Consider the following 55,705-nt stretch of genomic DNA (forward strand, 5'->3'; position numbering starts at 1 on the left):
GATCCGGCCGAGCTGGGTCAGGCCCAGGTTCCCGCCCTCGCCGACGACCTTGACGCGGAGCTGTTTCCCGTTGACGCGCAGGGCGTCGTTGGCCTTGTCGCCCGCGTCCGCGTGGGACTCGTTCTCGGCCTTGACGTAGGTGCCGATCCCGCCGTTCCACAACAGCTCGACCGGCGCCAGCAGGATCGCCTGCATCAGGTCGTTGGGCGCCAGTTTCGTGACGTCCTCGCCGAGGCCGAGCGCCTCGCGGACCTGAGGGCTGATCGGGATCGTCTTCGCCGACCGCGAGTAGACCCCGCCGCCCTCGCTGATCAGCGAGCGGTCGTAGTCCTCCCACGACGAACGCGGCAGGTCGAACAGCCGGCGCCGCTCGGCGAACGAGGTCGCCGAATCCGGGTTCGGGTCGAGGAAGATGTGCATGTGGTTGAAGGCGGCCACGAGCCGGATGTGCTCCGAGAGCAGCATGCCGTTGCCGAAGACGTCGCCCATCATGTCGCCGATGCCGACGACGGTGAAGTCCTCGGTCTGGGTGTCCTTGCCCAGCTCGCGGAAGTTGCGCTTGACGCTCTCCCAAGCACCCTTCGCGGTGATGCCCATGGCCTTGTGGTCGTACCCGACCGAGCCACCGGACGCGAAGGCGTCGCCGAGCCAGAACCCGTAGTTCGCCGAGACCTCGTTCGCGATGTCGGAGAACTTCGCGGTCCCCTTGTCCGCCGCGACCACGAGGTAGCTGTCGTCGCCGTCGTGGCGGACCACCCGCGGCGCCGGGACGGTCTTGCCCTCGACGCGGTTGTCGGTCACGTCCAGCAGGCCGGAGATGAACATCCGGTAGCAGGCGATGCCCTCGTTCAGCTGGGCGTCGCGGTCCAGGCCAGGGTCACCGGTCGCCGCCGGCGGGCGCTTCACGACGAAGCCGCCCTTCGCGCCGACAGGCACGATAACCGCGTTCTTGACCGCCTGCGCCTTGACCAGGCCGAGGATCTCCGTGCGGAAATCCTCGCGGCGGTCGGACCACCGCAGGCCACCGCGCGCGACGTCCCCGAAGCGCAGGTGCACGCCCTCGATCCGCGGCGAGTACACGAAGATCTCGTACTTCGGCCGCGGCTCGGGCAGTTCGGGCACCGCGCTCGGGTCGAGCTTGAGCGCCAGGTACTGGCGGGAGTTCCCGTCCTCGTCAGTGACGTGGTAGTTCGTGCGCAGCGTGGCGAGGATGACCGACATCAGCCGCCGCAGGATCCGGTCCTCGTCGAGGCTCGTCACCTCGTCGACCAGCCTGCCGATCTCGGCGGTGAGCTGTTCGGCCTGCGAGGCGCGGGCCTCGTCGCCGAGCGCGAGGTCGAAGCGCGTCTCGAACAGCCGCACCAGCGCGGTGGCGATGTCGGTGTGCGCGAGGACGGTGTTCTCGATGTACTCCTGCGAGAACGGGATCTTCGTCTGGCGCAGGTACCGCGAATAGGCCCGCAGGATGGCCGCCTGGCGCCAGGTGAGCCCGGCGCGCAGGACGAGGCCGTTGAAGCCGTCGACCTCGCAGTCGCCGCGCCAGGCGGCGTGGAAGGCGTCCTGGAAGCGGGTGCGGAGGTCGCTGTCCGCGTGGTCGAGGACCTGCGGGTCGATGCGCAGGCCGAAATCGTAGATCCACGACCGGCCCCCGTCCTCGCGACGCAGTTCGTACGGCCGTTCGTCGACGACCTCGACGCCCATCCGCTGCAGGACCGGGAGCACCTGGGAGAGGGTGACGCCCTCACCGCGCAGGTACAGCTTGAAGCGCCGCTCCCCCGCCTCCGCGTCGGCGGGCAGGTAGAACGACATCGACAGGTCGCCCTCGTCGGTCAGCGACTCCAGGGCACGGAGGTCCGCGAGCGCTTCGAGCGCGGTGAAGTCCTCCTTGTAACCCTCGGGGAACACCGCGGCGAACCGCTGCCCCTGCTCACCGGCGGACTCTTCGCCCATCAGGCCGAGCGCGGCGCCGCTGTCCCCGGCGCGCCCGCGGCGTTCGGCGAGGATCGCCTCGACCATCCGGTCGTCCCAGCTGCGAACGGCCTCGTTGAGCCGGTCCTGGATGCGCAGGGTGTCCGGTTCGGACCGCTGCGACGGATCGGTGTGCACGATGAAGTGCACCTGCGCGAGCACGGTCTCACCGATGCGCGCGCTGTACTCCAGTTGCGTGCCTTCGAGTTCTTCGAGCAGGACCTCCTGCATCGCGAGCCGCGAACGGGTCGTGTAGCGGTCACGCGGGAGGTACACGAGGCACGAGTAGAAACGGCCGTACGGGTCGCGGCGCAGGAACAGGCGCAGCCGTCGGCGATCCGAAAGCGCGATCGCACCCGTCGTCGTCGAGTACAGCGAGTCGGTGTCGGCCGAGAACAGGTCCGCGCGCGGCCAGTTCTGCAGCACTTCGAGCATCCGCTGGCCGGAGAAGGACTCCATCGGGAAGCCCGCGCGGTGGATGACCTCGCGGACCCGGTTGCAGACCACCGGGATGTCCAGCACGTTCTCGTGCAGGGCGGTGGTGGTGAACATGCCGAGGAAGCGGTGCTCGCCGGTGACTTTCCCGTTGTCGTCAAAGGTTTTCACGCCGACGTAGTACGGATACACCGGGCGGTGCACCGTGGACGGCGCGCTCGCCTGGGTCAGCACCAGCAGCGTCGGCGCGAGCGCGGACGCCGCGGTGTCCGGACCGGCGGTGAGGCTGCGCGCGGCCAGGCTGTCCTGGCGCAGCACGCCAAGCCCGGTCGCGAGCACGGCGCGCAGGGCGGGCTCGTCGTTGTCCGGGTGCGGGTTGTCGATCAGCTCGTAACGGCGGTACCCGAGGAAGGTGAAGTGCCCGTCGGCGAGCCAGCGCAGCAGCCGGGCACCCTCCGCGACCTCGTGGCCGGGCAGCCGCGGCGGGTTCTCGTCCAGCTCGTCGGCGAGACGGCGCGCGGTCTCCGCCATCTTGTCGGTGTCCTCGACGACCTCGCGGACGTCACCCAGCACCGACGACAGCCGGTTGTCCAGCTCGCGGGCGCGGTTCGGGTCCGTGACCAGGTCGATCTCGATGTACATCCACGACTCGGCCGCCGAATTCGCCGGCGGCTCCGCCGGGTCGGCGTCGGGGTGGACCTCCAGCAGCTCACCGGTCAGATCCCGGCTCACCACCACGATCGGGTGCACGATGCGCTGCACCTGCACCCCGTCGCGCGCGAACTCGGCCGCGACGGAATCCACCAGGTACGGCATGTCGTCCGTGACGACCTGCACGACGGTGGCCTCACGCGTCCAGCCGTCTTCGGGGCCCGTCGGGTTCAGCAACCGCACCGCGGGACGGCCGGGCATCCGGTCCTTCGCGAGCTGCAGATGCGAGCGGACGGCGCCGACGAGGTCGACCGGGTCGTCACCGAGAATCTCTTCGGCCGGGATGTGCCGGTAGTACAAGCGGATCAAGTCGCCGATCTCCGGGGCGTACGCCGCGGCGGCGTCGATCAGGTCGTCCCGGATCTGCTCCGGGTTCGCCGACCGGCGCCGGGCGCCATCCTCGGTGCCGACATCTTTTCCGGGCGGGGACGAGACTCCCGTCGAGCTCATTTGAGGCAACTCTCCACTGTAGCGAGATTGACACCGCGACCGGCACGACTCTGTACCGGACCAGACCCAACCTACAGCTCCGGACTGTCGGCTCCACAAGGCCGGGTCCTTCCCGGCCGTCGAAGATTTCCCTGCTCAGATACCGGAATCGCCGTGATCGGTTCAGCTACTCGCGGGTCACATCGGCGGTCTGTCCGGGCCTCGCCGCGACCCGCCGCACGGGGGTGACCAGCACCCATTGCCATGCGGAGCCGCTTCGGGCGATCTCGCCCGGCCGACTGAATCGTTCAAGCCAAGCCTGGCTTCACCGAGGCGGGAGCAAGGGACCTTTGCTACCGCCCGGGTCAGTCGCCGCCGTTGGTCCGGTGCCGGTCGTGGCCGTTGACGGGACGCTTTCCCGAGTCCTGGGACCCGAGCTGTTTCACGAGCGCGGCGGCACTGGCCGTGCCCGCCTGATGCTCCGCGAGCGCGCGGGCGAGCAGGTCGGCGAGGCCGGCGTCCGGCGGCGGCTCGTCCTCCGCGATCGCGCGGGCGTAGCTCTCCGGGAACGGGGTGATGGGACGCCAGGAGCCGGTGTCGGTCAGCGGGTCGAGCGCCGGCGGCATCCGCAACCGCGGCAGCCACGGATCCGCGACCTCTTCCTTGGCGGCCGGGCGAGGGCTTTCGCCCGGCCCGCTTCCCTGCGACGGCGCCGGGTCCTCCCGGGGCGGCGGCGCGAGCGGGACGGCGGGTTCGCTGTACTCGGCCAGAGAATGATCCCGGCGGGGACGGCCGGTGTCGGCACGTTCTTCGGCGGCGCGCTCTTCGACAACGCGTTCTTCGGCGGCGGGTTCGGGGCGCACGGGATCCGCGGCGCCGTCCGCGCGACGGCGGCCACCGCCCTGCCCGCCCGTGCTCGAGATCCCGAGCCGGTCCAGCACCGACTTCGCCGCCACGGAACCATGTTCGGCGTCGTGCCGGGTCTTGCGCGAGACCGGCGCCGAAGACCGGCGCGCCCGCTCTTCGGCCGCCCACTCGTCGCTCTCCCACAACGGCGCGGCGGTACCCGGCGGACGCGGCGGCTGGGTCTCCGCCGTCACGCGCGGCCGCGGTTCGGCGGCGGGTTCGGGAGCGAGAAGCAGTTCCGGCAGAACGGTTTCCGACGCCGCCACGGGTGACGGCTCCTCGGCCCGGCGCCTCGTGGCCGGAGCCGGGGTTTCCGGCCGGGCGATCGCCGGTTCGGGCGCGACGGTCTCGCGCGCCGCGGGCGCCTCCTGACGGCGACGGCGCACGGGCTCCGGTTCCGGTCGCGCCACCGGTTCGGGACGCCACGCCGATTCGGGAGACGACTCCGGTTCGGAGCGCGACACCGGTTCCGGACGCCACGCCGGTTCGGGACGCGGCGCGGGTTCCGGCTTCGGCGGTGGCATCAGTTTCGGCGCGACGGGTTCGGCCTTGGTCTCGACCCTGGTCGGCGCCTTGGCTTTCTTCGGCACCCGACGACGCCAGTCACTGTCGGACGCCACCGCTTCCCGGGCGGGCTCGGGGCGGGACGGCGGCTTCAGCACCGGCGCCTCGCTCTTTTCCGCGACCGGTTTCGCGGCAGGTGCCGCCGGGCGCGGCGACGCGGCGGCGCGCGTAGGTTCGGCCGACGCGGATTCCGCGTGCCTGCTCTGCCGCGCGGGCTGCGACGGTTCACGGCGGACCGGCGGCTCGGCCGCGGCCCGCTTCGGGGGTGCCACGTCGATCGGCGGGATCGTCGGGATCACCGCGGTCACCTCGGCCGGTTCCGGCGCGGGAACGGTCGCCGCGGCGGCGGACGGCCGCGTGGCGACTGCCCGCAGCACGTCGTCGAGGTCGACCGCGGCGTTCTCGGCCGCGCCGAATTCGCCGACCAGGACGTTGCACGCCTGCCTGCGCACGCGGGCGTGCAGATGTTCCGCGGCGCGCGAACGATGCAGGCAGCCGATGGCCTCCTCGGCGCGACCTAGCCGTTCCTCGATCTGTGCGAGTTCCAGCCACAGCCGTGCCGTGACGGCGTGCAGGTTGTGGTCCTCGGCTCCGGCGACCGCCTCACGGACGAGCATTCCCGCGGCTTCACCGGATCCCGCGGGCAGCAGGACACGAGTGGCCACCGCCAGCCGCAGCCACGCGGCGGGTGCGATCCCGGCGGCACGGACGGGCGCGTCGAGGATCGGCTGCGCGACCTCCAGCGCCATTTCCGTGTCGCCCCGGTCCAGCAACGTGCAGACGAGTTGCAGGATCAGCCGGATCCGGACGAGACCTCCGTCGTCGTCGGGGTTTCCGAGCTTTTCGAGCATGCCTAGCCCGGTCCGCGCGGCGTCGGCGGCCGACGTCAGGTCACCGTGCCGCCGGCGGTGCGCCGACACCCCGACCCGCAGCAGCGCGCGGATCAGCAACTGGGAATCCGCCGTCATCGAGCCGTCGCCGAGCACGAGCTTGTCCGCCTCGGCGAGCACCCGGTCCAGTTCCGACTTGCGGCCGAACTGCGCCAAGCAGCCCACGAGATGACACAGCGCCTCGGCCCGGTGCGACGGCGATACCGCCGGATCCGCCAGCAACGGACGCAGCACGGCCAAGCCCGTCAACGGGATGCCCACGCTGCGCGCGCAGACCGCCAGGTCGATCCTCAGCCGGGCGGCGATGTCGCCGTAGCCCGCGTGTTCCGCGGCGCGCAGGGCGGCCACGGCCCGGCCGACCGTCCGTGGACGGCCTCCCAGCCGCACCCGGGCGCTCACCACCAGGCTCTCCGCGCGGATCCACTGCTCGTCGGCACCGGCGGCCTCGGCGAGCGCGGCCGCGCGCTCCCCGAGGACCAGTGCGAGCTCGGGCGCCCTCAGGTGCAGGGCGTCCGCGCGTTCGATCAACCTGCCGACAGCGGACAGGGTTCCCCCGGTGGCAGCCGTCCGCCCGCCCACCATGGTGGTGGGCAAGCCCGGCCGTTTGCGCTTGCTGGCTTCCACGGGGAACCCCCGGCCCTCAGTCGCGGGTCAGCTTGCGATGGGTGACGCGGTGCGGACGAGCCGCCTCGGCACCGAGACGTTCGACCTTGTTCTTCTCGTAGCCCTCGAAGTTACCCTCGAACCAGAACCATTGCGAGGGGTTCTCGTCCGTGCCTTCCCAGGCGAGGATGTGCGTCGCGACCCGGTCGAGGAACCACCGGTCGTGCGAGATGACCACGGCGCAACCGGGGAACTGCTCGAGGGCGTTCTCCAGCGAGCCAAGGGTCTCGACGTCCAGGTCGTTCGTCGGCTCGTCGAGCAGGATCAGGTTCCCGCCCTGCTTGAGGGTCAGCGCCAGGTTCAGCCGGTTGCGCTCACCGCCGGAGAGCACGCCCGCCGGCTTCTGCTGGTCCGGCCCCTTGAAACCGAACGCGCTGACGTAGGCACGCGAGGGCATTTCGGTCTGCCCGACGTGGATGTAGTCCAGCTTGTCCGAAACCACCTCCCATACCGTCTTCTTCGGGTCGATCCCGCCGCGATTCTGGTCCACATAGGACAGTTTGACCGTCTCGCCGATCTTGACGCGGCCGTCGTCCGGCTCCTCGAGCCCGACGATCGTCTTGAACAGGGTCGTCTTGCCGACACCGTTCGGCCCGATCACGCCGACGATGCCGTTGCGCGGCAGGTCGAACGACAGGCCGTCGATCAGCACGCGGTCGTCGAAACCCTTGCGCAGCTTTTCGACCTCGACGACCACGCTGCCCAGCCGGGGCCCCGGCGGGATCTGGATCTCTTCGAAGTCGAGCTTGCGGTGCTTGTCCGCCTCCGCGGCCATCTCCTCGTAGCGGTCGAGCCGGGACCGCGACTTGGTCTGGCGCGCCTTGGCGTTGGACCGGACCCAGTCGAGTTCGGACTTCAGCCGCTTGGCGAGCTTGGCGTCCTTCTTGCCCTGGACCTCGAGGCGCTCGCGCTTCTTCTCCAGGTACGTGGAGTAGTTGCCCTCGTAGCCGACGACGCGGCCGCGGTCGAGCTCCATGATCCACTCGGCGACGTTGTCCAGGAAGTACCGGTCGTGAGTGACGGCCAGGACGGCGCCGGCGTAATTCGCGAGGAACTGTTCCAGCCACAGCACGCTTTCAGCGTCCAGATGGTTGGTGGGCTCGTCGAGGAGCAGCAGGTCGGGCGCGGACAGGAGCAGCTTGCACAGCGCGACCCGGCGGCGCTCACCACCGGAGAGGTGGGTGACCGGCTCGTCCGGCGGCGGGCAGCGAAGCGCGTCCATGGCCTGCTCGACCGTGGAGTCGATCTCCCACGCGTCGGCGTGGTCGAGCTCCTCCTGGAGCTTGCCCATCTCCTCCATCAGCTCGTCGCTGTAGTCGGTCGCCATGAGCTCGGCGACCTCGTTGAAGCGGTTGAGCTTGACCTTGATGTCGCCAAGGCCCTCTTCGACGTTTTCGCGGACGGTCTTTTCCTCGTTGAGCTCCGGCTCCTGCATGAGGATGCCGACGCTGGCGCCAGGCTGGAGGAAGGCTTCGCCGTTGCTGGCCTGCTCGATCCCCGCCATGATCTTCAGAACGGTGGACTTACCCGCGCCGTTCGGCCCCACCACGCCGATCTTGGCGCCGGGGTAGAACGCGGTGCTGACGTCGTCGAGGATGACCTTGTCCCCGACGGTCTTGCGCACCTTCTTCATGGTGTAGATGAACTCGGCCATGCAAACGATCGTAGAGCGAGGCGATCGCGGCCTTGACGGCGGTCACCACCGAGCTACCGACAGTCAGCCCGATATCACTGAGCGAGCATCGGAACCTCAGCCCACGGGTGCCTCCTCCAGCGCGGTGACCATGGGATTCCCCGCGGACGGCGGCAGCGGCGGGATCGCCCTGGGCCGATCCCGCCCGATCCGGTGGATCTCGGCCGAGCAGCGCGCGAGATTGGGCCCGATGGAGAAGGCCTCAAGCTCAGGTAGACCCAGAGGTGCCGGGATCTCCTCCGCGGTCTCGGCGCCGCGCAGGCGCCCGGCCACGATCACCGGGTCTCCCTTGCTCAGGCAGGAGAACGCCGCCATCGCCAGCTTGCGCCAGCACGTGACCTTGACCGCGAGCTGGCGGCCCTCACCCCACTCCCCTCTTTCCTTGTCGTAGCGGCGTTCGACACTCCGCAAACCGAACGACACGACGTCGTGCCCGTGCACCCGCTCCGGATGGTGGACCGGTTCGCTGGTCAGGTTGCCGATCATGGTCACCCACGTTTCGCCCATCGCCATCACACTCGCCCTTCTCCTCGTTCCGGGACTCTCCCGGCGTTTCCCTTGATCACAGATTGCCTCGGACTCAAGGGCGGAAAGGGACGAAAGCCGGATCTGTGGACAACTCCGGGCGTTGTGGGCTTCCTGTGGACAACTCGGGTCGGAGGGCAGGGCTCTGTCGGCGAGGCGTGGTATGGGCCTACCGATCGCGTGTCAGCTTGTAGGGCACCAGATCGACCACCAGCTCGTCGTCCTGCACCTGGAGGTAGAGCGACAGCGGTGACGGCGGGTTCCGCAGATACGCGACCGCGGCCTCGGTGAACCGGACCCTGCCGCCACCGAGATGGGTGATGCCCTGAGGTTCCTCTAGCGTGGTGAGCCATTCAGCGTGCCCAGGGTCGACGACGGCGGTGTAGGTCCTCGTGGCCGCGCCCGGACTCCGTTCGACGGCTCGGAGAATGTCGGCGGACCGAGCGTGGTCGAGAACGGCGCGGATGGCCGCATCGAACGTCGGCAGGCCGACGGCCACCTGGGCGGTGCCGAACGAGCCGCCTTGAGGGACCCGGGCGTACGCGAGCCAAGCTCCGCCTCCCGCAGTCGGGATGACATGGCCGACCGGGAAGCCGCCCGGCGCCCCGTCGTCGACGCATACGTACACGACCTTCCCGAAGTCGTCGTGCTCCGGTTTCAGGAAGAGCTTTCGTTGCTCCAGGAGTCTGCGGACGGCCGCTCCGATGTTGTCTGCCACTACCGTCTCCCCACGATGGTGAACCTGCACTGAATCCTAGGTTCCCACCGTCGCGGGCGCCGCCACCCGATTGGCCGGTTGCGGCCAAAGCGCTACGCGCCGGAATTCGGCCCCCGGCCCTGATCCGAGAGTTTCTTCAGCATCGCGTTGTAGGCGTTCAGATCCGCGTCACCGGAGGCCTCTTCGCGGCGGTCCCGGCGACGCGCCTCCCGCTCGTCCTGCCGCGCCCACTGCACCAGCAGCGCGACGAGCACCAGCAGCACCGGCAGCTCACCGGACGCCCACGCGATCCCTCCGCCGAGCCGCTGGTCGGTCAGGAGGTCGGTGACCCACGGCAGTTTCAGCCCGCGGTAGAAGTCCTGCCCGAGCACGGTCTGCATGCTCATCAGCGCGATCCCGAAGAACGCGTGGAACGGCATGGCGGCGAACATCATCCCCAGCCGTCCCAGCGGCGGGAGCCGTCGTGGCGCCGGGTCGACGCCGATCACCGGCCAGTAGAAGACGTACCCGGCGAGCAGGAAGTGCGCGTTCATCGCCAGATGCGCCCAGTGGTAGTTCAGCGCCGAATCGAACAGGCCCGAGAAGTACAGGCCGTAGAAGGAACCGACGAACAGCAGCAGCGCGACGATCGGATGGGTCAGGAACCGCGAAAGCGGCGAGTGCACGAAGGCGAGCAGCCATTCACGCGGTCCGGGCGGGGCGTCCTGGCCTGCCGTTGGCAGCGCGCGCAGCGCCAGCGTCACGGGCCCGCCGAGCACGAACAGCACCGGCGCGACCATGGACAGCAACATGTGGTTGCCCATGTGCACGCTGAACATCGCGGGCGCGTACCGGCCGATACCGGACGACGTCGCGATCAGCAGCACGACACAGCCCGCGAGCCACGCGACCGTCCGGCCGGTGGCCCAGGTGTCGCCGCGGCGCCGCAACCGCCGGACCCCGGCGAGGTACAGCCCGGCGAGAACGAGCGCGAGGGTGCCGTAGACGAGGTCGAACCGCCAGTCCGTGAGCAGCCGGAAGACGGTCGGCGGGCCGTAGAGGTCGTACCCGATCAGCAGTTCCGTCGTCGACGGCTGGGTCAGCGATTCCTGCGGTGGTGGGGTCTTCGCGAGTCCGGTGGCGATGCCGATCGTGACGAACATGATCAGCACCTCGACCGCGGCGAGCCGCAGCAGCTGGCCGCCGCCGGCACCGTTCACCAGCCCGGCGACGCCCTTCTGCCGTTGCTGGTGACCGAAGACGCCGAGCAGCAGCAACGCGACGACCTTCGCGACCACCAGCAGGCCGTAGTCGGTGGTGAACAGGTCGGCGATCCTGATCCGCACCAACGCGTTCACGATGCCGGAGACCGCCATCACGATCCAGCAGACCAGCGCGAGCTTGGAGAACCGCGTGGCGGCGAGCTTGAGGTTCTCGCCGCGGCGCCAGCCGAGCGCCAGCAGCGCCACCAGCCCGCCGACCCACAACGCGGCGGCGACCAGGTGGTAGAGCAGGCTGTTGGTCGCCATGTCGTGCGAGCCGCCGCTCGCGGAGTGCCCGGTGACCGCGACCGGGACCAGGCCGCCGACGGACAGGAAGAAGACCACCGTCGTCCAGCCCCAGGTCAGCGCGAGACGGCAGCCGAGCGCGACGAGCAGCGCGATCAACGCGGTGAACAGCCAGGCCTTCGGCTGCTCGATGGCGTCGACGAGGTCGACCAGCACCTGCGGCGAAAGCACCTCGGTGAACGGGCGGCCCGCGCCGTCGGCCGCGGAGAAGAAGATCGACGCGGTGGCCGCGAAGAACCAGACCCACGCCGCGACGCCGGCGACCCGGATGGCCGCGTAACCGTCGGCGGCGAGCGTGCCGGACTTCTGCGGCGGGACGAGGAACGCGGCCAGCAGCAGCGAACCCACACACAGCACCGAAGCCGCCTCGGCCAGCACCCGGACGACGGTGATGCCGTAGCGGGTCACCAGGCCCGGGTCCGGGAGTCCGGCGATGACGTAACCGGCGCCACCGGTCAGCGCGACCAGGCCGACGGCCACCACCGCGGCCAGGAGCGCACCGATCGACACCAGCGGCAGGACACCGGCCTTCCGTGCGGGTGGGGCCGGTTTCGTCTCGGGGTCTGAAGGCACGTCACGAGGGTATGCCGAACGCGCAACCGGCAAGATGGCGGCGTGCGGATCATCCTGCTGAGGCATGCCGAGTCGCTCGGCAACGTCGACGAGCTCGCCTACACCCGGATCCCCGACCACGCCCTGCCGCTGACCGGCACCGGTCGTGAGCAGGCGAAGCTGGCGGGCCCGGAGCTCAAGGAGGTCCTCGGCGGCCGTCGGACGGCGGTTTACGTCAGCCCCTATCAGCGGACGTGGGAAACGTTGCGGCTGCTGGACATCCGGGACACCTGCGAGCGGATCGTGCCGGAGCCGAGGCTGCGGGAACAGGACTGGGGCAACCTCCAGGACCCGCTGGAGCAGGAGGTCCAGAAACAACGCCGCCACGAGTTCGGGCACTTCTTCTACCGGCTCCCGTTCGGCGAGTCCGGGGCGGACGTCGACGACCGGGTCGCGGCGTTCCTCAGCGAACTGGCGGCGTGCGGCGAAGATCACCCCGAAACCGTGCTGGTCGTCTCACACGGGCTCACCATCCGCTTGCTGTGCCGGCGGCTCTTCGGCTGGAGCATCGAGCTGTTCGAGTCCCTGTCCAACCCGAAGACCTGCGAGTACCGCGTCGTGGAGCGGGTGGACGGCAAGTGGACGCTGGACCGTCCGTTCCTCCAGTGGCGGGACTCACCCGACGGGGAGACTCAAGGCTGAGGGGGCGAGGAGCACCACCCTCGTTCCCAGGCCCGGGCTGGATTCGATCCGCGCGAAGCCGCCGATCTCCGCCATCCGAGCGATGATCGAGTTCTCGAGGCCGAAGCCGCGCCGCCGGTCGCCGACGTCGAATCCGGCGCCGTGGTCGCGCACCGTCAGCGAAACCCCGCCGCTGATCTCTTCGACGCTCACCACGGCCCGTCTGGTCCCGGAGTGCTTCAGCGTGTTGCGCAAGGCTTCCCTGGCGGAGTCGTGCAGCGCCATGGCCGCCTCCTCCGAAAGCTCCGGCGCGGCATCGTCCTGAACGACGACCTCGGCGCGCAGCCCCTCCGCGGCCATTTCGGCGGCGAGCAGCCGTAGCCGCTGGTGCAGCCCGATCCTTTCGGCGGATTCGTGTTCGAGGCTGATCCGGATGCGCATCGCCTGGGCGCGCGCGGTCCGGCGGACGCGGTCGAGGCTGGCCGCCGGGTCGAGTTCGTCGGCGGGCGCCGGGATCGCGAACGATTCCATCACCTGCAGGACGGTGTCGTGGACGTCGCGGCGGTGCCGTTCGCGTTCCGCCGCCCGGCCCTGCTGCTCCCCGAATCCGACCGCGAACCGCATCGACGCCCCGACCAGTCCGGCGACCGCGAGCGACACCACCAGCGCGGTCGCGAGCGTGAGCAGGAGACCGAGCGAGGAGGCCGGGTCCAGCAGCGTGTGCGGTACCACCGCGGCCACGATGGCCAGCGCTCCGGCAGCCGCGCCGCGCAGCAGTGCCCAGATCATCACCGTGCCCATCAGATGGGTCCAGGTGATCGACGTGATCGCGGTGTCCCGCGCGAACGGCGCGGCCCCGACGACGAAGAGCACGGCGAACGCGCTGTCCACCACCGGGACCAGCCTCGTCCCGGCCGCGGACCAGCGGAAGATCCAGACGGCCGCGACGACGTTGGGCACCAGGTGCAGCGCCACGAACGTCCACAGCACCGACGAGCCCGCGCCCGCCGCCCACAGCGCCTGCACCAGCATCGCCAGCCGGAACGCCACCGGGACCCCGGCGAGCCAGGGCACCGTGGTCCGCACCAGCCGAGCCGGGATACCTCCGCCACCCCCGAGCATCAGCGCCTCCCCGGATGAGCCTTTCTGAAACAGCGACCGAAGCGCATTCATTTCAGTTTACCGAGGTGTCAGCTTGCCCGTGGTCCGGCGGAGATGTCAACGGGCGACGGGTTCGACCGCCTCCTCCCGTTTCCCCGCCCGCGCCGCGGCCACCGCGGACGGCACGATCAGCGCGGCGGTCAGCCCGACGAACAGGAACGACACCGAAAGCGACGTCACCTGCGCGATCCCGCCGATCAGCGGCGGACCGGCGAGGAAACCGGTGTAGGCGATCGCGGTGACGAAGGCCAGTTCGCGCTCGCCTCCCGTCCCGTCTGCGCGTTTGCCCGACGCGCCCGCGAGGCTCAAGGCGATCGGGAAGGCCGCGGCAAGTCCAGCACCCGCCAGCGCGAAGCCGACGAACCCGAACACCGGAACGTGGGCCAGCGCGGCGAGCACGAGGCCCGCCGCGGCGATCCCGGCACCCACCGCCAGCGCGCGCGTCGCGCCGAAACGGTTCTGAAGCCAGGCGCCCGCGAGCCTGGCGAGCGCCATGGCCAGGGCGAATCCCGAGTACGCGAAGGCGGCGGCGCCGTCGCCGACCCCGTGCACGGACGTCATCAGCAGGGCGGACCAGTCCGAACTCGCGCCCTCCGCGATCGCCGAGAACAGCGCGATGGCGGCGAGCAGCCAGAGGACGGGACGCTTGATCGGTGCCACTCGCGGCTTCTCGACGGGCTCGGTGCGTTCGGGCCGCGCGCCGGGCACGGCGGCGATGACGAGGGCGAGCACCACCAGAGCGGCCAGCGCGGCGACCGTCAGATGCCTCCCCGGCGACCAGTGGTGCGACGCGGCGAACCCCGCGGCGACAGAGCCCGCCAGCGCCCCGAAGCTGAACCCGGCGTGCAGGATCGGCATGATCGCGCGTCCGGACCGGCGCTCCACCTCGACTCCGGCGACGTTCATCGCCACGTCGAGCGCGCCGACGCTCGCCCCGAGGACGAACAACGCCCCGGCGAGCAGGACGACCGACGTCGCGAAGCCGATCATCGGCAACGCCGCACAGGCGATGATCGTGCTGCCCGCGACCACCGCGCGGGCGCCGTACCGCTCGATCAGCCGCCCCGAGACCGAGGCCGCGAGCAGCATGCCGACGCTGGCGCCCAGCAGGGCGAGCCCGAAGACACCCGGAGAGGCGTCCACCCTTTCCGACAACGCCGGCGTCCGTGGCGCCCAGGAGCCGAGCGCGGCCCCGTTGAGCGCGAACACGACGAAAACGGCCGTACGGTCACGCATAGACCCCAGTCTCCTTTCGATTCCTCTGTCCCCAGAATGACTTAAGCGCTTCAGAAAGTCCACCGGCTCCGGCCGGGACTAGACTGCGGCGGTGACCAGCACGCGACGGCGAAGGCCGACGTTGGACGATGTCGCCGACGCCGTCGGGGTGTCGCGCGCGACGGTCTCCAACGCCTACAACCGGCCCGATCAGCTGTCCGCCCAGCTGCGTGAAGAGGTGCTTCGCGCGGCCAAGAAGATCGGGTACGCCGGGCCGAACCCGACCGCCCGCAGCCTCGCCACCAGCCGCACCGGCGCGATCGCCGTCCTGCTCGACACGAATCTTTCGACGGCGTTCTCGGATCCCGCGTTGTCGGTCACCCTCGACGCGCTCTCGACCGTCGTCGACCCCGAAGGGCACGCCCTTCTGCTGCTGCCCGGCGATGGTGAGAGCGGCGGCCCGCGCGCGGAGCGGATCCTGACCGCGCAGGCCGACATCGCGGTGGCGTATTCGCTGGCCGACGGCGCCCCGGCGCTGACCGCGGTCCGGGACCGGGGCCTGCCGCTGGTGGTGATCGACCAGCCGCATATCCGCGGTGCGGCGAGGATCGGCGTCGCGGACCGGGCCGGAGCGGCCGCCGCGGCGCGGCACCTGGTGGAGCTCGGGCACCGGCGGATCGGGATCTTCTCGGCGCAATGCCTCTCGGCTCCGCGCGGCGGCGAACTGAGCGTGGCCGAGGCCGGGAACAGCCGGTTCCACGACAACCGCGAACGGATGGCCGGCTACCTGGAGACGCTGGCCGAGGCGGGGATCCCGGCGGCCGACGTGCCGATCTGGGAGGCGTCCGGGCTGTCGGTCGAAGCAGCTCTCCCGAGCGCTTTCGGCCTCCTGGACCGGCGGCCACGGCCGACGGCGCTGCTGTGCATGTCGGATCTGCTCGCCCTGGCGGCGATTTCGGCCGCCAGGCAGCTCGGCCTGTCGGTCCCGGGTGACCTGTCGGTCGTGGGCTACGACGACGTCTCCCCCGCCCGGTGGTCCGAACCACCGCTGACGACGGTCCGGCAGGACCTCGCCGCCAAGGGACGGGCGGCGGGCGGACTGGTGCTGGGCCTGCTGCGCGGGGAGAAGGCCCCCGCGCCCGCCGAGATACCTGCCGAACTGGTCGTCCGGGACTCCACCGCGCCCGTGTAGCAGCCGATTCCGGCACGCGCAAGGCGCCCCGGCGATATGTGGACAACTCGCCCCGATCGAGCGGCGCACAACTACTTATCCACAGAAGTAGAAATGCGGGCAGACAAACCCTTCCCCGCGCGCCATCGTGGAATCACACATTCACCGACGGCGATCGAGCCGCCGATTCACGGGGGAGAACCCAGCCATGCAACGACGTTTGACGAACCTGCGCGCCCGCCTCCCGCACGTCCTCCTGCTGGCCATGTTCGGCCTGCTGACCAGCGCCGGAGCCGCGAGCGCCACCACCGCGCCTGCCGAACCCGCCTGTCAGAAGGGCGAGTTCTGCGTCTGGGGCGCGGAATCGTACGGCGGCGCGGTGCACAAATTCGACCTGCGCACCGCCAATCCCGACGAATGCATTCCCTTACCCGAAGGCTTCGACGGGCATTCGTTCGTCAACCGGCTGAGCCGGGACGTGACGATTTATCAGAGCGAGGAGTGCACCACGGAGGGAGATTTCATCACCTATCCGGGTGGCGGCACCTACGTACCCCAGGGCCCGTTCGTGATCCGCGCCCTCAAGATCTGGGACTGACCACCCCGGCGGTTCGTGCCGGTCGCTCGCGGACGAGTCGACTCGCGACCTGCGCGAACCCAGGGGCCGCTCCCCCGAAGCGGCCCCGGCCCGTGAGCGCGTCACCCCGCGTCGTGACGCGCTCACGGGCGTTCCAAAAAAGGGTGGGCTCGACCTGAAACGATCTGGCGGTGTCGAACGATCGACAGGTTGGCGACGGCTAAGCTGCCGATGCTGGGCGACACCCAACGTCGCCGACGTCGGCCCTCGTAGCTCAGCTGGATAGAGCAAGAGCCTTCTAATCTCTAGGTCGCAGGTTCAAGTCCTGCCGGGGGCACGTCGCAGACGGTCCTGTCGCGAGGCGCGAACGCGCTTCGCGGCAGGCCTTCCCAAGACTCGGGCGGAACGCCTTCGAGCCGGGGTTCGCCGCTTGTTCACCTCTCGATCCGGCAGTTCGTCATCTTTCCCCGAAGCACCCGGCGTTCTCGGGTACACGTGCCTTGTCGGGAAGATCACGTCCTAGCAGCGTGGCGTCGCGTTGTTACGTTCCCATCATGTCTTCGTAGAAGGACGACCATGTGCCCCTCGCATGCTCGTCCGCATGAGCAGCGAAACCCGTTCCAGGCGGCTGGCCGCGTTGCTGGCCCTCCCATTGGTGCTTTTGGCGGCGTGTGGTGGCGAGAAGCAGAAGGCGGACATCGCGTCGGCGAACCCGCCGGGCGTGGCCGCACCGGTCACTTCCTCTGCCGCCCCGCAGGCTGAGGGGAAGAGTGCCTTCTACGACGCGCAACTCGCCTACACGCAGTGCATGCGCAAGGAAGGTTTGAAGGACTGGCCGGATCCCTTGCTTTCCGGTTACGCCGACTGGACCAAGATCGAGGTCGTTCAGGAAGAGGAGGAACGGAAGGACTCCCAGACGAGGCTCAGCGCGGCCATGCAGGCATGCAAGGAGCCGATGCAGAAGGCGATGCAGCTGGAGCCGCAGAAAGACCAGCAGAAGGTGTACGAGTCGCTCCTGGCCCACGCCCAGTGCATGCGGGCCAACGGCGTCAGCAAGTTCACGAATCCGAGCATGCAGAACGGGGTCGCCCAGCCCGGTGGCGACCCGAATCCGGCCGACCCGCAGCTCGACACGAACTCTCCGGCGTACAACCAGGCGGAGACCGCGTGCCGGGACAAGCTCATCGAGCAAGCGCAAGGTATGCAGTGAAGCGCTGGCTGGTGGCCGGCGCGGTGACGGCGGTGGTGACCGTGGCCGGAACGGGCGTCTTCGTCGTGGTCGGCGACGACTCCGGCGGCAAGGCGGTCACCGCGAGCGCGCCGCCGGCGGTCGCCGAGATCACGCGCGCCGACCTGGTGCGGAGCAAGACCGTCGACGGCCACTTCGACTACGCGAACCGCCGCGCCGTGAAATCCCCGGTGGAGGGAACGGTGACGCAGGCCGCCGAACCGGGCAAGACGTTGGAGCGAGGTCAGATCCTGTACAAGCGGGACGCCCGGCCGGTGGTCCTGCTCTACGGGTCGACGCCGATGTTCCGTGACCTGACCGTCGGCACGCTGGGGCCGGACGTCCAACAGGTGAAGCGAAACCTCCGCGACCTCGGCCGGGCACGCGGCCTGCCCGTCGACAACAAGTACGACGAAGCCACCCAGTCCGCGGTGAAGTCCTGGCAGAAGGCGCTCGGCGTCCTGGAACCGACCGGTGACCTCGGCAAAGGCGACCTGGTGTTCCAGCCAGGGCCGGTGCGGGTGGTCGCCGCCGACGCCGCCTTGGCCGACCAGATCGGCGCGGACAAGCCCGTCCTGACGATCGCGTCGACCAAGCCGGTCGTGCGGGTCCAGCTGGACAAGGACGACCGGGCGCTGGCGAAGGCGGGCACCCGGGTCGAGGTCAGGTTGCCGGAGGGTGGCACGGCGGCCGGTCAGGTGTCCGGGACGGTCAAGGCCGAGTCCGGGAACGGCACCGAGGCCACCACCGGGACCCAGGTCGAGATCACCCTGGACGACGGCGCCGCGGTACCCGAGGAGCCCACCGGGACCTCCAGCGTGAAATTCATCCAAGAGAGCAGGAAGGGGGTGCTGACCGTCCCGGTCGAGGCCATCGTCGCGCTGCGTGAAGGCGGCTACGGCCTGCAGATCGTCCGCGCGTCCACGACCACGACCGTACGGGTCGAGACGGGCATGAGCGCCGACGGCCGGATCGAGGTCACCGGCGCCGGACTGGCCGAAGGCATGCAGGTGGGAGCGGCCAAGCCATGACGGCGGTGATCGAGCTGATCGAGGCCACCAAGTCCTATCCCGGCGACGTGACCGCGCTGCGCGGCGTGGACCTCCGGATCGACGAGGGCGAACTGGTCGCCATCGTCGGCCCGTCGGGGTCGGGCAAGTCCACCCTGCTCAACCTGATCGGCACGCTCGACCGCGCCACGTCGGGCACGGTGCGGGTGGCCGGTTACGACGTCGGTGGCCTGTCGGACGCCGGGCTGTCGGCCTTGCGTGCCCGGCACATCGGATTCGTGTTCCAGCAGTTCCATCTGGCACCGGGCCGAGACGCCGTGACCAACGTCGCCGACGGGTTGCTCTACGCGGGCGTACCGAGGAGGCAGCGTCGCGACAGGGCGCGGGCGGCCCTCGGCCGAGTCGGTCTCGGTCACCGGCTGGACCACACGCCCGAGGAGTTGTCCGGCGGGGAGAAGCAGCGTGTGGCGATCGCGCGGGCCCTGGCCGGCGAGCCCGGCCTGCTCCTGGCCGACGAGCCGACCGGAGCGCTGGACACCGCGTCCGGCGAGGTGGTGCTGAACCTGATCCGCGAGTTGAACGCGAGCGGTACGACGATCTGCGTCATCACCCACGACACCGGGATCGCGGCACGGCTACCCCGGCGCGTCGGGCTGCGGGACGGCGCGATCGTCTCCGACACCAGGGCGGCGGTGGCCACGTCGTGAGCACGCCGCTGAAACCCGCCCGGCTCTCTCCTCCCGACATCCTCCGGGTGGGAGTGAGCGGGCTGCGGACGCGCCGGACGAGAGTGGTGCTGTCCGCGCTCGGGATCGCCATCGGCATCGCGACGATGGTCGCGGTGGTGGGGCTGTCCACGTCCAGCCGGGCCGACCTGATGGCGCAGCTGGACCGGCTCGGCACGAACCTGCTGACCGTCGAGGCGGGAAAGGACGCCGACGGCGAACCGGTGAAACTCCCCAAGGCCGCGGTCGCGATGGTCGAGCGGATCGGCCCGGTCGAGAAGGTCACCGCGACGGCCGAGGTCGACGCGCGGGTTCGGCGCAGTGACGCCGTCCCGGCGGAACTGGCTCCGGGCGTCACCACCCAGGCCACGCGCATCGATCTGCTCGACGCGCTGGGCGCGCGGGTCGAGCGGGGCCGCTGGCTGGATCCGGCAGGCGAGCGCGTACCGGCCGTCGTGCTCGGATCGGTCGCGGCCGGGCGGCTGGGCGTGACCGAGCCCGGCGCCAAGATCCTCATGAACGACGAATGGTTCGTGGTCATCGGGATACTGGCACCGGTCGAGCTCGTGCCGAACCTCGACCGGGTCGCGTTGGTCGGTTTCCCTGTCGCGGAACGGTTCTTCGGCTTCGACGGGCATCCGACCACGATCTTCGAGCGGTCTTCCGATGCCTCGGTGGAAGCCGTCCGCGGCGTGCTGGCCCGCACGGTCAACCCTGGCGACGAGCATTCCGTGAAGGTGTCGAGGCCGTCCGACGCACTGGTGGCCAAGGCCGCCACGGACAAGGGGCTGACCACGCTCATGCTGGGGCTGGGCGCGGTCGCGTTGCTCGTCGGCGGGGTCGGGGTCGCGAACACGATGGTCGTCTCGGTACTGGAACGGCGCCGCGAGATCGGGCTCCGGCGGGCTCTCGGCGCCACGAAGAACGCGATCCTTCTCCAGTTCCTCACCGAATCGCTGCTGCTGTCCGCGCTCGGCGGCGTGGCGGGCGCGCTGCTCGGCGCGGGCGCGACCATCGGTTTCGCCGAGGCACAGGGCTGGACGGCGGTCGTCCCACCGTGGTCGCTGGGCGCGGGACTGGCCGCGACGCTCGTGATCGGTGTGGTCGCGGGTCTCTATCCGGCCGTCCGGGCCTCCCGGCTTCACCCCACCATCGCGCTCAACGCGGCCTAGCCGGTCAGGAACTGGGAGCACTGGTACGGACCGACGGCGCCCCCCTGTGCCACGACGGTCACCCGTACCGCGTCGGGCCGGGTCCCGTGCAGCAGGGACTCGGCCCGCGCAAGGGTGCAGACCAGCTGACCGGCGGCCATCCCGGCGACACCGGTCACCGGCGTCCGCGGCAGCCGCAGGGTCACGTGACCTTCGATGGCGGACGCGGAGAATTCGCCGGTGATGGCGGTCAGATCGGTGAGCCCGGCTACGAGTTCGGCTTCGTTCGGTCCCGCCATGACGAGTTTGACCGCGGCGGCGAGCTCGGTGATCTCCTTGTCGGGACGGGAAACCCCGCGCAGCCCTCGATCCGAGGCGAAGTAGATCCGCATCCCTTCGGGGATCCCGGAAGCCGGTGCGCCGCCGTCGAGTACTTCGGTCGGCCGCACGCCACAGCCGGTGACGAGGGCCACGGCCACGAGCGACACGACCAGACGTTTCATCGGCCGGCCTCCTTTCCATCGCGGGGCAGCCGGAGAAGGAACACCGCGCCACCGCCTTCGCGATCGAAGTGGGTGATGAGCCCGCCGTGCAGGCACGCGTTCTCCTGGGCGATGGCCAGCCCCAGGCCACTGCCTTCGGATCGCGTACGGGCACTGTCCGCCTTGTAGAAGCGCTCGAACACATGCCGCGCGGCTTCGGCCGAGAGCCCTGGCCCGTGATCGGAGACCTCGACGAGCACGTCGTCCGGGGTCGAGCGCAGCACCACCGTCACCGGGGGCGCGCCGTGCCGCAGGGCGTTCCCGACGAGGTTGGCGACGATGACGTCCAGCCGCCGCCGATCGAGCCGGGCTCGCACGGGCGTGAACTCGGCCGAGACCTGGTCCGTCCAGCCCCGCGTGGACAACGTCGCGCGGAGAGCCTCGGCGACGTCGAGGTCCTGCCGGGTCAAAGTCGCGGCCTGGGCGTCGAAGCGCGAGATCTCGATGAGGTCGTCGACGAGCCGGGCCAGCCCGGCGGTCTCGGTGCTCACCGTCCTCGCGGCGTGGGCCGTGTCGGGTGGCAGGCCGTCGGCGTCCTCGTCGAGCACGGACGACACCATGGTCATCGCGGCGAGCGGGGTGCGAAGTTCGTGGGAGACGTCGGCGACGAACCGCCGCGCGCGGGCTTCCTGCTCCCGGATCTCGGCGACCGACGATTCCAGCGCGTCCGCCGTTTCGTTGAAGTCCTTGGCCAGATCGGCGAGTTCGTCGCGGCCCTTGACCGGGACACGGGTCTCCAGCGCGCCGTCCGCCAGCCGTCGCGTGGCCTTCGCGAGCCGCCGGACGGGCCGCAGGACCGTGCCGGCGGCGAGCAGGGCGAGTACCGCTGCGAGCAGCACGACCGGGACGACGCCGTCGCGGACGGTGGTCAGGAGCGCGGCGATGTCATCCTGCTCCGGCCCCAGCGAGATCACCTCGAACACCTCGACGCCGGACGGCCGCCCCGAACCGGCGAACGCGACCGGTGTGCCCACGACGAGCCACGGCCCGCCGTTCCACTCGACCCGCTGGAAACTCAGCCGGTTCTCGGCCCGCACCCGTTCCCGCAGCCCGGCGGGAATCGCCTCCTGATCGGCGGGCGCGACCAGGTCCTGATATCGCGCGACGACCCGCGCGTCGCGGGAGCCGGACGCGACGGCCTCGGCGAGCCGGTTCAGCGCGCGCCGGTCGGGCGGGATGTCGAATTCCCCGACACTCGCGTTCACGCGATCGCGGAAGTTCTGCACAGCGGAGGAACCCGCGCGTTCGAGAATCGCTTCGCGTGCCTGGTCGTAGGCCAGCACCGTGGCGGTGGCGGCGCTGAGCAGCGACACCAGCACGAAAGCGACCAGCAGACGGCCGCGCAGCCCGCCGAACCTCACAGCGGCCCGAAGCGGTAGCCGAATCCTCGCACGGTCTGCACATAGCGCGGCCGGGAAGCGACGTCTTCGATCTTGGCGCGCAACCGTCCGACGGCGGCGTCGACCAACCGCACATCGGCGAAATAGTCGTGCTCCCAGACCAGTTCCAGCAGTTGTTCGCGAGTGAAGACCCGGCCGGGTGCGGCGGAAAGTTCCAGCAGCAGCCGGAGCTCGGTCGGCGGGATCGCCAGCGGGACACCGTTCTTGGTGACGGTCAGGCCCGCGCGATCGAGGACGAGCCCTTCGAAGTCTTCACGGTTCCGCACGGCCGGGGCGACCCGGCGGACCGACGCGCGGATCCTGGCCTCCAGTACCCGCGCCGTCACCGGCTTCACCACGTAGTCGTCCGCGCCGGACTCCAGTCCGCTCACGATGTCGGAATCGTCGCCGCGTGAGGTGAGCATGATGATCGGCATCGTGTGCGCTTCGCGGATCCGTCGGCACACCTCGAATCCGTCCATCCCAGGCAGCATCAGGTCCAGCACGACCACCTCGATCCCGCCCGCACCGGGACGCCTCACCAGGTCGAGCCCGTCCTCACCGCTGCCGGCGGCATCGACATCGTGACCGTGGCGCCGCAGGACGAGTTCCATCGCATCGCGGACGGATACGTCGTCTTCGATCAGCAGGACATGGGACATGATCGTGATTATCGCGCCTTCGGTGAACCGGTCCATCAACCTCGCCGCGCGCTATAGGTTGTGCGCATGTATGTGCCGACGCAGAACGGTCCGCAGCCGGCCGCCGGTCCTCCCTGGTGGCTCGTCATCGGTCCCGGGTTCGCCGCGCTCATCGGTCTGTTCCTGCTCACCGTGATCTATCGCTTCGACGGTGAGCCGGCCCTGCAGATCGATTTGGGCATGTCCAGCCAGTCGCTGCTGCTGAACGGAGTCGTCGCGTACGTCGTCGCGGCCGCGCTCGCCTTCCCGGCGGGTCTGCTGCCCGGCGCCCGGTTCCCGACCTCGGTGACCGTGCCCGCGCTCGTCTTCATGCTGCTGGGCGTTCTCCTGGTCGCCTTCGGGCCCAGCAGCGGGATGCTTCTGGTCGGCCGGGTGCTCAACGGACTCGGCGCGGGCGCCGCCCTCGGCGTGACCGTCGCGTTGATCCGGCGTCTCAGGACCGGTCGCGGCACAGCGGCCGGGGTGACGGCGGGTCTCGGCGTCCTCGCCCTGGTGATCGCACCGGTCCTCGGCGGGCTGATCTCGGACGCCACCGGCTTTCGCGTGGTGTTCGTGGTGGCCGCGCTGTTCGTGTTCCTCGCGCTCGTCGTCGCCGGGGTCATCGGCATCGTCACGCTGGCCAAGCCGAAGCACGCCTGACCTTCAGTCGCCGAGCGTCCGCAACACCGCGAGCACCTCGTCCGGCACGTCGAGAAGGGACTCGACCTCCGACACCTTCGCGGCCACGCGCCGGTGCGTCGTGCGGCCACGGGCGCTGAGGTGGACGAGGACACGGCGCCTGTCGGCGGCGTCGACCTCGCGATAGGCCTGCGCGGTGGTCACGAGTTTGTCGACCACCCTGGTCAACGTCGGGGCGGTGGCGAGCGTCCGGTCGGCGAGGTCGGCCATGGCGAGGCCGCCCTTGCCGCTCAGCGTGTCCAGCACCAGCCATTGGTCCAAGGTGAGACCTTCCTTGGCGAGCACCTGCTCCACCCTGGCGGCGACGGCCCGGGCGGCGCGGGTGAGCGAGCCGGTGAGCGACATTCCGGCGGCCGTGACGCCGCGTGTCCCCATATCCCGTCCCCTTGCCAAAACCGGACACCCTCGCAATACTTCCAGGTGAAAGCACTTTGACCTTACCGGGCCACCGCACGGAGCGCCATGCCCCCAAGCCTCGCCACCCGGCCCCGCGACGACACCTGGCGTGTGGCCATGGTGGTCCCGTTGCAGGGACCGGCCGGGCTGTTCGGCCCCTCGTGCGAGGCGATCACGGAGCTGGCCGTCCACGAACTCAACCAATCCGGCGGCATCCTCGGCAGGCAGGTCGAGGCCGAGGTGGTCGACGGCGGCGGCACTCCCGCGCGAGTAGCCGGCGAAGTGCGGCGCCTGGTCGACAGCGGACGGGTCGACGCGGTGAGTGGCTGGCACATCTCGTCGATCCGGCACGCGCTCGCGCCGGTCGTGGCCGACAGGGTGCCGTACGTGTACACGTCGCTCTACGAAGGTGGCGAACGCCGCTCGGGCATCTTCTGCACGGGCGAGACGCCGCGCTGCCAGATCGAGCCGGCGCTGCGCTGGCTGCGCGATCATCTCGGGGCCCGGCGCTGGTTCGTCGTCGGTGACGACTACGTCTGGCCGCACCGGTCGACCCGAGCGATCCGCCAGTACGCCAAGGATCTCGGCCTGGGCATCACCGGAGAGGCGTTCGTCGGGCTGGGCGCGGGCGACATGTCCACAGTGGTCCGCGCGGTCGAACAGTCCATAAGCGACGGTGTACTCATGTTGCTGGTCGGGCAGGACGCGGTGCGCTTCAACCGCGCCTTCGCCGCACACGGGCTGAGCGACCGGCTGCTCCGGTTCAGCCCGCTGATGGAGGAGAACATGCTTCTCGCCAGTGGCGCGAACGCCACCGGCAACCTCTACGTCTCCGCCGCCTATTTCCGGTCGATGGTCACCGCCGACGCCATGGACCTCCTCGGCCGTTACGTCGACCGCCACGGCCCCGGCGCCCCGGCCTTGAACAACGCGGCCGAATCCTGTTACGAGGGGCTGCACACGCTGGCCGAACTCGTCGGCAGGGCGGGGACGCCGGAGCTTCCCGCGCTCAACGCCGCGATCGACGGCGTCGCCTATCACGGGCCGCGCGGCACGATCGAGTTCCGCGGGCAGCAGGCGGATCAGCACGTCCATCTCGCGGTCGCCGACGGCTACGACTTCGAAGTCCTCACCCGGCTCTGAAAGCCGCCTCTTGACTCGCTCCGGCGCACCACATACTTTCATTTGAAATTATTCCATGTGACGCACGTTCTGCGGAGGTGAGCATGGGCAACGTGGGCCTGCTCTACGTCGGCGCCGCCTTGATGATCAACGGCCTGACGTTGCTCGGCCGGATACCACCGCGTTCGGCGGCGGTACTGAACCTGTTCGTCGGCTCGCTGCAGTGCGTCACCCCGACCGTGCTGATCGTCCAGGCGAACGGGAATCCGGACGCGATCCTCGCCGCGTCCGGCCTCTACCTGTTCGGTTTCACCTATCTGTACGTCGGCATCGCGAACCTCGCCGGCCTGGAGCCCGAAGGCATCGGCTGGTTCTCGCTCTTCGTGGCGGGCGCCGCCGTGGTGTACGCCGGGATCGCCTTCTGGCACGGCGACGACCCTGTTTTCGGCGTCATCTGGCTGTCCTGGGCGTTGCTGTGGACGTTGTTCTTCCTCGTACTCGGCCTGGGCAAAGAACATCTGACGCGATTCACCGGCTGGACCGTCCTGCTGCTCAGCCAGCCGACGTGCACGGTGCCCGCCTTCCTCGGCCTCACCGGCGCCTACCGCAGCGACGGCGGCACCGCGCTGCTGGCGGCCGCGATCGCGGTGGCGCTGGTCGCGGCCGCCGGATCCCTCGACGTCCTGAAAAACCGTTCGGAGAAAAGGAGTCTTCATGCGACACGGTGACATTTCCGCCAGCCCGGACACGGTCGGCGTCGCGGTGGTCAACTACAAGATGCCGCGCCTGCATACGAAGGCCGAAGTCCTCGACAACGCCCGCAAGATCGCCGAAATGGTGGTGGGCATGAAGTCCGGGCTTCCCGGCATGGACCTCGTGGTGTTCCCCGAGTACTCGACGCAGGGCATCATGTACGACCCGAAGGAGATGTACGAGACCGCGGCGACGATTCCCGGCGAGGAGACCGAGATCTTCGCCGCCGCGTGCCGGGAAGCCCAGACCTGGGGCGTCTTCTCGATCACCGGCGAGCGGCACGAGGACCACCCGGCCAAACCGCCGTACAACACGCTCGTGCTCATCAACGACCGCGGCGAGATCGTCCAGAAATACCGCAAGATCCTGCCCTGGTGCCCGATCGAGGGCTGGTACCCGGGCGAAGACACCTACGTCAGCGACGGTCCCAAGGGCATGAAGATCTCGCTGATCATCTGCGACGACGGCAACTATCCGGAGATCTGGCGCGACTGCGCGATGAAGGGCGCCGAGCTCATCGTGCGCTGCCAGGGCTATATGTACCCGGCCAAGGAACAGCAGGTCCTCATGGCCAAGGCGATGGCGTGGGCCAACAACTGTTACGTGGCCGTGGCGAACGCCGCCGGTTTCGACGGCGTGTACTCGTACTTCGGCCATTCCGCGATCATCGGCTTCGACGGCCGCACGCTCGGCGAGACCGGCGAAGAGGAATACGGGATCCAATACGCGCAACTGTCGGTTTCGGCGATCCGCGACGCGCGGACCTACGACCAGTCGCAGAACCACATCTTCAAACTGCTGCACCGCGGCTACACCGGTGTGCAGGACGCGGACGAAGGCGACAAGGGCGTGGCGGACTGCCCGTTCGACTTCTACAAGCTCTGGGTCACCGACGCCAAGAAGGCGCAGGAGAAGGTCGAGTCGATCACCCGCGACACCATCGCTCCTCGGCACCCCTGACGAGGACGGCCCGCCCTAGACTCGGCGCATGGACAGGATCGACAGCGGCAGCCGGACGATCGCCGCCCCGCCAGAGACCGTCTACCGTGCACTCCTGGACCGGGAGTCGCTCGAAGCCTGGCTCCCGCCCGAAGGTATGCGCGGCCGGATCGAGCATTGGGATCCGCGGCCAGGCGGCGGTTTCCGCATGATCCTCACCTACCTCGACGCGTCCGCCGCGCCCGGCAAGTCGTCGGACGCGACGGACGTCGTCGAAGTCGGGTTCGCCGAGCTGGTGCCCGCCGAACGGGTGGTGCAGCGGGCCGTATTCGAGTCCGAAGACCCGGCCTTCGCGGGCACCATGACGATGACCTGGAGCCTGGCCGCCGCGGATGACGGCACCGAGGTGACCGTCACCGCGACGGACGTGCCGTCCGGCATCGGCCAGGCGGATCACGAAGCCGGGATCGCCTCTTCCCTGGCCAATCTGGCTTCCTTCGCCGAAACGCGCTGACGGCCGGACGCGATGACGATCGCGGCGAGGACGGCCATCACCAGCGGCACGACCAGCGCCGCCCGGAACCCGCCGAGCGCGGCCTCTCGCGAACCGTCACCGAGCGCGGCAACGTTGACGGCGGTCACCGCGGACAGGCCGAGCGCCGCGCCGAACTGGAACGCCGTGTACAGCAGGCCGCCCGCGAGTCCCTGTTCGTCCTCGGCGATCCCGTCGGTGGCGACGATCGTCAGCGGACCGTAGGCGAGCGCGAACCCGAGCCCCAGGATGATCATCGACGGGAACATCGCCGCGTACGTCCAGTCCAGGCCCAGCGGCAGGAAGAGCGCGTACGCCACGGCGGCGAGCACGAGTCCGCCGAAGATCAGCCTGGTGTTGCCGAACCTCGCCACCAGCCGCGGGGTCAGGGTCGGCGCGAGGATCGCGTCGATCCCCACGGCCAGCAGCGCCAGGCTCGTCTCCAGCGTCGACCAGCCCCGCAATTCCTGCAGGTACAGCGTGACGAGGAACTGGAACCCGAAGAACGAACCGGCGAACAGCAGGGCGCTGACGTTCGCCCGCACCAGCGGACCCGACTTGAGGATGCCCAGCCGCACCAGCGGCGCGGGCGAGCGGCGTTCGACGGCCACGAAGGCCGTCAGCGCCGCCACTCCCCCGGCGAACGACGCGAGGGTCCAGCCCCAGCCCTGTCCGGGGTGCTCCAACCGGACCACCGCGTAAGCGATCAGCAGCATCGCCACGGTCACGGTGAGCGCTCCGGGGAGGTCCAGGCGACGCCGCACGCGTTCCTCGCCCGCCGGTTCCTTGATCAGCCACAGCGCGGCGAGCAGGATGACGGCGGACAGGATCACCGGAGTGAAGAACACCCAGCGCCAGTCGATCCTGGTCAGCAGGCCGCCGATGACCAGGCCGAGCGAGAAGCCGCCCGCCCCGGTGCCGGCGTAGAACAGCAGCGCCTTGTTGCGTTTCGGGCCTTCCTCGAAGCTGGTGGTGATGATGGACAGCCCGGCCGGGGTCATGAAGGCCGCGGCGACGCCGGTGACGAACCGGGCGAGCAGCAGCATCCAGCCCTCGGTGGCGAACCCGCCCAGCCCGGAGAAGACGAGGAACACCACCAGCCAGGCGATGAACATGCGACGTCGGCCGTACATGTCGGCGGCGCGCCCGCCCAGCAGCATGAACCCGCCGTAGCCGAGCACGTAGGCGCTCACGACGCCGCTCAGCGTCGCCGTCGACAGCCCGAGTTCGGCCCGGATGGACGGCAGCGCCACGTTGAGCATCGCGACGTCGATGCCCTCCAGGAAGATGGCGCCGCACAGCACTACGAGCACGCCCCAGGCCCGCCCGCCCATCCGGTCGGCGCGCGGAAGCGTTTGCGAGTTGCTCAAGATCGGATCTCCCTCAGTGAACGGGGAACCGACGGTTACTGATCCGCCGGTCGGTTCCCTCTTGTAACCAAGGGGATCTTCCGTCACCATCGACGACCATGGAAGAAGGCACTTTGAACTCACCTAGTCGTTGTGAACTCACCGAGGAGGACTACGAGGCCTTCCAGTGGGACACGCGCGAGGACTGCGAGGTCCGCCAGATCCTCGACCGGGTGGCGGACAAATGGTCACTCCTGGTGATCGCGCTGCTCGACCGGAACACGCTGCGGTTCACCGAGCTCAAGTACAAGATCGACGGCATCAGCCAGCGCATGCTCACCACCACGCTGCGCCACCTCGAACGGGACGGGCTGGTGAGCCGCACCGTCTATCCGGTGGTGCCGCCCCGGGTCGAGTACGCGCTGACGCCGCTGGGGATGACGCTGCACAAGACGATCCAGTCGCTGGTCACCTGGACCGAGGACCACCAGGGCGAGATCGCCCTCGCGCGCGCCCAGTACGACAAACGCGCCACCGTCTAGGGAGCCGCATGGCCAGACTGTCCGGAGGGGATCCGTCACTGCTGCGGCGGCTCAACGCCATCGCCGTCCTGCGGGCGCTGTACGAGGCCGAGGAACTCACTCTCGCGGAGCTGGTCAAGGCGAGCGAGGTCTCCCGTCCGACGGTCGAGGAGATCGCCGCCGACCTCGGGGAACAGGGGCTGGTCGAGGAGGTCCCGCTTCCGCCTGGCGCGCCGCGGCCGGTGGGGCGGCCCGCCAAGCGGTACCGCTTCCGCCACGAGTCCGGGCACGTCGCCGGCCTCGAGATCGGCCCGCGTCAGGCGTTGTGCCTGGTCGCCGACCTGCGGGGCGAGGTCGTCGGACGGGCGAAGGCCGGGCTCACCCCCGAGACGGACGCGGCCACCCGGCTCGGCACCGCGCACCGGGTGCTCGCCACGGCCGTCGAAGGCCACGTCGGCGTGCGGGTGCTCGGCATCGGCACCACGGGCGTGGTGTCCGGCGGCAAGGTCGTCCACAACTACCGCCTACCCGGCTGGACCGGCGTCGACCTGCCTGCGGAGTTCGGCGGCGGCTGCCCCGTGCTGGCCGGGAACGACACCGAACTCGCCACGCTGGCCGAACACTGGCGCGGTGCCGCGCGCGGCGTCGACGACGTCGTCTACGTGCGGACCGGGCACACCGTCTCGCTGGGCCTGCTGCTCGGCGGGAAGCTGCACGCGGGCCACCACGGCGCCGCCGGCGAGATCGGCGCCCTGCGGCCGGCGGGCGGGTTCGCCGAACTGGTCGCCGCCACCGTCCTCGCGGTCGACCCGCAGCTGGTGGTGTTCGGCGGGACCGGGGATCTGACGGCGACGGTGCGTGCCGAGCTCGCTCGGCTGTGCCTGTTCCCGGTGCGCGTCGAGACGTCGGCGCTCGGTGAGGACTCGGTGGCGCTCGGCGCGGTCCGGCTGGCGCTGAACCGCGTGGAGCGCGACCTGTTCAGTGTCGAGGACGTCGCCTGAGCAGGCTGATCACCACGATCAGCACGGCCACCGCGCCGCTGGTGAACAGCTGCGTCCGCGCGTCGGCGTCCGTCCACATGAGAACGAGGACGCCCGCCATCGCGAGCAGCGCGACCCAGCTGAGCCAAGGGAAACCCCACATCCGCACCGGCAGGTCCGCGGCCGTGCCGTCCCGTTCCGCCGCCTTCCGCAGCCGCAGCTGCGAGATCGCGACGAAGATCCAGACGAGCAGGATGTTCGCCCCGATGGCGTTCAGAAGGAAGGGCAGGACGTGTTCGGGGGCGAGGAAGTTCAGCAGTACGGCCACGAAACCGAAGGCCACCGACGCGAGCACCGCCGTCCGCGGGACGCCCGCTCCGGACAGCTTCAGCATCGCGCGCGGCGCTTCGCCGCGTTCGGCCAGCGAGAACACCATCCGCGAGGCGCCGTAGAGGTTGGCGTTCAACGCCGACAGCAGCGAGGTCAGCACGACGAAACTCATCAAGAGCGCCGCGGACGGCACCCCGATCCGCTCCAGGATGGTCACGAACGGGCTGGTGTTGGCCGACGCGGTCTCCCACGGCAGCAACAGCACCATCAGCGTCACGGAACCGACGTAGAACAGCAGCAACCGCACGATGACCGTGCGCGTGGTGCGGCGGATGGAATCCGCCGGGTCGTCGGACTCCGCCGCGGCGATGGTGACCAGTTCCATGCCGCCGAAGGAGAACGCGACCGCGAGCAGACCGGTCAGCACGCCTTGGAGGCCGTTGGGCAGGAAACCGCCGTGCCCGGTGAGGTTGTCCAGGCCGACCGGCGTCGTACCCGGCAGGATCCCGAACACCGCCAGTGTGCCCAGGACGAGGAAGGCGACCACGGCGGTCACCTTGATCGCGCCGAACCAGAACTCGAACTCCCCGAACGAGCGCACCGCGAACAGGTTCACCACCGTCAGCACCGCCATGAACAGCAGCACCCAGGTCCACTGTGGAACCTGCGGCAGCAGCCCGTTCGCGATCCCCGCCGCCGCGGTGGCCTCGGCCGCGACCACGACCACCAGCAGCGACCAGTACAGCCAGCCGACGGTGAACCCGGCCCAGCGCCCGAGCGCCTTCTCCGCGTACACCGAGAACGAACCGCTGCTCGGCTCGGCGGCGGCCATCTCGCCCAGCATGCGCATCACGAGCACCATGAGCAGGCCCGCGACCACGTACGACAGCAGGATGCCCGGCCCGGCGGTCTTGATCCCCGCGCCGGTGCCGACGAACAGTCCGGCGCCGATCGCCCCGCTGATGGCCAGCATGGTGACGTGCCGCCGCCGGAAGCCGGTGCCGAGCGACCGGGTCCCGGTCGCGGTCACGGGTTCGGCGGGGCCTGGTGCGGGCATGGTGGATCCATTCGTCTGCGGTACGCGGGAGCTCAACCGCGGGACAACTCTTCCAGCCGTTCGTGGAGCCGGTCGACGTGGTCCTCGCTTTCGGGCTTCATCAGCACGCTACGCAGGATCCTCGCGCCGTCCGCATCCGCGTCGGCCCCGGTGTGACGCAGACCGAACTGCGGCTCGCTCACCCGCAGCGTGCTGAGGAACACCGGTTCCCTCGCCGCGGCCATGCCGTTGCGCAGGATCCGCGCGCTCGCCTGGTCGATGTTCGACAGCGAGAACGGTTCCGTGCGGGGGAAGTACGTGACGATGTCGAGTTCCGGTGGCTGGTACAGGTCGAACCGCTCGGAGTCCTCCAGCAGCTTCGCCCACCGCAGCGCCGCGCGGCGCCCGGCGGCGAGCACCCGGCCCAGCCCGTCGGGGGTGGGCGGCAGCACCCGGAAGGTGAGCCACAACGCGGCGGCGGCCGCGCCCGCCCGGGAGCATTCGAGGCTGATCTCGCCGAGATGCAGGTCTTCCGAGGTGAAGTAGGTGTACGGCGAATCGTGCAGGTAGAACCGGCCCGCCGCGGGGTCTTTGAACAGCACCGCGCCGCAACCGTAGGGCTGGAGGCCGTGCTTGTGCGGATCGATGACGATCGAATCGGCCTCGGCGATGGCCAGCCACGGGGCTTCGGGGAGCCCTTCCGGACCGTCCAAACCGGACAGAAGCCGGAAGAATCCACCGTAGGCGGCATCGACGTGCACGCGGACGCCGTAGCGTTCACGCAGCGCCAGCGCCTCGTGGACCGGCTCCACCGTGCCGAGCGCGGTCGTCCCGGCGGTGAGCACGACGGTGCCGATCTTCCCGGTGCGCAGCAGGTCTTCGAGCGCGTCGAGGTCCATCGCGCCGCGCGCGTCGGCAGGCACCGTATGCCCCTCGACGCCGAGCACGCCGCACATCCGGCCATGCGTGTAATGCGCCTCGGCGCTGTACGCGATCCCTTTGCCCGGATGCGTTTCCCGCGCGACGAACAGCGCTTCGAGGTTCGCCATCGTGCCGCTGGTGGTCAGATGCCCCAGATGTTCCGCGTAGCCGAACATCTGGGCCAGCTGCCGGACGACCTCGCGTTCCATCTCGGCCGTCGCGGGACCCCCGTCGAGCGCGTGGTTGTTGGGGTTGACCAGCATCGCGGACAGGTAGCCGACGACCGCGGCCGGATGCGGCGGTTTGAGCATCTGGCCGGCGTAGGAGGGGTGGAAGAACGGGTAGTTGTCCTTCAGCCGCTCGGTGAGCTCCTCGAACGCCGCCTCGAACCGCCCGTCGGAGATCTCCAGCGACGGATGCGGCCGGAAGCCGGCGAACGTCTCCGCCCACGCCTCGTTCGACGTCAACGCCTGACCGAGCCAGTACCGGAAGTCCATCGAGCACGCCCTTCGCTTCGTTCGGCTCCAAAAAACGTAGGAGCCGGTGAAGGCCGCGCGCAACCGTCTTCGGTAGGGGTCAGATCTTGCGGGTCCGCCGCTCCTCGCCCTTCTCCTCCAGTTGCCGGACGATCTCCCGCAGCGAAGCGGCCAGCTCGGTGCACTTCTCGGGGCTGAGCCGGGCGGTGACGAACGCTTCCTCCTGGTTGAACTCCGGGAAGAGCTCCCGCATCAGCCGTTCCCCTTCCGGGGTCAGCGCGAGCAGTACCAATCGTCCGTCGACCGGATGTTTGCGCCGGGTGACCAGGCCGTGCGCCTCCAGGGTCTTCATGACGCCGGTGAGCGTTCCCTTGGTGATACCGGACTCGGCGGCGACGTGCCTGGTCTCCTTCTCGCCGAAGATCCACACCACCCACAGCACCACGAACGCGGTCCAGGTGAGACCCGCCGTGCGCAGGACCGAGTTCTCGAAGTGCAGCCGGACGGCCGTCGCGGCGCGGTGGAGATTGGCCACCGCCTCCATCCGCTCCCACAGCAGCGGGATACCGCCCAGTTTGGCCCGCACGGCGGTCTCGGTCTCGGCCAGTGTGTGATATCCGGTCAACAGCCACATCCTCACCGGCCCCGGAGGTACCAGCCCGGTGGGCGCGCACCCCCGCGCACCCGCTCCGCAGATCGTATGCGGAACGGGCGTGAGTCCACAGTGGCCTTTCGGAGGCTAAGCGGCGGGCGCCAGCGGCTCCACGAGTTCTTGTCCTGTTTCGGACAATTCCGCCGGTACCCGGCTGCAGGGAACACCACCGGCGGGAAGCCGGATCAGCCCGGCGTGGGCGAGGCGGTGGGCCGTGCTCTGGTCGCTGCACGGCAGACCGTCGACATAGAGGTCCGGCTCCAGGCTGACGGTGATCTCAGCCCGGCCCTGTGCCACGGCTCGCAGCATGGCCAGGGCCCGGTACGACAGGCCTTCGGGGTCCTGCGCTCTCTCGTTCATTCGGGGTCACTCCTCTGACCTGGGAGTTTCCCGTCAGCGGCGGTTCAAACATGACCCCGGTCACCGTTGGGGTACGGCCGCGCGATGCTCGGCGATGTCGCCGAACAGGTCGCCCATCTCCTCGACGCGCTCGAGCACCTGCCCGGCGGTGAACAGCAGGTCTTCGGCCTTGCGGCATGCTTCGACCTCCTCCCAGGTCACCGGGGTGGAGACGGTGGGGATGGCGCGGCCGCGCAGCGAGTACGGCGCGATGGTGGTCTTGGCGGTGTTGTTCTGGCTCCAGTCGATGAACACCCGGCCGGGGCGGATGGCCTTGGTCATCCTGGCGACGATGGTCTCCGGCGAACGGCGCGCGAGTTCCTCCGCGACGGCCCTGGCGTACTCGGAGGTGCGTTCGTCCGACCGCGTGCGCACCGGGCAGTACAGCTGCATTCCCTTGTTGCCGCTCGTCTTCGCGTACACCGTCAGGCCGTCCCCGGTCAGCAGGTCGCTGAGGGTCTCGGCCACCCGGCAGCAGTCGACGACGTCCGCGGGCGGCCCCGGATCGAGATCGAACACCAGCAGATCGGGCGATTTCCGCGCGCCGCGCGGACCGACGGTCCACTGTGGAATGTGCAGTTCCAGCGCGGCGAGATTGGCCGCCCACATCAGCGTCGGCAGGTCGCCGACCACCGGGTAGTCGAGCGTCTCCTCCCCGCCACGGCGGCCGCGGTTGGTGAGCCGCGCCGTGCGCACCCAGTCGGGGGCGTGCCGGGAAACGTTCTTCTCGTAGAACGGCTCGCCGTCGACGCCGTCGGGGAACCGGCGGAACGTGGCGGCCCGGTCACGCAGATGGGGGAGCATGACGGGGGCTATCCGGCGGTAGTAGTCGAGGACCTCGCGTTTGGTGAAACCGTGCGCGGGGTAGAGCACCTTGTCCAGATTGGACAGGCCCAGTCGCCGCCCCTCGACCTCGACCGTCATCCGCTGCTCAGGCACTCTTCGACGATAGAGGACCGGCGGGATTTCCGGGTACCGTGAGGCATGAGCACCGTGCCGGACGCGATCGCCCCGATGCTGGCGACCGACGGCGACCTGCCCACCGGTGGCTGGGGCTACGAATACAAATGGGACGGCTACCGCTGCTGCCTGCGTGTCGCGCGCGACGGCGAGACGCGTCTGACCAGCCGCCGCGGTCTCGACGTCACGGCGACGTACCCGGACGTGACCGCGGAAGCGCTGAGCGGGCACGAAGCCGTCCTCGACGGTGAGATCGTCGTCCTCGACGAGCAGGGGCGGCCCAGCTTCCCGCTGTTGCAGACCCGGCATCTGCGCACCCCGGACGCGTCCCTGCTGGAACGCAGCCCGGTGCATTTCTTCGCCTTCGACGTGCTGTTCCTCGACGGTGAAGCCCTGCTCGACGAGCCGTACGAGGCCAGGCGCGAGGTGCTGACGTCCCTGGGCGCCGGCGGCCGCATCGCCATCCCACCGGGTTACACCGACGGTGACATCTCCCCCGATCAGCTGCTCGACGTCGTCCGGCAGCACGGGCTCGAAGGGCTGATCGCGAAGAAGCTCGACAGCCGCTACCACCCCGGCAAGCGGACCCAGCAATGGATCAAACGGGCGCTGTGGCACACCCAGGAGGTCGTGATCGGCGGCTGGCGACCCGGTGATGGGCGGCGCTCGGGGACGCTCGGCGCGTTGCTGCTGGGCGCGCACGACGAATCAGGCGGCCTTCGGTACATCGGCGACGTCGGGACCGGGTTCAGCGACAAGGTCCTCGAAGACCTGCACGCCCGGCTCGCCCCGCTGGAGCGGAAGAAGCCACCGTTCGCGTCGGAGGTCCCGCGCGACCGGGCCCGGCGGGTGCGCTGGGTGGAGCCCGAACTCGTCGGGGAGGTCGTGCACCGGAACTGGACGCCGGACGGCCGCCTGCGGCACACGACCTGGCGAGGACTGCGGGCGGACAAGACACCCGAGGACGTCAAGCTACCCTCCGCTGGATGAACCGCAGCAGGTTGCCGGAGGGGTCGAGGAAGGCGCAATCGCGGACTCCGCCGGGCCGGTCGATCGGTTCCTGCATCACTTCCGCGCCCGCGGCCTCGATCCGCTCGAAAGTGCCGACGCAGTCGTCGGTGGCGAAGACGAGACGGCTCAGCAAGGCTTTGGCCATCAGGTCTTCGATCGCGGACCGGTCCGCCGGTGAGGCGCCCCGGCCGGGTGGTTCGAGGACGATCCGCACGTCCGGCTGCGAAGGCGGGCCGACACTCACCGGGCCGTCGTCCCACACGGTGAATCCGAGCACGTCACGGTAGAAGCCGAGCGCGCTGCCGACATCGTGGACGACGAGTGCGCAGGAGGAGAACCGGAGTTCCATGCCGGTCAGACCTCGCTGACTTTGGCGCTGAGAAAGGCGATCTCGCGCCCGTGGAGGCGCTCCGGGTCGGTGTCGATGTCGATCCGGGTGATCTTCCCGTCGCCGAAGCTGAACGTGAAGACGGCCTTCGCCTCGCCGCGATGCGACCAGACGGCCGACGGGACGCCGTCGACCAGCGCGAGCCGGGCCGCCTCGGCGCGTCCGGAGAAGAAGGCCGCCACCGCCTGGCCGCCGCGGACCTCGCCGACCACGGCGTCCGGGTCGAGGAGTTCGAGCAGGGCTTCGAAATCCCCGTTCCGGGCAGCGGCCAGGAAGGCGGCGATGACCTCCCGCTTCGGGGATCGCGCGGCGTCGGTCTCGTCGGAGGCGGTCTGCACCCGGCGCCGCGCCCGGCTCGCGAGCTGCCGGGACGCGGCCGGGGAACGGCCGAGGACGGTGCCGATCTCACCGAACGACACGGCGAACACGTCGTGCAGGACGAACGCGAGCCGCTCGGCGGGGGTCAGCCGGTCCAGCACCACCATCAGCGCGACCCCGACCGAGTCGGCCAGCAACGCCTCGTCCTCCGGGTCCTGCGGTCCGGTGTCCGGCGCGGCGGGTTCGGGCGGCAACGCCCCAGCGGACTCCTCCCGCCTGGCGCGGCGGGATTCCAGCATGTTCAGGCACACCCTGGCGACGACCGTGGTCAGCCAGCCCGCCGGATTCTCGATCTCGCCGGTGTCCGCGCGGCTGACCCGCAGCCACGCCTCCTGCACCGCGTCCTCGGCCTCCCCGGGCGAGCCGAGGATCCGGTAGGCCACCGCCCGCAAGCGGCTCTGGTGCTCGGCGAACCGCTCGCTCACCCAATCGTGCTCGGCCATCTGTCACATTCCTCCGTCCGGGTCGGTCACATCGAATGACCGGCGAAACCGTCCCGATGTGACATCGCCGGTCCGACCACCCTTTCGAGTCCACGGGAGAACATCATGAAAGCGCACGTCAGCTCGATCCTCCTCGGTGTCCAGGACCTGGCCCGGTCCAAGGCGTTCTACACCGAGGGGCTCGGCTGGAAGATCAAGGACGACTACGGCGTCTCGGTGTTCTTCGAACCGGACGGCGGCTCGTTGGTCGGCTTCTACGGCCGCGAGGGACTGGCCGGTCAGGTGGGCACGAGCGCCGAAGGCAGCGGGTTCAGCGGGCTGGTCCTCACCTACGTCGTCCGCAGCGAAACCCGCGTCGACGAGGTCGTCGCGGAGGCGGAGAAGGCAGGCGCCACTATCCTGAAAGCCGCGGGCGCCCTGCCGTGGGGCGGGTACGGCGGCACCTTCGCGGACCTGGACGGCTACATCTGGAGCATCGGTTACAGCCCGAAGGGCACGGATCAGCCGTACGCGGAGTGATCACCGCTGTGAGCCTGGCCCCGCGCGAGGAGCCAGGCTCACAGCGGCCGGATGGCGTCCGCCTGCTCGAATCTCTCGCGGCGATCGAGGATCGCCTTGGTGACGGCCTCCGGGGTCAACGCGCCCGGGCCGTACTCGTGCGCGAGATCGATACCCAGTTGCACGGACGCCTGGTCGGCGGGATCGGTGGGATGGCCGTCCTTCCAGTCGGCGGCGTTGGCGCCGGCGTGCAGGGTCCATTCGTCGATTCCGCCGAGGGTGCCGACGTACCCGTAGTGGATGTTGGACCAGACGTCGTACCGGATCTGTCCCTGCAGCCCCGGCAGCGGGGTGAACGTGTTGTCCCCCGTGGTCATGTCCAGGATCCGGCCCTTGTGGTCCCACTGGGCGCCGGTGTTCACGAGGTCGTACCACGCCTTGAGCGCCTCGGCCTTGTCGGCGATCGAGGTGAAGGGGTTCACCTTGTCCTTCAAGAGATCCCGGATGTTCTGGAGATCCGGTGACTGCCCGTTGCGCACCATCTCGTCGGTGATGAACGCGAGAATGGCGTCGTATTCGGCGACCGGGTTCTCCGAAGCGTTCTGAGTGGTGACGCCCGAATCGAGGCCTTCGACCGCGGCGACGCCCGCGGTGAGCAGGTCCCGGACCGCGTTGGCCACGATGAGGACGAAATCGCGCCGTTCTTCTTCGTTCCGCAGGTTCGCGTAGGGCCGCTCCCGGTCGCCGACCGTCGCGCGGATGGCCTCCTTCACCCGCGCGACCAGCGACGCGAACCGGCTGACGTGGTCGGACAGCTGCTGACAGCTCGTCCTGACGTTGGTGGTCGTCCGTATCGTGCCCTCGACGCGCTGCGCGAACATCTCGCCGGCCCTGTCCCGCCACGCGTCGTGGATGTCGTCCGGCTCGACCCGCACCGGCGCGAACGCCAGTGAGGCGTCACGCCAGGCGACCGCGAGCGCCTGGACCCTGTCCTCGTCGGTGTCGGGCCAGGCCATCGCGGGCTCCCGGCTCCCCCGGACCGCTTCGATCTCGGCTCTGACGGCCGCCCACAACCCGTGGGCGTTGTTCGGCGGCGGCACGACCATCCGGCCCTACTTCCCGAGCCCGGCGGCGGCGTCCCGATCCGCCTGGGCATAGGTCGCCGCGGAGATCTTCGCCCCGTGACCGTCGGCCTGCCACAGCGCCGGGAGCGGATCGGCGTGACTCAGCACCGAGAGCTCCGGCGGCCGGTATTCGCCGAGGAAAGCCGTGCCGAGCGGGTCGACGCCGATTCCGGCCCGCTCGGTTTCGATCGTTCGCCGGAACTTGCCCCACTCGCGTTCCATGTCGTCACCGATCGCGACGAGTTGTGCCCCGATCCGGTTCACCGTGGTGATATCCATGTCGACGGACATCGGGCCTCCCTTCCCTTCGGGCGATTCTGCGGCCGCTCGGCAGGGGCCGGGCCGTCGTGGCCTGTACCGGCCAGACCGTGTCCCCGGCGTGTCAGTGCCGTGGCGGTCCGGTGTCAGGACGGTCGGCGATCGTTGCTTTCACCACGAGAGATCACCACCACCAAGGAGTTCGAGATGTCCGTCTTCCCCACGCCGGAGCCGATCACCGCCACGCTGACCATCGCCGGTGCCCGGGTGCGCGTCGCCGCGAGCGAACGCCCGGACACGGTGGTGCTGGTCGAGCCGATCGACGCCGCGAGCAAGTCCGACGTGAAGGTCGCCGCGAACACCAAGGTCGGCTTCGACGACGGGAACCTGTCGATCGAGACCAAGAAGGCGGGCGGCAAGAACGGCTCGGTCGCGATCACCATCGAAGTGCCCACCGGTTCGCGGCTGGTACTGAACACCGCCTGGTCGGACGTCAACGCCGAAGGGCAGTTCGGCGACTGCGCGCTGGAAATGTCGTCGGGTCAGATCCGGATCGACCGCGCCGCGACGGTGCGCGGCAACCTCTCGGCCGGCGAGGTCGCGATCGGCCACGTCGCCGGGACCACGGACCTCGAAGGCGGCTCGGCCGGGGTGCGGATCGGCGAGGCCGGCGGCGACGTCAAATACTCGGGTGCGACCGGGAAGGTCTGGATCGGGCACGCCCGGTCCGACGTCGACCTCTCCGGTTCGAGCGGGAGCTTCGACATCGACCGCGCCGACGGCGACGTCGTCGCACAGGCCGCCAACTGCCCGATCCGCGTCGGACGGCTGTCGCGCGGTCCCGCCGAGCTGGCGAACGCGTCCGGCGGCATCGAGGTCGGCGTCGACGCGGACGCCGCGTCGGTGGATGCCAAGAGCACCAAGGGATCCGTGCGCAACTCCGTCGCCGCCGGCGGGAGCGTCAAGGTCCACGCGCGTACTCGGCTCGACGACATCGTGATCCACCGCGCCGCGTGACCCCGGTGTCCGAGGTGGTCGCGATTAGTCGGCTAATTGCGACCACCTTGCGTTGCTTTCGTTTGTTGGGTTCCTTTGTGCTGCTTCGCTGCTTCGCTGCTTCGCTGCTTCGCTGCTTCGCTGCTTCGCTGCTTCGCTTCTTCGCTGCTTCGCTTCTTCGCAACTTAAGCGTGCTTCGCTGCTTTAAGACTGCTTCGCAACTGTCGTCACCGGTCCTTTCGGAACACTTTTCCCCGCTGGGCCGTTTGGGCTAGCGCAGGTGTTCGATTCGAGGTAATGTCGGTGTCGTGACCAGCAACGATGCACCCCCAGAGACGCCCGCCGAGTGGTGGCGCGTCGACACCGCGACGCTGCATGCCCGCAAACAAGAACTCGAAATCCTGAAGCGCCAAGCGGATGCCGAACAGAACGCGATCCTCGCGGAAATCAATTCCCGAGGCGTCCGCGGGTGCAGCGGGCATTCGACCTTGGCGGCACTGATTTTCGAGGACTTCCTGGTGACCGACAAGGAAGCCGACGCCCGCGCCGACCGCGTCCTGGCCCTGCACCCCGGCCCCACCATCGGCGGTGAGGCCGAACCACCCCTGGCACCGTTGACCGCCCAGGCCGCCGCTGAGGGGGGCGATCGGCGGGTCGCAGATCGACGCGATCATCCGCACCCTCGCCCGCATCCCCTCCAGCGTGCCGGAGGAGGATGTGCGGGCCGGAGAGGCGATCCTGGTGGAGTTAGCGCGTCGGGCGGGGCCGCGGCAGATCGCCCGCGCCGGACGCCGCCTGCTCGACAAACTCGACCCCGACGGCAAAGAACCCCGTAACGAGGACCCGAAGGACACCCGGCCGGAGCTGCGGTTCGTCAAACACCGCGACGGCACCCTCGGCCTGAAAGGCACCCTCGACCTGGAGACCTACGCCCGCCTGAAATCCGACCTGGATCCGATGGCCAAGCCACATAAGGCGATCGACGGGGTGCGGGATTCCCGCAGCCAGGATGAGCGTTATGGGGATGCTTTCACCGACTATGTGCGGTTGAAGACCACCAGCCGGAACCTCCCCGGTCAGGCCGGCGAGGCGACCCACATCTTGGTCACCATGTCCTACGACGACTTGGTCCGGGATATCGGCGAGGCGCATTTGGATTTGGTCGGCCCGATCAGCGCCACCGACGCCCGCATCCTCGCCTGCGACGCCCGCGTCCGCCCCGGTGTCCTCGGCACCGCGGGCGAACCGCTGGACATCGGCCGCTCCAAACGCACCGTGTCCCTGGCTCAGAAATACGCGTTGACGATCCGCGACGGCGGCTGCGCCTTCCCCGGCTGCGACATGCCCGTACCCCGCTGCACCGCACACCACATCGTGTTCTGGCGACACCACGGCGAAACCAAAATCGACAACCTCGTGCTGCTCTGCACCAAACACCACCGGTTGATCCACCACAGCGAATGGACAGTCCACATCGCCCAAGACGGACTCCCCGAATTCACCCCACCCACCTACCTCGACCCCACCGGCACACCCAGACGCAACACCATGCACCTCAGGACATAGGCCGACCCCGGTAAACCCAAGCTCCTCGATATCGATGACCGCTCACCCTTGGAGTCGCTCGATGAAAGCCGGCCTGGCATGGCTGCCTCGACGGCCGCGACCTTGGCGGATCGCCCTCGGCCGATGGCCGGCGGGTCCGTTTCGGCGCGCTTTTCCGATCGGACAGCCACAACCGGTTGACCATCGACGGAGTCGCCGCTGTCCGTGGCGCGGGAATCGGTCGCATCCTCGACCTTCGGCGGGAACGGGAGACCGTCTCGGAACCCAGTCCATTCACCGGCGATCCCCTGTACCGCAACACACCCCTGATCACCGAGCCGGCCGGACAGCTACCGAACCATGCTCGACGAAAGCCGACGCCGGTGCCGCCCGCTTCGATCGCCGAGGATTACGCACGAACGAAAGGCCGCAGCGGTGACACGACCCTCCGGACGCTGGCTCGTCTGAACGACCGAAGGGCGAAGCAAGCCATGCCCACATCGAACAGCCCTATCACCTCAGGCCGCGAACCGGTCCAGCGCCGCCAGCTTCCACGCTCGTTTCACGTCGCTCGAGCGATGTCCCGAGTCGTCGTCGATCAGCAACTCCGCCCCGGGCCAGGCTCGGGCGAGTTCCCAGGCCGTGTCCACCGGGCAGCTCAGGTCCCGGCGTCCGTGGATCAGCACGCCGGGAATGTCCCGCAACAGACCGGCGTCGCGGATCAGTGCGCCGGGCTCCAGCCAGCCCGCGTGGGAGTAGTAGTGCGTGACGATACGCGCGAACGCGAGTTCCCATTCACCGATCAGTCCATTGTGGATGGTCGCGCCGGGCTCCAGTGACAGCACGGTGTCCTCCCAGACGAGCCAGGAGCGGGCAGCCTCGGTCCGCACCCGGGTGTCGGGATCTTCCATGAGCCGCGCGTAGGCGGCGACGAGGTCGCCGGTGAGATCACCGCGGAAGCGGGCCCATTCCTCGGGGAAGAACCGGCCGACACCGTGATACAGCCAGTCGATCTCCGACGGCCGTGTCGTGCTGATGGCGCTGACGATGATCTCGGTCACCCGCTCCGGGTGCCGTTCGGCGTAGGCGAGCGCGAGCGTCGTGCCCCACGAACCTCCGGTGACGAGCCAGCGTTCGATCCCCAGATGCTTCCGCAGCCGCTCCATGTCGGCGACGAGATGATCCGTCGTGTTGTGCCGGAGGCCGGTCGCCGGATCGCTCGCGTGCGGGGTGCTGCGGCCGCAGCCGCGCTGATCGAACAGCACCGCACGGTAGCGGGCCGGGTCGAACATCCGCCGCATACCCGGCGTACAGCCCTGCCCGGGGCCGCCGTGCAGCATGACCGCCGGCTTGCCTGCCGGATTCCCGCAGGTCTCCCAGTAGACGAGATTGCCGTCACCTACATCGAGCAGTCCGCTGTCGTAGGGCTCGGCCGGTGGATACAGATCGATCATGAAGCAAGGCTAGACCGTCAGTGAGGCCACGAAACACTTTCGCCGCAACGAAGTTCAGCACACCGGCCCTTTCCTCACCGCGTCCGAGAGGGCAGATTCAGTGGCACCGGCGAAAACCACGGAACGGGGAACCATGTTCACCCTTGGTGTGGAAGAAGAGTTCGTCCTGCTCGACCCGGTGGACGGCTCGGTCGCGTTGCGGGCCCCCGAACTACTCGAAAGCCTCCCTCCCGGGCCGGACGTCTCCGGTGAGCTGATGCGGTTCCAGATCGAAACCGCGACCGGCGTCTGCCGCGGCCTGGACGAGGTGCGCTCGGAACTGACGCGGCTGCGGCAGGTCGTCGCGACGGCGGCGCGGGCCGGCGGGTGCCTGGTGGCGGCGACGGGGATCCCGCCCGGCCCGATACGGGGAGACACGCTCACGCCAGAGCCCCGGTACCGGCGGATGGCGCAGGCGTTCCCGGACCTGATCGGCGGGGCGGGGACGTGCGCCTGCCATGTGCACGTCGGGCTGCCGTCGCGGGATCTGGGCGCACGGATTCTCGCCGGGCTGCGGCCGTGGCTCGCGCCGTTGCTCGCGCTCAGTGTCAACTCCCCGGTCGAGAACGGCGCCGACTCCGGCTGGTCGAGCAGGCGCTTCCCGCTCTGGGACCGGTGGCCGACGGCACGGCCACCGGACGAATGGTCCGGCGCGGCCGCGTACGACCGGAGCATCGGGGAGGCCGTGCGCCACGGCGCCGCCCTCGACGCGGCTGGGGTGTACTTCTACGCCCGTCTTTCCCCTCGGTATCCCACGGTCGAGGTGCGGATCGCCGACGTCTGCCTGTCCGTCGACGACGCGGTGCTGCTCGCCGCGCTGGTGCGCGGGCTGGTCGCGACCTGCGCGGCGACGACGAGGCCGCCGCGCGCCCGCGGTACCCGGATCGGCGCGGCCTTGACGGCGGCCGCGCGCCGGGGGCTGGACGGACCGGGCGTCGACGTCTTCACCGGCGGGGAGGCCGATCAGCGCGATCTGCTCGGTGAACTCCTCGAATTCGTCCGGCCGGCGCTCAGGGCGGCGGGTGACGAGGAGGACGTCGAACGTGGGTTGGAGGCGCTGTTCGACCACGGCACCGGCGCGGCCCGGCAACGCCGGCTGCTCGCGGAAGCCGCTTCCACCGGCGAGTTCGCCGCGGAGCTCGCCCACGCCACGATGACCGTCCCGGCCAGGTGAGACGCCTCGGCGTCACAGCCAGCCGGACTCCCTGGCGATCCGCACCGCGTCGACCCGGTTGCGGGCGCTGAGCTTCGAAACGATCGTCGTCAGGTAGTTCCGCACGGTTCCGGCGGACAGGAACAGCTCGGCGGCGATCTCGGTCGGGTCGGAGCCGACCGACGCCAGCCGGAGCACCTCGATCTCGCGGGTGGTGAGCGGGCAATCCTCGCTGTCCCAGGCGGCGAGCGCCAGATCGCCGTCGACGACGCGCCGTCCGGCGGCGACCCCGCGGACCGCGTTGGCGAGCCGGTCGGCGGGCGCGTCCTTGCGCAGGAAGCCGTTGACCTTCGCGGCCAGCGCCCGCCGCAGCGTTCCGGGGCTGCCGAGCGAGGTGAGGATCAGCGTGCGGACCCCGGGAAGCCGCTCGTGCAGCTCGGCGGCCGCGGTGAGGCCGTCCTTGCCCGGCAGATCGATGTCGATGAGCGCGACGTCGGGGCGCGTGGACTGGGCGAGCGGGAGGATCTCGTCGCCGCTCGCGCATTCGGCGACGACCTCGATGTCGGCTTCCAAGCCGAGCAGCGCGACCAGTGCCCCCCGGACAATGTGCATGTCCTCGGCCACCAGGACCTTGATCATCGACCCCATCTGCCTTTCCGCCCGCGTCGCTCCCCCGAGCCGACGATACTATCCTCACATACCCGTTCCGCGAAATGGAAACCGGCCCTTGACCACCGAGGGGTGCGCGGTCAAGAGCCGGTTCTGTGTTGTCGCGGGAATACGTTCTTCACACCACGCCAACACGGTCGGGGTGGTTCCGACGTGAATCCTCTACCAGGAATTCTGCGGCCGCGCGGCGCGGGGATCCAGTGCGCGCACCATTGCCGGACCGTGGTTTTCGCATGGCCGGGCCGTGCGCCGGGCGGTCGTGAAATTTTCACGTCGCCGCGCACATGAATTCATATCGGGCGATGAATCAAGCACTTCAGGAGTAGCGGCGGCGAACAGTAGTGTCGAAACCGCAAACATCCCAGAAATCCTCGAGCGAAAGGACGGCACAATGGATGAGACTGTCCGGCGAGCCGTGGAGCGAGCCATTGGGGCCATGCACGAGAAACTGGGCGAAGAGCTCACTATCGACGACATCGCCCGCGCCGCGACCTTCAGTAAATTCCATTTCAGCAGGGTGTTCCAGCAGGCCACCGGCGTCTCTCCCGGCCGGTTCCTGTCCGCGCTGCGGCTGGACGAGGCCAAACGCCTGCTGCTGACGACCTCGATCTCGGTCGCCGACATCAGCCACCGCGTCGGCTACAACGGTGTCGGCACCTTCAGCACGCGGTTCAGCAACCGCGTCGGCCTCTCTCCCTCCGTGTACCGCCGGCAGGGTGGTTTCCAGCACCGCCTGGCGGGCGAACCCCTGCCCGGCGCGAAGCCGGCGATCGTCCGCGGTTTCGTGTCCGCGCCGCCGGAGATCTCACCCGGTCTCGTCTTCGTCGGCCTCTTCCCCACCCGTATCCCCGAGGGCGCGCCCGTGCGGCACACGGTCATCGACGTCCCCGGCCCCTACCAGCTGACCGACGTCCCGGAAGGCACCTGGCACCTCGTCGCGCACTGCGTGACCGGGCCGCTCACGCGCCGCGGCACCGGGCTGACCGGACACCACGGACCGATCACCGTCGAACCGGGTGTCACCGCGCGGCTGGCGGACCTGCGGGTGCGCCCCAAGCGCCTGTTCGACCCGCCGGTCCTGCTCGCGCTCCCCGATCTGCGGCACCGGTCGCAGCCGGTCAGGCAGGCGGCCTGAGCCTCACCCGCGTGCCACGAAAGGGCCGTTCAAGACGCCGGACGTCTTGAACGGCCAGGCGGCCTGAGCCTCACCCGCGTGCCACGAAAGGGCCGTTCAAGACGCCGGACGTCTTGAACGGCCCTTTCGCGACATCCAGGGGGCCTCAGGCGGCCAGGCGACCCGCCGAAGGGGCGAGACCGTCCCGGATGTTCTGCCGCCACAGCTCGTACGCGGGCGTCCCGTCCACCGCGTCCTCGGTGACCTCGGTCGAGTCGGCCAGGTCGACGGCCTCCTCGATGCTCAGCCCGGCGAGGGTCCGCACGGCGAGCCGGGTGTGCGGCGGGACGAACGACGAGAACGTCCTCGCCTTCACCGCGAACACGACGCCGAGACCGAGTTCGTCCTGGTGTTCACCCGCCGCCTCGCGCAGCCTCTCCAGCCCGGCCTGGTCGCAGCCGCCCGCGAAGGTCGAGGCCAGCCCGACACCGCTCCACAGGTCCGGGCGGCGTCCGGCGGGGAAGCGATCCACCGCTTCGGCGACCTTCGCCGGATCACCGCCGTTGATGAACCACAGCGCCCGCCCGATGCCCTGGTCGCAGGCGCGAGGGAAGTACGCGGGGGCGCCCGCCCACGGGTACGGCTTGGGCACGAACTGCCCGCCGACCCACTTGTCCGTGTCGAAGTAGGCACGGTCGAAGGCGTAGCCGTCGACGGCCAGCCAGCTCATCGTCGGGTGGAACGGGACGCCGTCGAGCTCCGGCAGCACCTTCTTCCACAGCGGCCGGGGCAGCCGGGCCATCGCGAACCCGATGCCGATGTAGGTCAGGAACACGTGCGGGAGGCCGGGGCCGCTCATCAGTTCGGCCGTGCGGTCCTTACGGCCGCCGGGCATGACGTCGAGGATGGTGAACGCCATCGCCGCGCCCTCGTAGGCGAACCCGCGCATCTCGGGCTCGACCATGTCCAGCCGCCGTTCGGCCTCCCACAGCGCCGGCGCGTCGATCCCCCATTCGAACCCGCACACCACAGACTGCGGGATCGACTCCAGGCGCGCGGTCGCCGGCGTCGGCGGCACTCCGAACCCGCGTCCCTCGAAACCGACCGAAGCCAGCGAAGGCGCGAACAACACCTTACGCAGAGCACCCAGCAATGAGCTCATCACATACGTCCTTTGTGGATAGTGGCGAATTCGCGCGTGAAACCGGCTCGTGCCGAGGACACCACGCCGCGGTCTCCTCCCGCTCGACGCCGGATCGAGATCGGCACCGGTACCGCCGAACAGGCCATTCCGGACTCCCCGGAAAGGACGATTTCACCCGTTCGCCGGTCGAATTCACCGGAACGCAAAGTACTCGACCGGGAATGAAAGCCACGCGGGACGGCGGTTTTGCCAACTTCTTACATGACGGTGAGTAATCGATCGATCGCGGTTTCACCACCTTCGAAGCCACGTCATCGTCGCAGCTCACCAGGAAATCGATCTTGCGGATCTACCACCGGAAAATGCGCAACCTTGTATCGTGCGAATCAGATTCACTCTTACGGGTTTGCTGGGTACACTGAGAGTTACGTGTTTCTGGGGAAGAGGAGGTCGGAGTGATCCGAGTCCTGTTGGCCGAGGACATGCACCTGGTCCGCGGCGCCTTGGTCGCCCTGCTGAACCTCGAACAAGACATCGAGGTCGTCGCCGAGGTGGGTTCCGGCGACAAGATCCTCCCGATGGCGGCGGAGTACCTGCCGGACGTCGCGATCATCGACATCGACCTGCCCGCCAAAGACGGGCTCACCGCCGCTTCCGAACTCTGCCAGCAACTTCCGGACGTCCGCACGCTGATCCTCACGTCGCTCGGCCGCCCGGGGACCGTACGCCGCGCGCTCGACGCGAAGGTCAACGGCTTCCTGCTCAAGGACGCGCCCGCCGACAAACTCGCCAACGCCGTCCGCTCGGTCGCCACCGGCCGCCGGGTCATCGACAGCGAACTCGCCTTGTCCGCATGGGAAACCGAGGACTGCCCGCTGACCCCGCGGGAGGTCGAGATCCTCCGCCTCGCCGCGAACGGGCACACGGTCGCCGACATCGCGGCGGAACTGTTCCTGTCACCGGGAACCGTCCGGAACTACCTCGCCACCGTGGTGACGAAACTCAACGCCCGCAACCGGGTGGACGCCATCCGCATCGCCCGCGATTCGGACTGGCTCTGACCCGGTTCGCGTCTTCTCTTTTGTCACAACCGGTTCAACGCTACAAGTCGTGACGATCGCATACGAGGCAAAGAAAAAATCACGGTCCGCCGTGTGTTTCCGGCACTGTTCCGAAGGTTCCGCCTCTGTCACTGTCATTGAGGGGGAGTCCGGAGGGGCAGGGGATGCACGCGATGACGATCGAACCGGGTGACACGGTCGCCTCGACCGATGCGCCGCACGGCGTGCGCGCGCGGCTCCTCGGCCCGCTCGAACTGCACATCGGTGCCGCCGATCGCGCGCCGAGCACGCCGAAACTCCTGCAACTGCTGGCGATGCTGCTCATCCGCCCCGGCAGGACGGTCCACGTCGACTCCCTCGTGCGCGAGCTGTGGAACGAAGCCCCGCCCCGCAGTGCCCGCCGTGCCCTGCACACCTACGTCCACCACCTCCGCCGTCACCTCGATCCCGGTGGCACCGGCGATCTGCTGGTCACCAGCCCGCCCGGCTACCGGCTCGAGATCGACGCGGACGTGGTCGACGTGGCGGAATTCCATCGGCTCCACCGGGTCGGCCGTGAACTGCTCGAAGCAGGCGACGACGCGGCGGCCGCGCACACCTTCCGTACCGCACTGGACCTGTGGTCCGGTCCCCCGCTGGCGAACATCCACTGTGGACCGACCCTCGCCGCCTACACCGTCTATCTGCTGGAGGAGCGGCGCGATACCCGTGACCTGTGGATCGAGGCCGAGATCCGCGCCGGCAGGCACCGGGAGATGCTCGGCGTCCTGCGGTCGCTGACCACCGCGGACCCGTTCGACGAAACCCTGCACGCACACTTGATCCGCGCACTGGGGCTCAGCGGACGACGTAGCGACGCCCTGGCGTCCTACGAGTGGCTGCGCTCCAGGCTCGAGGACGAACTGGGGGTGAAACCCAGCGCCGAACTGCGAGAGCTGCACCGCGAACTGCTTTCCGAGGGACACCCGGTCCGCTGACCGAGCACCACGCCACCACCGAATCCAGGAATATGAGGAGTCAAGCATGACCGCTCGCACCTATGGCCAGTTCTGCGGCGTCGCCCGCGCCCTCGAGCTCATCGGGGAACGCTGGTCCCTGCTCGTGATCCGTGACCTGGTCCTCGGCCCGAAACGCTTCGACGAGCTGCAACAGGGCCTGCCGAAGATCCCGATGAGCATCCTGTCGACCCGGCTCAACGAGCTGGAGCGGCACGGTGTCGTCCAGCGCCGGGTGCTCTCGCAGCTCGACGCCGGGGTGGTCTACGAGCTGACCGAGTACGGCAACGACCTCGACCAGATCGTGCTGCAGCTGGGCCTGTGGGGCGCCCGTTCGCTCGGTGACCCGACGGCGGACGACCTGTTCACCCTCGACTCGGCCGTCCTGTCGCTGTACACGACCTTCCAGCCGGACGCGGCCATCGGCGTCGACTGCGCGTTCGAAATGCACTACGGCGGCGAGATGGTCATCCACGCGGTGGTCGAAGACGGCGTGCTGACCGCGGGCGAGGGCCCGCACCCGGACCCGGACCTCGTCATCGAGCCGCGCGGCCCGGTCATGGTGAAACTGCTGAACGGCGAGCTGGACGCCGCGAGCGCGCTCACCAGCGGTGCCGTGGCGGTCAAGGGCGATCCGGACAAGCTGGAGCTGTTCACCCGGATGTTCCACATCCCCTCGGCACCGGCGAAGACCGAAGGGCTCGTCACGCACTGAGGACGTTTCCAGCGGCGGGACCGGGGCGCCGGTCCCGCCGTTCCTATTCGAACCGTGAGGTGTCGCCGGCGCCCCGCCGCACGATCTCCGGCTCCCCGGACGAGAAGTCGATGACCGTGGTGGGTTCGACCCCGCAGTCACCGGAGTCGATCACCGCGTCCACCACGTGCTCCAGATGTTCCTTGATGTCCCAGCCCTGGGTCATCGGCTCCTCCTGGTCGGGCAGCAGCAGCGTGCTCGACAGCAGCGGCTCGCCGAGTTCGCCCAGCAGCGCCTGGGTGACCACGTGGTCCGGGATGCGCACGCCGACGGTCTTCTTCTTGGCGTGCAGCAGCCGTCGCGGAACCTCCTTGGTGGCCGGGAGGATGAACGTGTAACTGCCGGGCGTGGACGCCTTGACCGCGCGGAAGACCGCGTTGTCCACGTGCACGAACTGGCCCAGCTGAGCGAAATCCTGGCACACCAGGGTGAAGTGGTGGCGGTCGTCGAGTTTGCGGATGCTCCGGATGCGGTCGATGCCCTGCTTGTTCCCCAGCTGGCAGCCGAGGGCGAAGCAGGAGTCCGTCGGATACGCGATGAGCCCGTCTTCGCGCAGGATGTCGACGACCTGTCCGATCGCGCGCCGTTGCGGATTTTCCGGGTGTACGTCGAAATACCTGGCCATGCGCAGAGCTTAAGGCCACCGGCCCGCCCCCGCCGCGAGAGGCTGTCGCGCGCCGCGTACACAGTGGATCTCCGCGGCGCGCGTTCCCGGCCGCCGCGTCTTCCATCGTGGCATGTTCCGCGATGAACGCGGTGGTGCGAACAGCCCACACCCGTGCCGGTGAACGCCGGAGTTTTCCCGTTCCCAACAGGGAAAGCGTCTCCCTGATCGCCGTTCCTCCGTCGTACGGAGGAACCGGCCAGGGTAACGAAGATGGGCTATGATCCGAATCATAGCGATGGAAGGCCGTGTCACGGCCCGGGCCGTCGCGAGGGGGAACGCGACCAGATCGAGCCGTCTTTCTGTTACCACTGGGGTGCCTGTGCCGGACCAGCTCGCTGTGACCGCCGAACCTCTCGGAACCGCCGGCATCGACCGGCGTCCTCGCCGGGCGCTGTTCCTCGCCGGGCTGGTCATCACCGTCGTCTTCGTCAACGCCTGCCTCTTCGGTCTGCTCGGCGTCCTGCTCCAGCCCGGGATGGACCTTCAGCACGGCTTGCTGGCCGTGCTGTACGTCGGGCCCGTGCTCGCGATCCAGCTGCTGTACTTCAGCCGCCCCGCGGTCCGCCTGGACACCCGGCGGGCGAAGGCGACTCTGGGGGCCCAGACCGGTCTCGCCTATCTGCCGGTACTGCACTTCGACGAGGCGCTGACCTCGCTGACCACCATCGCGGCGGGCAGTTCGCTGCTGATCCTCCGCCCGCGGATCGGCTGGCCGGTGTTCACCATCCTCATCGCGGCCACGTCGTGGATCCTGTGGATCTATGCCGACTCCGCGCTCGGAGCGACGATCGACACGATCGGCGCGGTGGTCTACGGACTGGTCACGTACCTGCTGACCTGGCTCGCGAGGCTGGTGAACGAACTGCATCAGGCCCGCACCGAACTGGCGAGGCGGGCCGTGGCCGAGCAGAGACTGGCCTTCGCCAAGGATCTGCACGACCTGCTCGGGCTCGGTCTTTCCGCGATCTCGCTCAAGGGTGAACTGGTGCACCGGCTCCTGCGCAAGTCTCCGCGGCGGGCGCGCGAGGAACTGGCCGAGATCACGGGCATCGCGCAGCGCACGCTGTCCGACGTGCGGTCGGTGGCCAGGGGGTACCGTGAGCTGTCGCTGGACAAGGAATCGCGCACCGCGGTGTCGTTGCTTTCGGCGTCGAACGTCGCGGTGCGGGTCGATCTCGAACAGGTCGAGCTGCCGGTGAAGCTGCGCACCTTGCTGGCGAAGGTGCTGCGAGAGGGCGTCACGAACGTGCTCCGCTACACCGGCGTCCAGCACTGCGAGATCGCCGTGCGCACCAGCGAGGGCCGCGTCGCGCTGGAGATCGTCCACGACGGCACGGCGCACGAGGACGTCCCGGCGGAGACGGCCGAGAGCCTCCGCGAGGTGACGGACGAGCTCATCGGGCACGGCGGGACGCTCAGCGCCGGTCCGGACCCGACCGGACGATGGCGCCTCCATGCCGAACTGCCGGTGCCCGAGCAGGCCGACCCCGCCGAAGCCGCACTGGCGCGGAGTCCCAGTCACTGGTCCCGGATCGACGCCAGGAACGTCCAGTGGATGCTGACGGCGGTCTTCATCGTCTTCGGTCTCTCGGCCATGTCCCGGGTGTTCAACCTGACCGGGGACGGCTGGCGTATCGCGCTCGTCGCCGGCCCCCTCACCGCACTCGTCACCCTGCAACTGGCCTATTTCGCCCGGCCCAACGTCCGGCTGCGCTCACGGCGGAGCTACGCGCTGCTGTTCGTCCAGGCCTGTCTGGTCTTCCTGCCGCTGATCCCGCTCGGAAACGCCTGGGTGAGCCTGCCCAGCCTGTTCGCCGGCACCGCCCTGCTGGTGCTGCCGCCGATCGCGGGATGGTCCGCGTTCGCCGCGACGGTCGCCGGGCCCGTGCTCATCCGGATCGAGTCCGGCGCCGGCTTCCTCGACGCGTTCAACACCTTCGCGTCCCAGCTGAACACCGGCCTGATGGTCTTCGGGCTCATCTGGCTGACCCGGCTGGTGACCGAACTGGGCGAGACCAGGAAACGGCTCGCCGAGGTCGCGATCGCCGAGGAACGGCTGCGCTTCGCCCGCGACCTGCACGACCTGCTCGGTATGAGCCTCTCGGCGATCGCGCTGAAGAGCGAGCTGACCAGCCGGATCATGGACATCGACGCCACACGGGCCTCCGACGAGTTGCTGGAGATCCTCGGTCTGACCCGGCAGGCACTGGCCGACGTCCGCTCGGTGGCGAGCGGCTACCGCGAACTGTCGCTGGACAAGGAGTCGCGGTCCGCACAGGCGGTACTGACGGCCGCCGACGTCCAGGTACGGCTGGAGATGGAGCACGGGGATCTGCCCGCCCCGGTGCGCACGGTGCTGGCCGTGGTCCTGCGCGAGAGCGTGACGAACGTGTTGCGGCACAGCAAGGTCGAACGATGCGAGATCGCGGTGCGGCGGGTCGGCAACGGGGTCGCGCTGGACATCGTCAACGACGGCGTCGAGAACGGGCGACCTCAGCATCCGGACAGGCCGGCGCGGGCCGAGGTCGCGGGCAGTGGCATCACGAACATGTCGGACCGCGTCGCCGGGCTGGGCGGCGAGTTGACCGCCGGTGTCGAGGCCGACGGACGGTTCCGGTTGCGTGCCGTGGTGCCGGTCTAGACCACGGTCCGGCATACCGCTCAGATCCAGCCGGATTCCTTCGCGATCCGGATCGCGTCGACGCGGTTGCGTGCGTTGAGCTTCGCCACGATCGTGGTCAGGTAGTTGCGCACCGTTCCGGTGGAGAGGAACGCCTTCGCCGCGACCTCCAGGGTGTCGCGGCCCTCCGCGGTCAACCGCAGGACGTCGATCTCGCGCGGGGTCAGCGGGCAGTCCACGGTGTCCCAGGCGGCCAGCGCCAGCTCGCCGTCGACCATCCTCCGTCCGGCCGCCACCCCGCGCACGGCGTTGGCGAGCTTCTCCGCGGGGGCGTCTTTCAACAGGAAACCGTTGACCTTGGCCGCCAGCGCCCGGCGAAGCGTGCCTGGTCTGCCGAGGCTGGTCAGGATCAGCGTCCTGACCTCGGGAAGCTGCTCATGGATTTCGGTGGCCGCGGTGAGCCCGTCCTTGCCGGGTAGGTCGATGTCGATGATCGCGACCTGGATCCGCGAACTCCGCGCGGCGGCCAGGATCTCGTCTCCGGACGCCACTTCGGACACCACTTCGATATCCGGCTCCAGCCGCAGGAGCGCTACCAGCGCCCCCCTGACGATATGCATGTCCTCGGCTATGAGAACTCTGATCACCATCCGCGCCGCCCCCTCCGCGCACGCTGCCCCCGTCATCCAACCTAAACACGGCTAACCAGAATGCGTTCCACCATCCGAGTGACGGGTCGATTCGGCCAACGGGTGTCCGGCTTGGTGGATTACGCGGCGAACGGGTTACCCGGATACGACTTCCGCGCTCATCGGCGACTTTCCGTGATCGCATAAAGCCGACCGCCTCTCACGGTCGCGACGTGAGAGGCGGTCGGCGGAGCGGGTGGCCGGTTTCAGCTCGCCTCGGCCAGGGGCGGAGGGACCTCACAGGTGGTGAAACAGCCGAAGACCTGCCCACCCTGCCGGTTGGACCAGTTGTCGAACCGGTCGATCACCAGCTCGACCTGGTGCCCGGCCGAAGTGGTGTCGATTCCCCGGACGGCGAAGAGCGAACGGACGTTGTCGGTGGCAGCGTTCTGCATCGAAATGACTCCCAGGCTGGTCGGGGCTTTCTTCAATGAGGCAATCGTGCCCGCATGTCCGTTTTCCAACCAGTGCCGTGCATCATCGCGGGAATGTGCTTTTTACCTACTCCGGAAGGTTCCCGCGATTACTCCGTTCCCCCGTTCAGCGCCATCGAACGGAGTAGCGCGCACCGCCATCGGTGACGGTGCGCGCCGAATCGGTTTCTTTATGCCACGATCACCGACAGCCACGGGGTCACCCCGGACAGACCAATCGATGCGTCCACTATGGACAGAGGTTTCAGGAGCCGAGCAGGGTCGCCAGGCCGGCGTATCCGCCCTCTTTCAAGCGCACGCCGGACGTCTTCGCGTATGTGGCGTCGGCGCGGATCCCGAGCCCCTCGACCATCCGGTTCATGAAGTTGAACAGGGCGCATACGAGCACAGCGTCGTGCAGCGCGGCTTCGTCCCAGCCCGCCGCGAAGACGGCCTCAGCGTCCTCTTCGGTCATCTGGGACGGCGTACGCGTCAGCTTGCCCACATAGGCCAGCACGGGCTTCATGCGCTCGTCCACGGGCGCGGAACCGAGGTCGTCCAGTGCGGCGGTCAGAAGTCCTTCCGGGACACCGAAAGCCTCCGCGGTGACGGTGTGGACCCCGTGGCAGTACCCGCAGTCGTTGACGCCGGAGACGTAGGCCGCGATCAGCTCCCGCTCCCCCGCGCCGAACGCCGACGGCGCCCGCATGATCAGCTCGTGCAAGTCCAGCAGCTTCGACGCCGGAGCGGGAAACCGCTGGAACACCTGCAGCAGCGTGGCGTCAGCCGGCAAAGACCCGAGATAGGACATCTTGTGCGCTCCCCTGTTCCGGCGACCGCATGGTCGAGGCGGACCGGACCGCGTCGTCGATGTCGTCGCGCCGCAGCCAGCAGGCCGCGAGGCAGGACACCGACGCCGGTCCCAGCCCGGTCACCGTGGCGGTGACGCGCGCGGTCGCGTGTTCCCATTCTCGGCGCAGGGAACCCGCCGACGCCATCTCCGGACCTGCTTCGATCAGCGGGCGGACCGCGCGCCAGCGGAGGATCCCGGCCTCGACCAGCGCTTCGGTGCGGAGGTCGAGCGCGTCGTGCCGGGCCTGGTCCAC

Annotated in this window: 53 protein-coding genes, 1 tRNA gene and 2 pseudogenes (2 of these 56 running past the window's edge); 26 read left to right on the forward strand and 30 right to left on the reverse strand. The window is 69.4% G+C overall.

Going from position 1 to position 55,705, the window contains the following annotated elements:
- The 6 genes from ACXIZN_RS22820 to ACXIZN_RS22845 all read right to left on the reverse strand — a co-directional run.
- Positions 1-3,564 carry the 5' portion of an NAD-glutamate dehydrogenase gene (locus ACXIZN_RS22820; RefSeq protein WP_457956770.1) on the reverse strand. 1,410 nt of this gene lie to the left of the window's left edge, so only the first 3,564 of its 4,974 coding nucleotides appear in the window; it begins with the start codon at positions 3,562-3,564; its stop codon lies off the left edge, out of view.
- A 344-nt stretch (positions 3,565-3,908) separates the two neighbouring features.
- Complete coding sequence (locus ACXIZN_RS22825) at positions 3,909-6,527, reverse strand: hypothetical protein (protein WP_457956771.1); 2,619 nt, start codon at positions 6,525-6,527, stop codon at positions 3,909-3,911.
- A gap of 16 nt (positions 6,528-6,543) precedes the next feature.
- Entirely contained in the window at positions 6,544-8,220 is a 1,677-nt protein-coding gene (gene ettA / locus ACXIZN_RS22830) for an energy-dependent translational throttle protein EttA (protein ID WP_034313863.1), read from the reverse strand.
- A gap of 96 nt (positions 8,221-8,316) precedes the next feature.
- Positions 8,317-8,766 (reverse strand): single-stranded DNA-binding protein, encoded by a 450-nt coding sequence (locus ACXIZN_RS22835; RefSeq protein WP_321182994.1) that lies wholly within the window; start codon positions 8,764-8,766, stop codon positions 8,317-8,319.
- 187 nt (positions 8,767-8,953) lie between these two features.
- Positions 8,954-9,502 carry a hypothetical protein gene (locus ACXIZN_RS22840; protein ID WP_457956773.1) on the reverse strand — a complete coding sequence of 183 codons (549 nt, stop codon included), beginning with the start codon at positions 9,500-9,502 and terminating at the stop codon, positions 8,954-8,956.
- Between the two features lie 92 nt (positions 9,503-9,594).
- Entirely contained in the window at positions 9,595-11,622 is a 2,028-nt protein-coding gene (locus ACXIZN_RS22845; protein WP_457956775.1) for a cytochrome c oxidase assembly protein, read from the reverse strand.
- Between the two features lie 42 nt (positions 11,623-11,664).
- On the opposite strand from ACXIZN_RS22845, the gene ACXIZN_RS22850 reads away from it, so the two are divergent.
- On the forward strand, positions 11,665-12,303 hold the full coding sequence (locus ACXIZN_RS22850) for a histidine phosphatase family protein (protein ID WP_457956776.1): 639 nt from the start codon (positions 11,665-11,667) through the stop codon (positions 12,301-12,303).
- Here the strand turns inward: ACXIZN_RS22850 and ACXIZN_RS22855 are convergent.
- Together ACXIZN_RS22855 and ACXIZN_RS22860 are read right to left on the reverse strand one after the other, a co-directional pair.
- Positions 12,277-13,404 carry a sensor histidine kinase gene (locus ACXIZN_RS22855; RefSeq protein ID WP_457956777.1) on the reverse strand — a complete coding sequence of 376 codons (1,128 nt, stop codon included), beginning with the start codon at positions 13,402-13,404 and terminating at the stop codon, positions 12,277-12,279. The two genes, ACXIZN_RS22850 and ACXIZN_RS22855, sit on opposite strands and share 27 nt — an antisense overlap.
- 96 nt (positions 13,405-13,500) lie before the next feature.
- Positions 13,501-14,679, reverse strand: coding sequence for an MFS transporter (locus ACXIZN_RS22860; RefSeq protein WP_457956778.1), 1,179 nt, complete (start codon positions 14,677-14,679; stop codon positions 13,501-13,503).
- A gap of 121 nt (positions 14,680-14,800) precedes the next feature.
- On the opposite strand from ACXIZN_RS22860, the gene ACXIZN_RS22865 reads away from it, so the two are divergent.
- The 7 genes from ACXIZN_RS22865 (at position 14,801) to ACXIZN_RS22895 (ending at position 20,541) form a co-directional block, all read left to right on the forward strand.
- On the forward strand, positions 14,801-15,850 hold the full coding sequence (locus ACXIZN_RS22865) for a LacI family DNA-binding transcriptional regulator (protein WP_457960575.1): 1,050 nt from the start codon (positions 14,801-14,803) through the stop codon (positions 15,848-15,850).
- A gap of 187 nt (positions 15,851-16,037) precedes the next feature.
- Positions 16,038-16,427 carry a peptidase inhibitor family I36 protein gene (locus ACXIZN_RS22870; RefSeq protein WP_457956780.1) on the forward strand — a complete coding sequence of 130 codons (390 nt, stop codon included), beginning with the start codon at positions 16,038-16,040 and terminating at the stop codon, positions 16,425-16,427.
- Between the two features lie 242 nt (positions 16,428-16,669).
- A tRNA-Arg gene (locus tag ACXIZN_RS22875) sits at positions 16,670-16,743 on the forward strand.
- A gap of 264 nt (positions 16,744-17,007) precedes the next feature.
- A complete protein-coding gene (locus ACXIZN_RS22880) occupies positions 17,008-17,616 on the forward strand; it encodes a hypothetical protein (RefSeq protein ID WP_457956781.1) in 609 nt (202 codons plus the stop codon).
- Positions 17,613-18,665, forward strand: coding sequence for a peptidoglycan-binding protein (locus tag ACXIZN_RS22885; protein ID WP_457956783.1), 1,053 nt, complete (start codon positions 17,613-17,615; stop codon positions 18,663-18,665). The genes ACXIZN_RS22880 and ACXIZN_RS22885 overlap by 4 nt, the downstream gene beginning before the upstream one ends.
- Positions 18,662-19,351 carry an ABC transporter ATP-binding protein gene (locus tag ACXIZN_RS22890; RefSeq protein WP_257488469.1) on the forward strand — a complete coding sequence of 230 codons (690 nt, stop codon included), beginning with the start codon at positions 18,662-18,664 and terminating at the stop codon, positions 19,349-19,351. Before ACXIZN_RS22885 ends, ACXIZN_RS22890 begins: the two co-directional genes overlap by 4 nt.
- Positions 19,348-20,541, forward strand: coding sequence for an ABC transporter permease (locus tag ACXIZN_RS22895; RefSeq protein WP_457956785.1), 1,194 nt, complete (start codon positions 19,348-19,350; stop codon positions 20,539-20,541). Before ACXIZN_RS22890 ends, ACXIZN_RS22895 begins: the two co-directional genes overlap by 4 nt.
- Here ACXIZN_RS22895 and ACXIZN_RS22900 read toward each other — a convergent pair.
- Genes ACXIZN_RS22900 through ACXIZN_RS22910 form a run of 3 tightly spaced genes read right to left on the reverse strand, consistent with a single transcriptional unit; the run spans position 20,538 to position 23,103 of the window.
- Positions 20,538-21,023 carry a hypothetical protein gene (locus ACXIZN_RS22900; RefSeq protein ID WP_457956786.1) on the reverse strand — a complete coding sequence of 162 codons (486 nt, stop codon included), beginning with the start codon at positions 21,021-21,023 and terminating at the stop codon, positions 20,538-20,540. The genes ACXIZN_RS22895 and ACXIZN_RS22900 overlap by 4 nt on opposite strands.
- On the reverse strand, positions 21,020-22,423 hold the full coding sequence (locus ACXIZN_RS22905; RefSeq protein WP_457956788.1) for an ATP-binding protein: 1,404 nt from the start codon (positions 22,421-22,423) through the stop codon (positions 21,020-21,022). Before ACXIZN_RS22905 ends, ACXIZN_RS22900 begins: the two co-directional genes overlap by 4 nt.
- Positions 22,420-23,103 (reverse strand): response regulator, encoded by a 684-nt coding sequence (locus tag ACXIZN_RS22910; RefSeq protein WP_457956789.1) that lies wholly within the window; start codon positions 23,101-23,103, stop codon positions 22,420-22,422. The genes ACXIZN_RS22905 and ACXIZN_RS22910 overlap by 4 nt, the downstream gene beginning before the upstream one ends.
- 66 nt (positions 23,104-23,169) lie before the next feature.
- On the opposite strand from ACXIZN_RS22910, the gene ACXIZN_RS22915 reads away from it, so the two are divergent.
- Positions 23,170-23,781 (forward strand): MFS transporter, encoded by a 612-nt coding sequence (locus ACXIZN_RS22915; protein WP_457956791.1) that lies wholly within the window; start codon positions 23,170-23,172, stop codon positions 23,779-23,781.
- A 3-nt stretch (positions 23,782-23,784) separates the two neighbouring features.
- Here the strand turns inward: ACXIZN_RS22915 and ACXIZN_RS22920 are convergent, their stop codons facing one another.
- A complete protein-coding gene (locus tag ACXIZN_RS22920) occupies positions 23,785-24,195 on the reverse strand; it encodes a MarR family transcriptional regulator (RefSeq protein ID WP_457956792.1) in 411 nt (136 codons plus the stop codon).
- A gap of 87 nt (positions 24,196-24,282) precedes the next feature.
- Here ACXIZN_RS22920 and ACXIZN_RS22925 point away from each other — a divergent pair, with 87 nt between their 5' ends.
- From ACXIZN_RS22925 to ACXIZN_RS22940, 4 genes are all read left to right on the forward strand, one after another.
- A complete protein-coding gene (locus tag ACXIZN_RS22925; RefSeq protein ID WP_457956793.1) occupies positions 24,283-25,359 on the forward strand; it encodes a substrate-binding domain-containing protein in 1,077 nt (358 codons plus the stop codon).
- Between the two features lie 83 nt (positions 25,360-25,442).
- Positions 25,443-26,066: an AmiS/UreI family transporter gene (locus ACXIZN_RS22930; RefSeq protein WP_457956795.1), complete on the forward strand. Its 624-nt coding sequence runs from the start codon at positions 25,443-25,445 to the stop codon at positions 26,064-26,066.
- Entirely contained in the window at positions 26,053-27,051 is a 999-nt protein-coding gene (locus ACXIZN_RS22935) for an aliphatic amidase (RefSeq protein ID WP_457956796.1), read from the forward strand. Before ACXIZN_RS22930 ends, ACXIZN_RS22935 begins: the two co-directional genes overlap by 14 nt.
- 28 nt (positions 27,052-27,079) lie before the next feature.
- Complete coding sequence (locus ACXIZN_RS22940; RefSeq protein ID WP_457956798.1) at positions 27,080-27,544, forward strand: SRPBCC family protein; 465 nt, start codon at positions 27,080-27,082, stop codon at positions 27,542-27,544.
- Here the strand turns inward: ACXIZN_RS22940 and ACXIZN_RS22945 are convergent.
- Positions 27,484-28,896, reverse strand: a complete 1,413-nt coding sequence (locus tag ACXIZN_RS22945; RefSeq protein WP_457960576.1) for an MFS transporter — start codon at positions 28,894-28,896, stop codon at positions 27,484-27,486. The genes ACXIZN_RS22940 and ACXIZN_RS22945 overlap by 61 nt on opposite strands.
- Positions 28,897-29,030: 134 nt before the next feature.
- On the opposite strand from ACXIZN_RS22945, the gene ACXIZN_RS22950 reads away from it, so the two are divergent.
- Together ACXIZN_RS22950 and ACXIZN_RS22955 are read left to right on the forward strand one after the other, a co-directional pair.
- Positions 29,031-29,453 (forward strand): winged helix-turn-helix transcriptional regulator, encoded by a 423-nt coding sequence (locus tag ACXIZN_RS22950; RefSeq protein WP_126729871.1) that lies wholly within the window; start codon positions 29,031-29,033, stop codon positions 29,451-29,453.
- Positions 29,454-29,461: 8 nt separating this feature from the next.
- Positions 29,462-30,433: an ROK family transcriptional regulator gene (locus ACXIZN_RS22955; protein ID WP_457956799.1), complete on the forward strand. Its 972-nt coding sequence runs from the start codon at positions 29,462-29,464 to the stop codon at positions 30,431-30,433.
- Here the strand turns inward: ACXIZN_RS22955 and ACXIZN_RS22960 are convergent.
- The 5 genes from ACXIZN_RS22960 to ligD (ACXIZN_RS22980) form a co-directional block, all read right to left on the reverse strand.
- Positions 30,411-31,799: an amino acid permease gene (locus ACXIZN_RS22960; protein WP_457956801.1), complete on the reverse strand. Its 1,389-nt coding sequence runs from the start codon at positions 31,797-31,799 to the stop codon at positions 30,411-30,413. The genes ACXIZN_RS22955 and ACXIZN_RS22960 overlap by 23 nt on opposite strands.
- 32 nt (positions 31,800-31,831) lie before the next feature.
- Complete coding sequence (locus ACXIZN_RS22965) at positions 31,832-33,196, reverse strand: pyridoxal phosphate-dependent decarboxylase family protein (protein ID WP_457956802.1); 1,365 nt, start codon at positions 33,194-33,196, stop codon at positions 31,832-31,834.
- 79 nt (positions 33,197-33,275) lie between these two features.
- Positions 33,276-33,809 carry a MarR family winged helix-turn-helix transcriptional regulator gene (locus ACXIZN_RS22970; protein ID WP_126730007.1) on the reverse strand — a complete coding sequence of 178 codons (534 nt, stop codon included), beginning with the start codon at positions 33,807-33,809 and terminating at the stop codon, positions 33,276-33,278.
- Between the two features lie 105 nt (positions 33,810-33,914).
- Positions 33,915-34,187: a hypothetical protein gene (locus ACXIZN_RS22975; RefSeq protein ID WP_457956803.1), complete on the reverse strand. Its 273-nt coding sequence runs from the start codon at positions 34,185-34,187 to the stop codon at positions 33,915-33,917.
- Between the two features lie 60 nt (positions 34,188-34,247).
- On the reverse strand, positions 34,248-35,165 hold the full coding sequence (ligD, locus tag ACXIZN_RS22980) for a non-homologous end-joining DNA ligase (RefSeq protein WP_457956804.1): 918 nt from the start codon (positions 35,163-35,165) through the stop codon (positions 34,248-34,250).
- 45 nt (positions 35,166-35,210) lie between these two features.
- On the opposite strand from ligD (ACXIZN_RS22980), the gene ligD (ACXIZN_RS22985) reads away from it, so the two are divergent.
- Positions 35,211-36,176 (forward strand): non-homologous end-joining DNA ligase, encoded by a 966-nt coding sequence (gene ligD / locus ACXIZN_RS22985; protein ID WP_457956805.1) that lies wholly within the window; start codon positions 35,211-35,213, stop codon positions 36,174-36,176.
- Here the strand turns inward: ligD (ACXIZN_RS22985) and ACXIZN_RS22990 are convergent.
- The gene (locus tag ACXIZN_RS22990) at positions 36,154-36,546 is read right to left on the reverse strand and encodes a VOC family protein (protein WP_457956807.1); all 393 of its coding nucleotides are present in this window, start codon (positions 36,544-36,546) and stop codon (positions 36,154-36,156) included. The two genes, ligD (ACXIZN_RS22985) and ACXIZN_RS22990, sit on opposite strands and share 23 nt — an antisense overlap.
- A gap of 5 nt (positions 36,547-36,551) precedes the next feature.
- Positions 36,552-37,406, reverse strand: a complete 855-nt coding sequence (locus ACXIZN_RS22995) for a sigma-70 family RNA polymerase sigma factor (RefSeq protein WP_457956808.1) — start codon at positions 37,404-37,406, stop codon at positions 36,552-36,554.
- A 105-nt stretch (positions 37,407-37,511) separates the two neighbouring features.
- Between ACXIZN_RS22995 and ACXIZN_RS23000 the strand changes: the two genes are divergently transcribed.
- Entirely contained in the window at positions 37,512-37,925 is a 414-nt protein-coding gene (locus tag ACXIZN_RS23000) for a VOC family protein (RefSeq protein ID WP_457956809.1), read from the forward strand.
- Between the two features lie 38 nt (positions 37,926-37,963).
- Here ACXIZN_RS23000 and ACXIZN_RS23005 read toward each other — a convergent pair whose 3' ends face one another.
- The gene (locus ACXIZN_RS23005; RefSeq protein ID WP_457956810.1) at positions 37,964-39,010 is read right to left on the reverse strand and encodes a WXG100-like domain-containing protein; all 1,047 of its coding nucleotides are present in this window, start codon (positions 39,008-39,010) and stop codon (positions 37,964-37,966) included.
- Between the two features lie 6 nt (positions 39,011-39,016).
- Positions 39,017-39,319 carry a hypothetical protein gene (locus ACXIZN_RS23010; protein WP_457956812.1) on the reverse strand — a complete coding sequence of 101 codons (303 nt, stop codon included), beginning with the start codon at positions 39,317-39,319 and terminating at the stop codon, positions 39,017-39,019.
- Between the two features lie 174 nt (positions 39,320-39,493).
- On the opposite strand from ACXIZN_RS23010, the gene ACXIZN_RS23015 reads away from it, so the two are divergent.
- The 3 genes and pseudogenes from ACXIZN_RS23015 to ACXIZN_RS23025 all read left to right on the forward strand — a co-directional run.
- The gene (locus tag ACXIZN_RS23015) at positions 39,494-40,303 is read left to right on the forward strand and encodes a DUF4097 family beta strand repeat-containing protein (protein ID WP_457956814.1); all 810 of its coding nucleotides are present in this window, start codon (positions 39,494-39,496) and stop codon (positions 40,301-40,303) included.
- Positions 40,304-40,590: 287 nt separating this feature from the next.
- A pseudogene (locus ACXIZN_RS23020) lies at positions 40,591-41,848 on the forward strand (DUF222 domain-containing protein).
- Positions 41,849-41,934: 86 nt separating this feature from the next.
- Positions 41,935-42,144 (forward strand): annotated as a pseudogene (locus tag ACXIZN_RS23025) (tyrosine-protein phosphatase); the annotation flags it as partial.
- A gap of 201 nt (positions 42,145-42,345) precedes the next feature.
- Here ACXIZN_RS23025 and pip read toward each other — a convergent pair.
- Complete coding sequence (pip, locus tag ACXIZN_RS23030; protein ID WP_457956816.1) at positions 42,346-43,281, reverse strand: prolyl aminopeptidase; 936 nt, start codon at positions 43,279-43,281, stop codon at positions 42,346-42,348.
- A 133-nt stretch (positions 43,282-43,414) separates the two neighbouring features.
- Here pip and ACXIZN_RS23035 point away from each other — a divergent pair, with 133 nt between their 5' ends.
- Positions 43,415-44,494: a carboxylate-amine ligase gene (locus tag ACXIZN_RS23035; RefSeq protein WP_457956818.1), complete on the forward strand. Its 1,080-nt coding sequence runs from the start codon at positions 43,415-43,417 to the stop codon at positions 44,492-44,494.
- A 12-nt stretch (positions 44,495-44,506) separates the two neighbouring features.
- On the opposite strand, the gene ACXIZN_RS23040 is transcribed toward ACXIZN_RS23035, so the two are convergent.
- Positions 44,507-45,112 carry a response regulator transcription factor gene (locus ACXIZN_RS23040; RefSeq protein ID WP_126730009.1) on the reverse strand — a complete coding sequence of 202 codons (606 nt, stop codon included), beginning with the start codon at positions 45,110-45,112 and terminating at the stop codon, positions 44,507-44,509.
- Between the two features lie 466 nt (positions 45,113-45,578).
- Here ACXIZN_RS23040 and ACXIZN_RS23045 point away from each other — a divergent pair, with 466 nt between their 5' ends.
- Positions 45,579-46,277 (forward strand): helix-turn-helix domain-containing protein, encoded by a 699-nt coding sequence (locus ACXIZN_RS23045; RefSeq protein WP_457960577.1) that lies wholly within the window; start codon positions 45,579-45,581, stop codon positions 46,275-46,277.
- A gap of 145 nt (positions 46,278-46,422) precedes the next feature.
- Here ACXIZN_RS23045 and ACXIZN_RS23050 read toward each other — a convergent pair whose 3' ends face one another.
- The gene (locus tag ACXIZN_RS23050) at positions 46,423-47,418 is read right to left on the reverse strand and encodes a DUF1702 family protein (RefSeq protein ID WP_457956819.1); all 996 of its coding nucleotides are present in this window, start codon (positions 47,416-47,418) and stop codon (positions 46,423-46,425) included.
- A gap of 437 nt (positions 47,419-47,855) precedes the next feature.
- Here ACXIZN_RS23050 and ACXIZN_RS23055 point away from each other — a divergent pair, with 437 nt between their 5' ends.
- The 3 genes from ACXIZN_RS23055 (at position 47,856) to ACXIZN_RS23065 (ending at position 50,171) form a co-directional block, all read left to right on the forward strand.
- On the forward strand, positions 47,856-48,461 hold the full coding sequence (locus ACXIZN_RS23055; RefSeq protein WP_457956820.1) for a response regulator transcription factor: 606 nt from the start codon (positions 47,856-47,858) through the stop codon (positions 48,459-48,461).
- A gap of 164 nt (positions 48,462-48,625) precedes the next feature.
- Positions 48,626-49,438: an AfsR/SARP family transcriptional regulator gene (locus tag ACXIZN_RS23060; RefSeq protein WP_457956822.1), complete on the forward strand. Its 813-nt coding sequence runs from the start codon at positions 48,626-48,628 to the stop codon at positions 49,436-49,438.
- A 46-nt stretch (positions 49,439-49,484) separates the two neighbouring features.
- Positions 49,485-50,171 (forward strand): winged helix-turn-helix transcriptional regulator, encoded by a 687-nt coding sequence (locus tag ACXIZN_RS23065; RefSeq protein WP_457956824.1) that lies wholly within the window; start codon positions 49,485-49,487, stop codon positions 50,169-50,171.
- Positions 50,172-50,214: 43 nt separating this feature from the next.
- On the opposite strand, the gene ACXIZN_RS23070 is transcribed toward ACXIZN_RS23065, so the two are convergent.
- Positions 50,215-50,835: an L-threonylcarbamoyladenylate synthase gene (locus ACXIZN_RS23070; protein WP_005154159.1), complete on the reverse strand. Its 621-nt coding sequence runs from the start codon at positions 50,833-50,835 to the stop codon at positions 50,215-50,217.
- Positions 50,836-51,196: 361 nt separating this feature from the next.
- On the opposite strand from ACXIZN_RS23070, the gene ACXIZN_RS23075 reads away from it, so the two are divergent.
- A complete protein-coding gene (locus tag ACXIZN_RS23075) occupies positions 51,197-53,518 on the forward strand; it encodes a sensor histidine kinase (RefSeq protein ID WP_457956826.1) in 2,322 nt (773 codons plus the stop codon).
- Between the two features lie 20 nt (positions 53,519-53,538).
- On the opposite strand, the gene ACXIZN_RS23080 is transcribed toward ACXIZN_RS23075, so the two are convergent.
- The 4 genes from ACXIZN_RS23080 to ACXIZN_RS23095 form a co-directional block, all read right to left on the reverse strand.
- Positions 53,539-54,147, reverse strand: a complete 609-nt coding sequence (locus ACXIZN_RS23080; RefSeq protein WP_457956828.1) for a response regulator transcription factor — start codon at positions 54,145-54,147, stop codon at positions 53,539-53,541.
- Between the two features lie 245 nt (positions 54,148-54,392).
- A complete protein-coding gene (locus ACXIZN_RS23085; protein ID WP_457956829.1) occupies positions 54,393-54,581 on the reverse strand; it encodes a hypothetical protein in 189 nt (62 codons plus the stop codon).
- Between the two features lie 283 nt (positions 54,582-54,864).
- A complete protein-coding gene (locus ACXIZN_RS23090) occupies positions 54,865-55,410 on the reverse strand; it encodes a carboxymuconolactone decarboxylase family protein (protein ID WP_457956831.1) in 546 nt (181 codons plus the stop codon).
- Positions 55,382-55,705, reverse strand: partial view of a DUF6187 family protein gene (locus tag ACXIZN_RS23095; protein ID WP_457956833.1) — the 3' portion only. Its footprint extends 159 nt past the window's final position; 324 of the gene's 483 nt are visible here — the last part of the coding sequence; its start codon lies off the right edge, out of view — the gene reads right to left on this strand; it ends in the stop codon at positions 55,382-55,384. Before ACXIZN_RS23095 ends, ACXIZN_RS23090 begins: the two co-directional genes overlap by 29 nt.

It is taken from the genome of Amycolatopsis sp. TRM77291 (assembly GCF_054166285.1).

Bases quoted from the DNA above. Each gene is read 5' to 3' on its own strand.
- ACXIZN_RS23000 (WP_457956809.1), top strand. From the start codon at position 37,512: ATGAAAGCGCACGTCAGCTCGATCCTCCTCGGTGTCCAGGACCTGGCC.
- ACXIZN_RS22940 (WP_457956798.1), top strand. From the start codon at position 27,080: ATGGACAGGATCGACAGCGGCAGCCGGACGATCGCCGCCCCGCCAGAG.
- ACXIZN_RS22860 (WP_457956778.1), bottom strand. From the start codon at position 14,679: ATGCGTGACCGTACGGCCGTTTTCGTCGTGTTCGCGCTCAACGGGGCC.
- ACXIZN_RS23065 (WP_457956824.1), top strand. From the start codon at position 49,485: ATGACCGCTCGCACCTATGGCCAGTTCTGCGGCGTCGCCCGCGCCCTC.
- ACXIZN_RS23010 (WP_457956812.1), bottom strand. From the start codon at position 39,319: ATGTCCGTCGACATGGATATCACCACGGTGAACCGGATCGGGGCACAA.
- ACXIZN_RS22870 (WP_457956780.1), top strand. From the start codon at position 16,038: ATGCAACGACGTTTGACGAACCTGCGCGCCCGCCTCCCGCACGTCCTC.
- ACXIZN_RS23035 (WP_457956818.1), top strand. From the start codon at position 43,415: ATGTTCACCCTTGGTGTGGAAGAAGAGTTCGTCCTGCTCGACCCGGTG.
- ACXIZN_RS22960 (WP_457956801.1), bottom strand. From the start codon at position 31,799: ATGCCCGCACCAGGCCCCGCCGAACCCGTGACCGCGACCGGGACCCGG.
- ligD (WP_457956805.1), top strand. From the start codon at position 35,211: ATGAGCACCGTGCCGGACGCGATCGCCCCGATGCTGGCGACCGACGGC.
- ettA (WP_034313863.1), bottom strand. From the start codon at position 8,220: ATGGCCGAGTTCATCTACACCATGAAGAAGGTGCGCAAGACCGTCGGG.
- ACXIZN_RS22955 (WP_457956799.1), top strand. From the start codon at position 29,462: ATGGCCAGACTGTCCGGAGGGGATCCGTCACTGCTGCGGCGGCTCAAC.
- ACXIZN_RS23090 (WP_457956831.1), bottom strand. From the start codon at position 55,410: ATGTCCTATCTCGGGTCTTTGCCGGCTGACGCCACGCTGCTGCAGGTG.
- ACXIZN_RS22915 (WP_457956791.1), top strand. From the start codon at position 23,170: ATGTATGTGCCGACGCAGAACGGTCCGCAGCCGGCCGCCGGTCCTCCC.
- ACXIZN_RS22945 (WP_457960576.1), bottom strand. From the start codon at position 28,896: ATGGGCGGGCGGGCCTGGGGCGTGCTCGTAGTGCTGTGCGGCGCCATC.
- pip (WP_457956816.1), bottom strand. From the start codon at position 43,281: ATGATCGATCTGTATCCACCGGCCGAGCCCTACGACAGCGGACTGCTC.
- ACXIZN_RS23045 (WP_457960577.1), top strand. From the start codon at position 45,579: ATGCACGAGAAACTGGGCGAAGAGCTCACTATCGACGACATCGCCCGC.
- ACXIZN_RS22880 (WP_457956781.1), top strand. From the start codon at position 17,008: ATGAGCAGCGAAACCCGTTCCAGGCGGCTGGCCGCGTTGCTGGCCCTC.
- ACXIZN_RS22935 (WP_457956796.1), top strand. From the start codon at position 26,053: ATGCGACACGGTGACATTTCCGCCAGCCCGGACACGGTCGGCGTCGCG.
- ACXIZN_RS22995 (WP_457956808.1), bottom strand. From the start codon at position 37,406: ATGGCCGAGCACGATTGGGTGAGCGAGCGGTTCGCCGAGCACCAGAGC.
- ACXIZN_RS23040 (WP_126730009.1), bottom strand. From the start codon at position 45,112: ATGATCAAGGTCCTGGTGGCCGAGGACATGCACATTGTCCGGGGGGCA.
- ACXIZN_RS23085 (WP_457956829.1), bottom strand. From the start codon at position 54,581: ATGCAGAACGCTGCCACCGACAACGTCCGTTCGCTCTTCGCCGTCCGG.
- ACXIZN_RS23080 (WP_457956828.1), bottom strand. From the start codon at position 54,147: ATGGTGATCAGAGTTCTCATAGCCGAGGACATGCATATCGTCAGGGGG.
- ACXIZN_RS22855 (WP_457956777.1), bottom strand. From the start codon at position 13,404: ATGCTCGGGGGTGGCGGAGGTATCCCGGCTCGGCTGGTGCGGACCACG.
- ACXIZN_RS22970 (WP_126730007.1), bottom strand. From the start codon at position 33,809: ATGTGGCTGTTGACCGGATATCACACACTGGCCGAGACCGAGACCGCC.
- ACXIZN_RS22930 (WP_457956795.1), top strand. From the start codon at position 25,443: ATGGGCAACGTGGGCCTGCTCTACGTCGGCGCCGCCTTGATGATCAAC.
- ACXIZN_RS22965 (WP_457956802.1), bottom strand. From the start codon at position 33,196: ATGGACTTCCGGTACTGGCTCGGTCAGGCGTTGACGTCGAACGAGGCG.
- ACXIZN_RS22920 (WP_457956792.1), bottom strand. From the start codon at position 24,195: ATGGGGACACGCGGCGTCACGGCCGCCGGAATGTCGCTCACCGGCTCG.
- ACXIZN_RS23060 (WP_457956822.1), top strand. From the start codon at position 48,626: ATGCACGCGATGACGATCGAACCGGGTGACACGGTCGCCTCGACCGAT.
- ACXIZN_RS22950 (WP_126729871.1), top strand. From the start codon at position 29,031: ATGGAAGAAGGCACTTTGAACTCACCTAGTCGTTGTGAACTCACCGAG.
- ACXIZN_RS23070 (WP_005154159.1), bottom strand. From the start codon at position 50,835: ATGGCCAGGTATTTCGACGTACACCCGGAAAATCCGCAACGGCGCGCG.
- ACXIZN_RS22890 (WP_257488469.1), top strand. From the start codon at position 18,662: ATGACGGCGGTGATCGAGCTGATCGAGGCCACCAAGTCCTATCCCGGC.
- ACXIZN_RS22835 (WP_321182994.1), bottom strand. From the start codon at position 8,766: ATGGGCGAAACGTGGGTGACCATGATCGGCAACCTGACCAGCGAACCG.
- ACXIZN_RS22925 (WP_457956793.1), top strand. From the start codon at position 24,283: ATGCCCCCAAGCCTCGCCACCCGGCCCCGCGACGACACCTGGCGTGTG.
- ACXIZN_RS22910 (WP_457956789.1), bottom strand. From the start codon at position 23,103: ATGTCCCATGTCCTGCTGATCGAAGACGACGTATCCGTCCGCGATGCG.
- ACXIZN_RS23015 (WP_457956814.1), top strand. From the start codon at position 39,494: ATGTCCGTCTTCCCCACGCCGGAGCCGATCACCGCCACGCTGACCATC.
- ACXIZN_RS22900 (WP_457956786.1), bottom strand. From the start codon at position 21,023: ATGAAACGTCTGGTCGTGTCGCTCGTGGCCGTGGCCCTCGTCACCGGC.
- ACXIZN_RS22990 (WP_457956807.1), bottom strand. From the start codon at position 36,546: ATGGAACTCCGGTTCTCCTCCTGCGCACTCGTCGTCCACGATGTCGGC.
- ACXIZN_RS23005 (WP_457956810.1), bottom strand. From the start codon at position 39,010: ATGGTCGTGCCGCCGCCGAACAACGCCCACGGGTTGTGGGCGGCCGTC.
- ACXIZN_RS23050 (WP_457956819.1), bottom strand. From the start codon at position 47,418: ATGAGCTCATTGCTGGGTGCTCTGCGTAAGGTGTTGTTCGCGCCTTCG.
- ACXIZN_RS22975 (WP_457956803.1), bottom strand. From the start codon at position 34,187: ATGAACGAGAGAGCGCAGGACCCCGAAGGCCTGTCGTACCGGGCCCTG.